General features: G+C 39.5%; 53 protein-coding genes and 1 tRNA gene (1 of these 54 running past the window's edge). 32 read left to right on the top strand and 22 right to left on the bottom strand.

The genetic code is table 11. The annotated features are described in order from the left end of the window. Window positions 1-160: 160 nt before the first annotated feature. Together H5122_RS15420 and H5122_RS15425 are read right to left on the bottom strand one after the other, a co-directional pair. The gene (locus tag H5122_RS15420) at window positions 161-727 is read right to left on the bottom strand and encodes a PhnA domain-containing protein (RefSeq protein WP_007586451.1); all 567 of its coding nucleotides are present in this window, start codon (window positions 725-727) and stop codon (window positions 161-163) included. 78 nt (window positions 728-805) lie between these two features. After that, the gene (locus H5122_RS15425; protein ID WP_182675632.1) at window positions 806-1555 is read right to left on the bottom strand and encodes an ABC transporter substrate-binding protein; all 750 of its coding nucleotides are present in this window, start codon (window positions 1553-1555) and stop codon (window positions 806-808) included. A gap of 149 nt (window positions 1556-1704) precedes the next feature. Here H5122_RS15425 and H5122_RS15430 point away from each other — a divergent pair, with 149 nt between their 5' ends. The 7 genes from H5122_RS15430 (at window position 1705) to H5122_RS15460 (ending at window position 10887) form a co-directional block, all read left to right on the top strand. Continuing rightward, window positions 1705-2970: an EAL domain-containing protein gene (locus H5122_RS15430; protein WP_182671455.1), complete on the top strand. Its 1266-nt coding sequence runs from the start codon at window positions 1705-1707 to the stop codon at window positions 2968-2970. A 2-nt stretch (window positions 2971-2972) separates the two neighbouring features. Then, window positions 2973-3587 carry a paraquat-inducible protein A gene (locus H5122_RS15435; RefSeq protein WP_182671454.1) on the top strand — a complete coding sequence of 205 codons (615 nt, stop codon included), beginning with the start codon at window positions 2973-2975 and terminating at the stop codon, window positions 3585-3587. A 94-nt stretch (window positions 3588-3681) separates the two neighbouring features. Next, entirely contained in the window at window positions 3682-4044 is a 363-nt protein-coding gene (locus tag H5122_RS15440; protein ID WP_223231679.1) for a hypothetical protein, read from the top strand. A 112-nt stretch (window positions 4045-4156) separates the two neighbouring features. Continuing rightward, window positions 4157-5533, top strand: a complete 1377-nt coding sequence (locus H5122_RS15445) for a TolC family protein (protein WP_182682580.1) — start codon at window positions 4157-4159, stop codon at window positions 5531-5533. Then, a complete protein-coding gene (locus tag H5122_RS15450; protein WP_182682579.1) occupies window positions 5523-7103 on the top strand; it encodes an efflux RND transporter periplasmic adaptor subunit in 1581 nt (526 codons plus the stop codon). The genes H5122_RS15445 and H5122_RS15450 overlap by 11 nt, the downstream gene beginning before the upstream one ends. 8 nt (window positions 7104-7111) lie before the next feature. Beyond that, a complete protein-coding gene (locus tag H5122_RS15455) occupies window positions 7112-10231 on the top strand; it encodes an efflux RND transporter permease subunit (protein WP_182682578.1) in 3120 nt (1039 codons plus the stop codon). A 200-nt stretch (window positions 10232-10431) separates the two neighbouring features. Further along, window positions 10432-10887: a hypothetical protein gene (locus tag H5122_RS15460; RefSeq protein WP_002957844.1), complete on the top strand. Its 456-nt coding sequence runs from the start codon at window positions 10432-10434 to the stop codon at window positions 10885-10887. 137 nt (window positions 10888-11024) lie between these two features. On the opposite strand, the gene H5122_RS15465 is transcribed toward H5122_RS15460, so the two are convergent. After that, window positions 11025-11531, bottom strand: coding sequence for a glycine cleavage system protein R (locus H5122_RS15465; RefSeq protein ID WP_182682577.1), 507 nt, complete (start codon window positions 11529-11531; stop codon window positions 11025-11027). Window positions 11532-11911: 380 nt separating this feature from the next. On the opposite strand from H5122_RS15465, the gene H5122_RS15470 reads away from it, so the two are divergent. From H5122_RS15470 to H5122_RS15500, 7 genes are all read left to right on the top strand, one after another. Beyond that, window positions 11912-14146 (top strand): ABC transporter permease subunit, encoded by a 2235-nt coding sequence (locus H5122_RS15470; RefSeq protein ID WP_024605596.1) that lies wholly within the window; start codon window positions 11912-11914, stop codon window positions 14144-14146. A 15-nt stretch (window positions 14147-14161) separates the two neighbouring features. Next, window positions 14162-15811, top strand: coding sequence for a phosphate ABC transporter permease PstA (gene pstA / locus H5122_RS15475; RefSeq protein ID WP_002957841.1), 1650 nt, complete (start codon window positions 14162-14164; stop codon window positions 15809-15811). A gap of 27 nt (window positions 15812-15838) precedes the next feature. Then, window positions 15839-16666, top strand: a complete 828-nt coding sequence (gene pstB / locus H5122_RS15480; RefSeq protein ID WP_002957840.1) for a phosphate ABC transporter ATP-binding protein PstB — start codon at window positions 15839-15841, stop codon at window positions 16664-16666. Between the two features lie 46 nt (window positions 16667-16712). Then, window positions 16713-17414, top strand: coding sequence for a phosphate signaling complex protein PhoU (gene phoU, locus H5122_RS15485; RefSeq protein WP_007586465.1), 702 nt, complete (start codon window positions 16713-16715; stop codon window positions 17412-17414). Between the two features lie 150 nt (window positions 17415-17564). Beyond that, a complete protein-coding gene (locus H5122_RS15490; protein ID WP_002957838.1) occupies window positions 17565-18242 on the top strand; it encodes a TIGR00153 family protein in 678 nt (225 codons plus the stop codon). Between the two features lie 39 nt (window positions 18243-18281). Then, the gene (locus H5122_RS15495) at window positions 18282-19550 is read left to right on the top strand and encodes an inorganic phosphate transporter (RefSeq protein WP_024597536.1); all 1269 of its coding nucleotides are present in this window, start codon (window positions 18282-18284) and stop codon (window positions 19548-19550) included. 82 nt (window positions 19551-19632) lie between these two features. Beyond that, window positions 19633-20559 carry a hydrogen peroxide-inducible genes activator gene (locus H5122_RS15500; protein WP_002957836.1) on the top strand — a complete coding sequence of 309 codons (927 nt, stop codon included), beginning with the start codon at window positions 19633-19635 and terminating at the stop codon, window positions 20557-20559. 18 nt (window positions 20560-20577) lie between these two features. Here the strand turns inward: H5122_RS15500 and H5122_RS15505 are convergent, their stop codons facing one another. Both H5122_RS15505 and H5122_RS15510 read right to left on the bottom strand, forming a co-directional pair. Further along, a complete protein-coding gene (locus H5122_RS15505; RefSeq protein WP_002957835.1) occupies window positions 20578-20790 on the bottom strand; it encodes a hypothetical protein in 213 nt (70 codons plus the stop codon). 191 nt (window positions 20791-20981) lie between these two features. Further along, complete coding sequence (locus H5122_RS15510; RefSeq protein WP_182682576.1) at window positions 20982-23513, bottom strand: GGDEF domain-containing protein; 2532 nt, start codon at window positions 23511-23513, stop codon at window positions 20982-20984. A gap of 186 nt (window positions 23514-23699) precedes the next feature. Between H5122_RS15510 and queA the strand changes: the two genes are divergently transcribed. From queA to H5122_RS15540, 6 genes are all read left to right on the top strand, one after another. Then, window positions 23700-24731 (top strand): tRNA preQ1(34) S-adenosylmethionine ribosyltransferase-isomerase QueA, encoded by a 1032-nt coding sequence (gene queA / locus H5122_RS15515; protein ID WP_002957832.1) that lies wholly within the window; start codon window positions 23700-23702, stop codon window positions 24729-24731. A 183-nt stretch (window positions 24732-24914) separates the two neighbouring features. Next, window positions 24915-26042, top strand: coding sequence for a tRNA guanosine(34) transglycosylase Tgt (gene tgt, locus H5122_RS15520; RefSeq protein WP_002957831.1), 1128 nt, complete (start codon window positions 24915-24917; stop codon window positions 26040-26042). A 25-nt stretch (window positions 26043-26067) separates the two neighbouring features. Beyond that, window positions 26068-26403 carry a preprotein translocase subunit YajC gene (gene yajC / locus H5122_RS15525; protein ID WP_002957830.1) on the top strand — a complete coding sequence of 112 codons (336 nt, stop codon included), beginning with the start codon at window positions 26068-26070 and terminating at the stop codon, window positions 26401-26403. A 19-nt stretch (window positions 26404-26422) separates the two neighbouring features. After that, on the top strand, window positions 26423-28282 hold the full coding sequence (secD, locus tag H5122_RS15530; RefSeq protein WP_182682575.1) for a protein translocase subunit SecD: 1860 nt from the start codon (window positions 26423-26425) through the stop codon (window positions 28280-28282). A gap of 9 nt (window positions 28283-28291) precedes the next feature. Beyond that, window positions 28292-29239, top strand: a complete 948-nt coding sequence (secF, locus tag H5122_RS15535) for a protein translocase subunit SecF (RefSeq protein WP_182682574.1) — start codon at window positions 28292-28294, stop codon at window positions 29237-29239. Window positions 29240-29553: 314 nt separating this feature from the next. Next, window positions 29554-30363 (top strand): ABC transporter substrate-binding protein, encoded by an 810-nt coding sequence (locus H5122_RS15540; RefSeq protein WP_182671447.1) that lies wholly within the window; start codon window positions 29554-29556, stop codon window positions 30361-30363. 53 nt (window positions 30364-30416) lie between these two features. Here the strand turns inward: H5122_RS15540 and suhB are convergent, their stop codons facing one another. Then, the gene (gene suhB / locus H5122_RS15545; RefSeq protein ID WP_002957826.1) at window positions 30417-31220 is read right to left on the bottom strand and encodes an inositol-1-monophosphatase; all 804 of its coding nucleotides are present in this window, start codon (window positions 31218-31220) and stop codon (window positions 30417-30419) included. Between the two features lie 243 nt (window positions 31221-31463). On the opposite strand from suhB, the gene H5122_RS15550 reads away from it, so the two are divergent. Then, window positions 31464-31880 carry a VOC family protein gene (locus H5122_RS15550; protein WP_182682573.1) on the top strand — a complete coding sequence of 139 codons (417 nt, stop codon included), beginning with the start codon at window positions 31464-31466 and terminating at the stop codon, window positions 31878-31880. A 38-nt stretch (window positions 31881-31918) separates the two neighbouring features. Here the strand turns inward: H5122_RS15550 and H5122_RS15555 are convergent, their stop codons facing one another. Continuing rightward, window positions 31919-32587: a LiaF domain-containing protein gene (locus H5122_RS15555; RefSeq protein WP_039488234.1), complete on the bottom strand. Its 669-nt coding sequence runs from the start codon at window positions 32585-32587 to the stop codon at window positions 31919-31921. A gap of 328 nt (window positions 32588-32915) precedes the next feature. On the opposite strand from H5122_RS15555, the gene H5122_RS15560 reads away from it, so the two are divergent. The 4 genes from H5122_RS15560 (at window position 32916) to H5122_RS15575 (ending at window position 34932) form a co-directional block, all read left to right on the top strand. Beyond that, window positions 32916-33482 carry a BON domain-containing protein gene (locus H5122_RS15560; protein WP_024597541.1) on the top strand — a complete coding sequence of 189 codons (567 nt, stop codon included), beginning with the start codon at window positions 32916-32918 and terminating at the stop codon, window positions 33480-33482. Window positions 33483-33554: 72 nt separating this feature from the next. Continuing rightward, window positions 33555-33713, top strand: coding sequence for a YqaE/Pmp3 family membrane protein (locus H5122_RS15565; RefSeq protein ID WP_002957822.1), 159 nt, complete (start codon window positions 33555-33557; stop codon window positions 33711-33713). A gap of 391 nt (window positions 33714-34104) precedes the next feature. Then, window positions 34105-34602, top strand: coding sequence for a hypothetical protein (locus H5122_RS15570; protein WP_259395783.1), 498 nt, complete (start codon window positions 34105-34107; stop codon window positions 34600-34602). Window positions 34603-34855: 253 nt separating this feature from the next. Further along, a tRNA-Ile gene (locus H5122_RS15575) sits at window positions 34856-34932 on the top strand. A gap of 309 nt (window positions 34933-35241) precedes the next feature. On the opposite strand, the gene H5122_RS15580 is transcribed toward H5122_RS15575, so the two are convergent. Continuing rightward, window positions 35242-35571 carry a 5-carboxymethyl-2-hydroxymuconate Delta-isomerase gene (locus H5122_RS15580; RefSeq protein WP_002957818.1) on the bottom strand — a complete coding sequence of 110 codons (330 nt, stop codon included), beginning with the start codon at window positions 35569-35571 and terminating at the stop codon, window positions 35242-35244. Between the two features lie 207 nt (window positions 35572-35778). On the opposite strand from H5122_RS15580, the gene H5122_RS15585 reads away from it, so the two are divergent. The 6 genes from H5122_RS15585 to H5122_RS15610 all read left to right on the top strand — a co-directional run bounded on the left by H5122_RS15585 (window position 35779) and on the right by H5122_RS15610 (window position 40832). Then, window positions 35779-36264 (top strand): CreA family protein, encoded by a 486-nt coding sequence (locus tag H5122_RS15585; RefSeq protein ID WP_002957817.1) that lies wholly within the window; start codon window positions 35779-35781, stop codon window positions 36262-36264. Between the two features lie 47 nt (window positions 36265-36311). Next, entirely contained in the window at window positions 36312-37085 is a 774-nt protein-coding gene (locus tag H5122_RS15590; protein ID WP_002957816.1) for a hypothetical protein, read from the top strand. A gap of 11 nt (window positions 37086-37096) precedes the next feature. Continuing rightward, window positions 37097-37735: a LysE family transporter gene (locus H5122_RS15595; protein WP_182682572.1), complete on the top strand. Its 639-nt coding sequence runs from the start codon at window positions 37097-37099 to the stop codon at window positions 37733-37735. A 27-nt stretch (window positions 37736-37762) separates the two neighbouring features. Continuing rightward, window positions 37763-38257: a gamma-glutamylcyclotransferase family protein gene (locus tag H5122_RS15600; protein ID WP_182682571.1), complete on the top strand. Its 495-nt coding sequence runs from the start codon at window positions 37763-37765 to the stop codon at window positions 38255-38257. Window positions 38258-38272: 15 nt separating this feature from the next. Further along, window positions 38273-39814: a serine hydrolase gene (locus tag H5122_RS15605; RefSeq protein ID WP_182712999.1), complete on the top strand. Its 1542-nt coding sequence runs from the start codon at window positions 38273-38275 to the stop codon at window positions 39812-39814. Between the two features lie 100 nt (window positions 39815-39914). After that, window positions 39915-40832: a histone deacetylase family protein gene (locus H5122_RS15610; protein WP_182682569.1), complete on the top strand. Its 918-nt coding sequence runs from the start codon at window positions 39915-39917 to the stop codon at window positions 40830-40832. Window positions 40833-40845: 13 nt separating this feature from the next. Here H5122_RS15610 and H5122_RS15615 read toward each other — a convergent pair whose 3' ends face one another. The 14 genes from H5122_RS15615 to rsmD all read right to left on the bottom strand — a co-directional run bounded on the left by H5122_RS15615 (window position 40846) and on the right by rsmD (window position 56950). Continuing rightward, a complete protein-coding gene (locus H5122_RS15615) occupies window positions 40846-41139 on the bottom strand; it encodes a hypothetical protein (RefSeq protein ID WP_182682568.1) in 294 nt (97 codons plus the stop codon). 6 nt (window positions 41140-41145) lie between these two features. Next, entirely contained in the window at window positions 41146-41955 is an 810-nt protein-coding gene (locus H5122_RS15620; protein WP_024597548.1) for a DUF2797 domain-containing protein, read from the bottom strand. 22 nt (window positions 41956-41977) lie between these two features. Further along, the gene (locus tag H5122_RS15625; RefSeq protein ID WP_182682567.1) at window positions 41978-44518 is read right to left on the bottom strand and encodes an EAL domain-containing protein; all 2541 of its coding nucleotides are present in this window, start codon (window positions 44516-44518) and stop codon (window positions 41978-41980) included. 112 nt (window positions 44519-44630) lie between these two features. Further along, entirely contained in the window at window positions 44631-45914 is a 1284-nt protein-coding gene (gene purD, locus H5122_RS15630) for a phosphoribosylamine--glycine ligase (RefSeq protein WP_165744701.1), read from the bottom strand. A 15-nt stretch (window positions 45915-45929) separates the two neighbouring features. Next, window positions 45930-46751 carry a class I SAM-dependent methyltransferase gene (locus H5122_RS15635; protein WP_182682566.1) on the bottom strand — a complete coding sequence of 274 codons (822 nt, stop codon included), beginning with the start codon at window positions 46749-46751 and terminating at the stop codon, window positions 45930-45932. 106 nt (window positions 46752-46857) lie between these two features. After that, window positions 46858-48444, bottom strand: coding sequence for a bifunctional phosphoribosylaminoimidazolecarboxamide formyltransferase/IMP cyclohydrolase (purH, locus tag H5122_RS15640; protein ID WP_182682565.1), 1587 nt, complete (start codon window positions 48442-48444; stop codon window positions 46858-46860). Window positions 48445-48769: 325 nt separating this feature from the next. Beyond that, window positions 48770-49060: a DNA-binding transcriptional regulator Fis gene (gene fis, locus H5122_RS15645; RefSeq protein ID WP_002957804.1), complete on the bottom strand. Its 291-nt coding sequence runs from the start codon at window positions 49058-49060 to the stop codon at window positions 48770-48772. A gap of 19 nt (window positions 49061-49079) precedes the next feature. Next, complete coding sequence (dusB, locus tag H5122_RS15650; protein WP_024603689.1) at window positions 49080-50051, bottom strand: tRNA dihydrouridine synthase DusB; 972 nt, start codon at window positions 50049-50051, stop codon at window positions 49080-49082. A gap of 282 nt (window positions 50052-50333) precedes the next feature. After that, window positions 50334-51215, bottom strand: coding sequence for a 50S ribosomal protein L11 methyltransferase (gene prmA / locus H5122_RS15655; protein ID WP_002957801.1), 882 nt, complete (start codon window positions 51213-51215; stop codon window positions 50334-50336). 67 nt (window positions 51216-51282) lie between these two features. Further along, window positions 51283-53133, bottom strand: coding sequence for an RNA polymerase sigma factor RpoD (gene rpoD, locus H5122_RS15660; RefSeq protein WP_002957800.1), 1851 nt, complete (start codon window positions 53131-53133; stop codon window positions 51283-51285). A 388-nt stretch (window positions 53134-53521) separates the two neighbouring features. After that, window positions 53522-55273, bottom strand: a complete 1752-nt coding sequence (dnaG, locus tag H5122_RS15665; protein ID WP_165744708.1) for a DNA primase — start codon at window positions 55271-55273, stop codon at window positions 53522-53524. A gap of 244 nt (window positions 55274-55517) precedes the next feature. Beyond that, window positions 55518-55964, bottom strand: coding sequence for a GatB/YqeY domain-containing protein (locus H5122_RS15670; RefSeq protein ID WP_007376027.1), 447 nt, complete (start codon window positions 55962-55964; stop codon window positions 55518-55520). A gap of 19 nt (window positions 55965-55983) precedes the next feature. After that, window positions 55984-56199, bottom strand: a complete 216-nt coding sequence (gene rpsU / locus H5122_RS15675) for a 30S ribosomal protein S21 (RefSeq protein ID WP_002957797.1) — start codon at window positions 56197-56199, stop codon at window positions 55984-55986. A 145-nt stretch (window positions 56200-56344) separates the two neighbouring features. Continuing rightward, window positions 56345-56950, bottom strand: coding sequence for a 16S rRNA (guanine(966)-N(2))-methyltransferase RsmD (gene rsmD / locus H5122_RS15680; protein ID WP_182682564.1), 606 nt, complete (start codon window positions 56948-56950; stop codon window positions 56345-56347). A gap of 207 nt (window positions 56951-57157) precedes the next feature. Here rsmD and ftsY point away from each other — a divergent pair, with 207 nt between their 5' ends. Then, a protein-coding gene (ftsY, locus tag H5122_RS15685) for a signal recognition particle-docking protein FtsY (RefSeq protein WP_182682563.1) crosses the window boundary here: on the top strand, window positions 57158-57671 show its 5' portion. The gene runs 1463 nt beyond the window's last position; the window shows 514 of its 1977 coding nt (coding positions 1-514); it begins with the start codon at window positions 57158-57160; the stop codon falls past the right edge of the window.

Below are 57671 nucleotides of genomic sequence, written 5' to 3' on the forward strand. Positions count from 1 at the left end.
TCAAGTGTTGCTTGCAGTGCTTGTTCTATATTCACAAAAAAATCCGTAGTTAGTTTCCTAACTACGGATTTTGCATGATCGTTTGGATCGGTCAACCGGTCATTTTCTTAACTGATCGGCATTAGGCGCATTAGCGCCTTTAATAATTAAAAACAAACGATTATTTTTTAACAAACTTAGTTAAAATAACTATGCGCTGGCCGTCAACTCGCCCTTCAATATGTTCAGGGTTGCTGGTTAGGCCAATATTACGAACAGCTGTTCCACGTTTAGCTGTAAGGCTACTACCTTTAACGTCTAAGTCTTTAATTAGGGTAACAGTATCGCCTGCTTGAAGTACTACACCGTTGCTATCTACATGCTTTAAATCGTCATCTTCAGCAAGTGCTTTTTTAGCCCACGTTAGCGTGTCTTCTTCAAGGTAAATCATGTCTAGCGCATCTTGTGCCCAGCCATTATCAGGCGCTAAACGCGAAAGCATTCTGTAAGCTACAACTTGTACTGCAGGAGTTTGGCTCCACATGCTATCGTTTAAACAGTGCCAATGCGTAGGCGTTATTTCGCTGTTATTCTCGATTTGATCTTTACATGTTTGACACGTGTAAATACATTTATCTGAGTGGGTTTCAGTTACCGGTGGTACTTCATAAACAGATAAGTTCTCGGTGGCTGCACACAATTCACATTGATTATTACTACGTTCGATTAAGGCTTTTTCAATACTCATGGGGCTCTTTCTGATTCTGGTCGAGTTAACATTTGCTGCTATTATACTCCAAAACACGAGCTCTGCGCCATTAGTCCCTTAATTTTGTGTGGGTATATTACTCATATACTTATCTTCAATAGTTTTTATATATCCTTGAGCGTGAAGGTTTTTAATTGCTAGGTTTATTTGGGGCAATAATTCTTTATGTTTGCTCAATAAGCGAATTCTTAAAAAACCATGGGAATGCTGTGCGCCAAAGGCAATGTTTATCCCTAACTGCTTTGCCCAATAGAGCGCAGTTAACTTACCTACTAGTGCCGCTTCTACACGGTTTCTTGATAGGGCTGTCATAAGTTCTTTTTCGGATGGAAAGTCAACACGCTCAAAGGTGTTGTCATTAAAGTAATAGTAACCTAGTACCGTTCCTATATTTTTACCCTTCAAGCTATCAGCGCTTTGCCAATGCTGGGCATTTTTAGGCAAGGTAACAATCATTTCTGTGGCATAAATAAGCGGCTCTGAAAAAACATAACGAGGGTCATTTCTCTCACTCTTAGAGAGCCATTCTAATGAAATAACATCAAAATCGATTATTTCATCTTGTAAATATTTGGTAATACGCTTTGTAGGTAGGCCGATATGAGAAGCTGCAATATTGGCATCATCGAGTACTTTTTCAATAATTTCGGGTAATATGCCAGGCTTTTCTGGATCATTTGTATAATATGGATAATGACTCCCTGACGCGCTAACATTATATTTGAGAGGAGTAGGGTTAATGCTGGCATAGCTAAAAAATACAAATAGCAGAGGGCTCAGTACTAATAACCGAATAAAGTTAGTCAAATCTCTACCTTTTATATTAATATTTTATATTAGTGTTGTGTAATTTTAACATTTTTGCAATGACGACTATATTTATCTTATGCGTGTTGCATTAAAGTACACATATTATTGGCTGTTTTGCCATCTTTTATTTATAGGTTTTGAGCCAAGTGAAATTACATAACATACCTGATGAAGTACAAAAAATAACTCAGTTTGTTGCGCGGCAACCTATTTTTGATATAGACCAGAATGTTTTCTCGTACGAATTGCTTTATAGAGACTCAGCCAATAATGCGTTTCCTGCAGGCACTTCTGATGTCCATGCGACAAGCCGCCTATTTTTTAATGCTTTAATGTTGGTTGGTTTAGATAGACTTACCGCACATCATTTAGCTTTTATAAACTTGTCATCAGAAACTATTCTCGATAACTTCCCCAAACTTTTATTGCCAGAAAATAGTGTTATTGAAATAGTGGAGCGCACGGGTAATATTCCTGCGGTGGCTGAGCGTGTGCAAGAACTTAAAAAAGAAGGCTATGTTTTTGCACTTGATGATTACGATGGCGATCCAAAATGGGAGCCACTGTTAGCACATGTTGATTACATAAAAATTGAGATAGATGATCCGGTTATTAAAACCAATATGCGCATTAAAAAAATAAAACGCGCAAATCCACATGCAAAAATAATTGTTGAACGAATAGAGACGCATGAACAATTTAATGTATTAAAATTGGCTGGCTGCGATTTATTTCAAGGGTTCTTTTTTTCTCGCCCAGAAATGATTACGTATAAAGGTGTAGAGCCTTCAAAGCTAACCGTTTTTGATCTATTACGTTTTACAGCAAAAGAAACACTTTGCTTTAAAGAAGTTCATCAACGAGTGGCCAGGGATGTCGCCATAACAGCGAGGGTTTTAAAGCTAGCTAACGCGCGTTCAGGCAAAGCAAATTTAGTCATTACGTCTATTTCACAAGCGGTTATTTATTTAGGTGAGGACACAATAAGACAATTTGTTCGCGTATTAGCAATTAGTGAGTTGGGGGTCGAAAAACCAACCGAATTAACTAAGCTTGCTTTAACGCGGGCTCAATTTATGTCGCTAATATTGGAGCAAAATAATAAAGAGTTGACCGAGCAAGGGTATCTGGTGGGTTTGTTCTCGGTGCTTGATGCTATTTTAGATGCTGAATTAAAAGACATAGTTAAAGAGTTTACTTTAGATGCTGCAATATCTGATGCGTTACTATTAGAGAGCGGCATTTTAGGGAACTGTTTATCGCTTATAAAAGAGTTTGAATTAGATAATATAGATGAAGCTATGGTCCATTTGGCCAACATAAACTCAGAGCTGCATATTGGCGATATATTTAATTTTTTATTGGATGCTGTTTTATACAGTGATGACATTATTGAGGCAATAGCAGAATAAATATGCGTAATTGGTTGTCGGTTATAAGTGTAGTGGTTGCTCTTTGTTTATTGTTTCCTGGTATTACAAAACCAGTATTAACAATAGAGGGCAACATAGATAAATCAAAATTAGCGCAGGCGGGCATTGAAATGCTTGCTGAAGAGGGCGATGGTCGGACTCGTAGCATGCTAATGATGTTCTCAAATATGCTAGGGCTTGATAAGTTAGAGGGCGAGATTAGCGCCTATAACAAAACACAAAGTATTTTAGGCACAGTTAAAGAGCTTGCTAGTAATAATAATTTATTTGTAGCTGCTTTAGTGGGGTTGTTTTCTATTGTTATTCCAAGCTTGAAGCTGCTATTACAATTGCTTTATTGTTGCCTACCTTTGAATGGGTTGAAGCAAAAGCTCGGTCTGGTTATTTGTGCATTAAGTAAGTGGAGCATGGTTGATGTATTTGTTATTGCATTAATAGTGACTTACCTAGCAGGTAACGCTCATGGTAAAAGTGGTGAGCTACTTGTTATGAATGCACAATTTGGTGAGGGCTTTTGGTATTTTAGCGCATATTGTATATTTGCAATTATAGCGAGTAACTTAATTAAAACACCTGATAAACCGCAGTCTACATAATTAAAGTATTTGTGGTTGCCGTTAGGTTATCTTACAATCATTTTAAAATTTATTAAAAGGCATAATGTTGCAACGTTTTTACTCTAGTTTACTCATGATAACTTTACTGATCACTTTTGTGGGTCAGGCAGTTGCGTCTGTAGCTATGGTATGCGAAATGCCACATTTGCCAACGAAAACAGCAACGCATGCCCAAATGCCAATGACACACAGTAGTGATGCAACAGCTGTTGCTAGCATGTCTGAAAATATGATGCAGATGGATTGTTGCGACGACGAAAGTACGCCACAAAATGATTGCAAATGCCCTATCAGTGGCTGCGCTGCTAATTCAATGCTTAGTGTTGATACTTTATTTAGCGTTACTTTACTTGAATCTGAAAAAGTAAATATAAGTGTATTTACTACACAAATTAATATACCTCGTTCACTCTACCGCCCTCCTATGTCTGCTTAATAGCAGGATAGGTGTATGTAAAAATTGCGGTAACCCCGTTTATTGGTAATTCATAAACACCTTTTTTGCTTCCTAATTTAAGAATTTCTTTTATTTTTAGATGGAGCAGGTGATGAACCACGCTGTAAGTATTAAAGCCGTATTATGTAGTGTTGTGTTATTTAGCACAGCTGTTAATGCGCAAAACAATTCAAATAACCTAAATATCGATACGCTAAAGCAAGCCCGCAATGAGCAAACGCTTAGCTTAACGCAAGCGCTTAATTATGCACTAACGCATGAGCCATGGCTAAAAGCGAGTGGCTACCAAGAAGATGCCGCAATAGCGCAAAGTATTGCCGCAGGCACCTTACCCGATCCTGTTTTAACGGTTGGCTTACTTAACTTACCTACTAACGGTTATGCGTTTGATCAAGAAGGGATGACGCAGCTTAAAGTCGATTTGAGCCAAAAGTTTAGCCGTGGGAATAGTTTAGCACTTAAACAAAAGGCATTAGCTCAGTCTGCTCAACAATATCCTTGGCAGCGCGCCGATCGCTTAGCACAAGTAAAAGCAATTGTGATTGAGTCGTGGTTAAACGCGTATCGTGCTCAGCGAAGTATTACTTTAATTGAGCAAGATAAAGGGCTATTTACTCAGCTTATTGAAATTACCGAAGCAAGCTACGCAAGTACCTTAGGTAAAACACGCCAGCAAGATATTATTCGTGCGCAATTAGAGCTCACTCGCCTTGAAGATAAGCTGGTTATGCTTGAGCAGCAATTTGAAAGTGCTAAAAACCGTTTAGCACAGTGGTTACCTATGAATATGCTTATGCAGCCTTTAAATGCCGAATTTACTAAAACCACAGGGCTGGTTGATTTTGCAAACCTTGAATTTGATAAATTAATACAGTTGCTTATGGCGCATCCCGCAATTATTGCGATAGAAAAAACCGTCACCGCAAAGCAAACCGAAGTTGCACTCGCCAAGCAAAGTTACAAACCTCAAATGGGCGTTAATGTGGGTTATGGTTACCGAGATGATACGCCTATGGGGGAGTCGCGAGCTGATTTACTTTCAGTAGGATTTAGCATTGATTTGCCATTGTTTACTGATAACAGACAAGATCAACAGGTTAAATCGGCTATTGCTAGTGCAGAAGCTACTAAAACACAAAAGCTGGTGGCGCTTCAAAAACTCAAAGGCATGTACTTTAAGGAGTTTAGCCAACTCGCTCGTTTGCAAAAACGCGATGCGCTTTATCAAAATACGTTATTACCGCAAATGTCAGAGCAATCTCAAGCAACACTAAATGCTTATACGCGCGACGATGGGGATTTTTCTGACGTGATGCGCGCGCGCATTAGTGAGCTTAACGCCAAAATAGACGCGCTTAATATTCAAGTAGATCAGCATATTATTACCGCTCGCCTTAATTATTATGCAAGTAGCTTAGACCCCCAAGTAATGAGCGATAAAACTGGAGAATTACATAATGAATACTAATTTAAAGTTACTTGTTGCTGCCTTAGTTGGTGCGGGCGCATTTGCGTTAATTGGCGCCTTAGTGATGCAGTTTTTACCTAGCAGCTCGGCGATGCATGAACAGCAAAGTGCTGAAAAACAGCCCTTATATTGGGTAGCCCCTATGGATAGTAATTACAGGCGTGACGCGCCAGGGCTGTCGCCAATGGGAATGGATTTAGTCCCTGTATATGAAAACGATAGCAACGCTCAGGATGGACCAGGTGCAGTAACTATTTCGCCTGCAGTCATTAATAACTTGGGTGTAAGAACTGCCAAAGTAGAGCTTAAAACACTTCACAGCGATATAAATACTGTGGGGTATGTGCAATATAACCAAGACCAACTTATTCACATTCATCCGCGTGTAGAGGGCTGGATTGAAAGCTTGTACGTTAAAGCGCAAGGAGCACAAGTTAAAGCCGGTGAGCCTTTATATACTTTGTATTCACCACAATTGGTGAATGCACAGGAAGAGTTTTTATTGGCGGTTAATCGTAATAATACCGTGTTAATTCGCGCTGCAAAGGCGCGTTTAGAGTCGTTAAATGTATCTGATGGATTTATCGAGCGCTTACAAAAAAATAAAAAGATAATGCAAAATATTACTTTTTACGCAAAGCAAAGTGGTGTGGTAGATGAGCTAACAGTACGAGAAGGCTTTTACGTTAAACCAGGCACATCAATGATGAGTATTGCTCAGCTTGATGAAATTTGGGTAGAGGCAGAAGTATTCGAGCGCCAATCAGAACAAGTGAGCGTTGGTTTACCTGTAACAATGACGCTTGATTACTTAAAAGGTCAAAAGTGGGAAGGTAAGGTTGATTATATTTACCCCGCGCTTGATGCTAAAAACCGAACTTTGCGTGTAAGACTCAGGTTTGAAAATGCAGATCATCGGTTAAAACCAAATATGTTTGCACAAGTGAGCATTCACGCTAAGGCGAGTAAAGCGCAATTTACAGTCCCTAAAGAAGCGGTAATTCGCACGCAGCATCAAAACCGTGTGGTTATTGCATTAGGTGAGGGTCGTTTTAAATCGGTAGAAGTCGAAGTTGGGCAAATTAATAGTAATGAAGCGGTCATTTTGTCAGGTGTAATGACAGGTGACACGGTAGTGACCTCAGCGCAATTTTTAATAGATTCTGAGTCAAGTAAGAGCTCCGACTTTAAACGAATGGAAATGCCTAGTTCTAGCATTAGCTCAGGTATGAGTTCGGATTCTGGTTCAGACTCAAATATGAACATGGATATACAGCCACAAAGCGCCACGGTTAACGGCACTATTAATGCCATAGATACACAAAATCGCATTATTAATATTAGTCGAGAGGCCATTGAAAAATGGAATCGAGAACCCGCCACAATGGACTTTGTATTAGCGCCAGATATTGATATTAGTCAGTTTGAAAATGCCCAGTATATTAATTTTACTTTTAGCATTATTAACGATGAATTTGTAATTACTAAAGCGCAAAACGCAGAGCCGATTGATCATTCTACTATGCAACCTATGCAACCTATGCAACCTATGCAACATAGTTCTCACTAGGAGCCATTATGATAACTGCCATTATTCGCTGGTCTGTTGGCAATCGCTTTTTCGTGTTGTTGCTTACATTAATTTTACTGGGTGGAGGATTGTTTGCACTAAAAAATACGCCCGTGGATGCCTTACCTGACTTATCTGATGTTCAGGTCATTATAAAAACTACTTACCCGGGGCAAGCGCCGCAAGTAGTGCAAGACCAAGTTACATTTCCGCTCACCACTGCAATGCTTTCTGTGCCGGGTGCACAAACTGTAAGGGGTTTTTCGTTTTTTGGTGACTCGTACGTTTACGTTATTTTTGACGAAAAAACTGATTTGTATTGGGCGCGTAGCCGAGTACAAGAATACCTAAGCCAAGCAGCAAACCGATTGCCCGATAGCGCTACGCCAGAGCTTGGCCCTGATGCAACAGGCGTAGGTTGGATTTACTTATACGCACTAATTGATAAAACAAATAAACACGATATTAGTCAGCTACGAAGCTTACAAGATTGGTTTTTAAAGTTTGAGCTACAAACTGTGCCCGGTGTATCTGAAGTGGTTGCTGTTGGTGGCATGGTTAAGCAATACCAAGTCAATGTAGAGCCTGATAAATTACGTGCATATGGTATCCCGCTTAGCCTTATCCAAACGGCGATTCAACAAGGCAACCAAGAGATGGGCGCCTCGGTAGTTGAAATGGCTGAAGCTGAATACATGGTAACAAGCACAGGCTACATTGAAAGTGTTGCCGACCTAGAAGCTATTCCGCTTGGTGTAAACGCTAATGGTACTGCGCTGCAATTGCGTGATGTAGCCGATATTAGAGTCGGGCCGCAAATGCGCCGTGGTATTGCAGAGCTTAATGGCGAAGGCGAAGTAACCGGCGGCATCGTTATTATGCGCTATGGCGAAAATGCACAAAAAACCATTGAGCTGGTAAAAGCAAAATTAGAATCGCTTAAAAAGGGATTGCCAGAGGGCGTTGAAATAGTCCCTGTGTACGATCGCTCCAACTTAATAAATAACGCGGTAGATAATCTAACAAGTAAGCTAATTGAAGAGCTGATTGTAGTTGCTTTAGTGTGTGTGGTGTTTTTGTTTCATGTGCGCTCATCATTGGTGGCAATTATTACGTTACCGCTTGGCATTTTAACGGCATTTATAATTATGTATTGGCAGGGGATTAACGCCAATATTATGTCTTTAGGGGGAATTGCAATAGCGATAGGCGCAATGACCGACGGCGCTATCGTCATGATTGAAAATATGCACAAACATATGGAAAAAACGCCACTTACCAACGAAAACCGCTGGGAAGTTGTGGCTAAATCGGCGAGTGAAGTGGGTCCTGCATTATTTTTTAGTTTATTAATTATTACCGTCAGCTTTATGCCGGTATTTATTTTAGAAGCGCAAGAAGGACGTATGTTTGCGCCACTGGCTTACACTAAAACCTATGCTATGGCGGCGTCTGCTGGGCTTGCGATTACCTTAGTGCCGGTATTAATGGGTTACTTTATTAGAGGTCAAGTTATTTCGGAGCAAAAAAATCCAGTTAACCGATCACTCGTCGCAGCGTATCGCCCACTACTTAACTGGGTGCTTAAATTTCCAAAAATGACATTGGTATTCGCGGTGGTTGTTTCTGTTATTGGCTTTTACCCGGTAAACAAAATAGGCAGTGAATTTATTCCGCCACTTGATGAGGGCGACTTAATGTATATGCCCACAACGTATCCTGGTTTATCGGTAGGTAAAGCGCGCGAAATACTACAGCAAACCGACAAGCTAATTGCCACAGTACCCGAGGTTAAAACAGTATTTGGTAAAGTTGGGCGAGCAGAAACTGCAACAGATCCTGCGCCGCTTACAATGATAGAGACGTTTATTCAGTTAAAACCAAAAGATGAATGGCGCGATGGTATGACCCTTGAAAAACTTAAAAAAGAACTCGACGGTTTGGTTAAGTTTCCGGGGTTGACGAATGCGTGGGTAATGCCAATTAAAACACGTATTGATATGCTCGCAACCGGTATTAAAACTCCCGTGGGCATTAAAGTTGCGGGACCAAAGTTGAGTGAAATTCAAAAAATTGGTCAACAAATAGAAGTGCTTTTAAAAGATCTACAAGGCACCGCATCGGTTTATTCAGAGCGAGTAGCTGGTGGGCGTTATATAAAAGTAGATATAAATCGTGAAAAAGCGGCGCGTTATAGCTTAAACATTAGCGACGTACAGCAAGTTGTATCTACTGCAATAGGTGGTACAAACGTAACTCAAACCGTTGAAGGGCAAGAGCGCTACCCTGTTAATTTACGTTATCCGCAAGCATACAGAGACTCGCCAGAAGAGCTAATGTTGTTACCCATTGTAACGCCTACAGGGCAGCGTATAGCACTTGGTGATGTAGCTGATGTATTTATTGAAGATGGACCGCCTGGTATAAAAAGCGAAAATGCACGTTTAAACGGTTGGAGTTTTATTGATATAGATGACGTTGATATTGGTACTTACGTTGAGCACGCTCAGCAAGTGCTCGATAAGGACCTAATACTACCTGCTGGCTACTCAATTACGTGGGCTGGGCAGTATGAATACATGCAGCGCGCTAAAGACAAACTGACTTATGTATTACCACTTACATTAGCGATTATTATTGTGTTGCTTTATCTTAATTTTAGAAGCTTTGCTGAGGTCACTATTATTATGGCTACGTTGCCACTGGCAATGATTGGTGGCGTATGGCTAATGTATTTAGAGGGCTTTAACTTTTCAGTTGCAGTGGGTGTAGGTTTTATTGCCTTAGCTGGGGTAGCGGTAGAAATTGGGGTCATTATGTTGGTGTATTTAAACCAGGCCTATCAAGAAAAATGCATCGAAGCAGAGCAGGCAGATAAGCCACTTAGTTTAGTGCAATTACAGCAAGCTATTACTGAAGGTGCAGGGCTTCGAGTACGCCCGGTTATGATGACTGTCGCGACAATTATTATTGGCTTGCTACCTGTGCTGTATGGCACAGGCACCGGAAGCGAAGTAATGAGTCGAATAGCTGCACCTATGGTTGGCGGTATGGGCAGTGCAATTGTACTCACCTTACTTGTTATTCCTGCGGTTTACCTACTGTGGCGCAAACAAGGACTCAAATAATATAAAGCAACAAGACGATAGAGCAGTGCGGTTACTACCCACGCATTGCTCTATAAAAATTACCTATAATTTGTAAGTTATTCTATTAAATTGCTAACTAATATCCATTTTGAAATTAACCTTCTGTTTTTAAATGGTTTTTTAATTGGCACGCTTTACGCAGTGTAGTACCTATACAGTCAACTAAGTAAGGAATGCACATGCAAGTTAAAACAATTAAAGAGGTATACGATTGGACCGTTTTGTTTCATACGCAAATGGCGGCTAATTTTCATAGCGTAAAGGATTTACTCGATGAACATAATGCAATGCTGGTGGACTACTACCTAAATTACGAAAAAAAACTCGCTGAAGATTTAGTCGGGTTTAAAGCGATAACCGAAATAAATACGCTTGATACGTACTGTTATGAATACTTTGCTAAAAATCCTGAGCTAATTACTTTCGAAGACATTAGTAAAGACCAGCAATTTGATGAGAAAGTTATTCAAGCTTATTTATCAGAGCAGCATCAAAAGGTAATTGAATTATACGAATACTTACTTGAGCGCGCTGAAACTCAAAGTGGCCAAGAAAAGCTGCAACAAATACTAGAGCTGGAAAAGCAAGGTATAAAGCAAATGATGCAAAGTACGAATCGTCATATGGATATGTAGCTTTATAAGATAACTATTTAAAATAAGCCGATGCTTGCATCGGCTTATTTTATGTCTGCGTTAAATAACCCGCAGAGGGCTTTGATAAACTGGCTAAAATAATATGCGTGTCAACGTGTGGCACGCACCTAGGGATGTCAAACTTCTTCTGTATCTACAATTAAATCACTTGTTATTGATTCCAATGCTTCAATGACTTCATCTTTATTCATACCATTGGGTAAAGTAACGGTAGCCACAGCACTAAAAATAGGCACCCCCCAATTAGGCGCACTTTGCTGCCTTGAATTTAAATGAGTAATGTTAGCGCCTTTGTGGCGTATTACACTCGCCAACTCTTGAACAATACCTGGGCGATCGTTACCTGTAATAACCAGATTGATTTGTTCTAATGTTGATGGTTCAATTTCTGTGTTTCCGGTTTCAATTCGAACGTCTAACTTAGGTAACTTATTTAAAGCGCTTTGTAATGATTGAAAGTGTTGCTCAGCAACTTCAAGTTGAATAATACCTGCAAAATGACCTAATAAATGGCTTAAGTTACTGCTTAGCCAGTTGCCATGATTTTGTAACACGACGGATGAGATACTCTCTACTAAACCTGGGCGATCTTGCCCTAAAATAGTTATAACCAACTGCTTCATAAATAATTCTCTTTTTAAGCCCAAAGAAAGTAAATGCATAGGCATTAAGTGTATTGTCTAATCTAAATTGTGTTGTTGTACTTTTTATAAAACGTTGATTTTAAAGTAATAAAAATAAATGTGGTTGTGTTGACTATACGCGGTATTAATAGTCATTCTTTTTTTAGTAAGTACTCTTTTAGTATTGACCTCGATAAATGCTTTGTCCAATTATTTTATAATTTAGTTCACTTAAAAATCATCTATATGAGACTTATTTAGCGATTTTCTTTGCTAGTTTTATTTAAAACCGTTTTAACGTGCTTATTATTACTGCTGTAACATTACTGTCATCTTGATGAAATATAATTTATACAACGTTAAGATTTAAGGGTGTTTTGATGACTTCAAATCCGAATAAACCGACTTTTAATACGGATCGAAGCCGTCTATTTAAAGATCGGTTTGCCAAATTTGGTATAACCGCAGGTGGGATAATGGTATTGGTAGCACTGCTATTAATATTCTTTTACCTTCTTTATGTAGTACAGCCAATTTTTGAATCAGCAAAAGTAGAAAAACGCGATAGCTTTCAGGTCGCTAATTCGCAGCAAATAGCAGGCCTAGGTGTAGAAGAGCAAACTGAAGTTGCTTATTTACTCAGTCAGCAAGGGCAGGTTGATTTTTACAGTGTGCAAGATGGCAGCTTTGGTAAAAAGCTTAAAACATTAAACGCCGAGCTACCAAGTGATGCAACAAGCTTTGCAACTAGCGCGCCTTTTCAAGGGCATTATGCGTTTGGTTTAAAAGATGGCACTGTAATGGTCGTAGCACCTAAATTTTTGGTCACCTTTCCTAATAACGAGCGTAAATTAACGCCTCGTTTAGACTTTCCTCTTGGGGAAATGGCTCTGGAAGTAGATGAACAAGGCTCAGCTATTAAACGCTTTGCATTTAGCCACTATGAAGACAGAACAGCCGTTGTCGCACTTACAGAAGACAAACGGGTGCTGTTTAGCAGTTTTGTTGCTGAAGAGAATATGTTTACTGGCGAAGTTGAGTGGGTTGTTGAGCGCACAGAGCTAGACGTTGAAGGGCGTGTAGATGAGCTATTAATGTCTCCAGATACAACCCGTACTTTTGTACGTTCTGCTAATCAAGTTTACGTATACGATACACGTGACCCAAGTGATGTAGAGCAAATTCAGTTACTTTCAGCTAACGAAGAAAATGCCAATATTGTATCTGCACAATTACTAGCAGGTGCAAACTCATTAATGCTTGCCAATGATAACGGCGAAGTTTCGCAGTGGTTTGAAGTTAACACTGACACTGGCCGCGAATATCAAAAAATACGTTCATTTGAAACGACTAAGCAAAGTAAATTAAATGTATTTACAGAGTTCTACCGTCGTACTTTTTTTACGACCAGCAGTAACGGTGAGCTTGGGGTGTACTACACAACAAGCGAAGCAAAATTATGGCAAGGTAAAGTAAGTGAAGGCGCAATACAAAACTTTGCAATTTCACCGCGTTCAAATGCTGCATTAATTTTGGCGGATAACAAACTAACAGTATTAGAAATACATAACGAGCATCCAGAAGTCACTTGGTCAGCGCTTTGGCAAGAAGTGTGGTACGAAGGTTACCCAGAGCCAGGTTATATATGGCAGTCAACATCAGCCAGTGATGACTTTGAATCTAAGTTTTCATTAGTGCCAATTTCGTTTGGTACATTAAAAGCAGCCCTTTATGCGATGTTATTTGCAGTGCCTATTGCGCTTTCGGCGGCAATTTACACGGCATACTTTATGTCGAGTAAATTACGTAAGGTAGTTAAGCCTACTGTTGAAATAATGGAAGCATTACCAACCGTTATTTTAGGTTTTTTAGCCGGTCTTTGGTTAGCTCCTTTGATAGAAGAGCACTTACCTGCAATTGTTGGGTTACTCATATTATTACCTTTAGGTATGTTAGCGACAGGTTTAGCTTGGACTAAATTACCAACCAAAATCCGTCATCGAATTCCTGAAGGATCTCATTCAATTATCCTTATTCCGGTCGTTTTACTTATTGGCTGGTTTTCGTTTGCGATGAGTGAATTTGTTGAGCTTTGGATGTTTGACGGCAATGTACGTCAGTACTTAACAAATGAGCTGGGTATGACATTCGATCAACGTAACTCGCTTGTTGTAGGTATTGCGATGGGGTTTGCAGTTATTCCAACTATATTCTCAATTGCAGAAGACGCCGTATTTAGTGTTCCAAAGCATTTATCAAATGGCTCATTAGCATTAGGTGCAACGCAGTGGCAAACACTAATACGTGTTGTATTACTAACAGCAAGCCCTGGTATTTTCTCTGCGGTAATGATGGGACTTGGCCGAGCCGTTGGCGAAACCATGATTGTACTTATGGCAACGGGTAATACACCTATTATGGATTGGAGCATCTTCCAAGGTATGCGTACGCTTGCAGCAAATATTGCAGTTGAAATGCCTGAGTCAGAAGTAGGTAGTTCGCATTACAGAATATTGTTCTTAGCGGCCTTTGTACTATTCATATTCACATTCATTTTTAACACAGTCGCTGAGTTTGTTCGCCAGCAACTGCGTGAAAAATATAGCTCAATGTAAGCGGAGAGACATGACATGGTAAAGCAGTGGTTTAAGTCTGGTTCTCCTTGGATTTGGATGACCGGTGGTGCAGTGAGCATCAGTTTAATTTCAGTTTTAGGCTTATTAGCAATGATAGCCTGGAAAGGATTAAGTTTTTTCTGGCCTTCAGAAGTTGTACAGTTTGAACTTGAAGGGTCAATTTCAAAACAAACCGTTATTGGCGAAGTTTATGACCGTGAATTAGTACCAAAAACGCGTTTAGCCGCGACAGGTATTGACGTTAGCGGATTTGAAAAAGAAGAAATAGAGCGCTTACTTATTAAAACAGGTAATCGTGAGTATGTAGATTTAGACTTTCGTTGGATATTAGAAACCGATATTAAAAATAAAACAACGCCAGCAACGCTTGCTGTATTTGAGCGTAGTAAAAACGGTAATTTTTATGGTTATGTTGAAAGTGTAATTAAAGATGGTAAACCAGTCGAAGGCGATAAAATTGAAGCTCTACATGAACTTGTAGAGCGTGCCGTGGATTTAAACGACGAAGCACTTGATTTACAAAATGGTGACATTGGGCATATTAACTATGAGCTTGAGCGTCTTCGTTTAAAAGAAAAGGGCTACTTACTAGATAACGCACTCACTGATGAACGTGTTGCTGAGCTTGCTCAAGAGCGTGCTGAATTACGTGCGCAGTATGGTGTACTTGAAAAAGATTTATTTGCACTACGTAAACAAGCTAAACGTGACCACGTAACTGTAAAAGATATGCGCGGTGAAGTAGTTACGATTCCAATGTATCAAGTACTTGATGTTTGGTTTCCAAATGATATGGGCTTTTTTGCAAAGCTAGGGCACTACTTTGTGCAGCTAGGTAAGTTTGTATCTGATGACCCACGTGAAGCAAATACAGAGGGCGGTGTTTTCCCTGCTATATTTGGTACTGTGTTTATGGTTATGCTGATGGCTGTAATAGTGACGCCGTTTGGTGTTGTTGCTGCAATTTACTTACACGAGTATGCCGCTAAAAATGCAGTCACTAAGATGATTCGTATTGCGGTGATTAACTTGGCCGGTGTGCCTTCAATTGTGTACGGTGTATTTGGCCTCGGCTTTTTTGTATACATGTTAGGTGGTAGCTTAGACCAATTATTTTACCCTGAAGCGGCACCAACGCCAGTATTTGGTACGCCTGGTGTAATGTGGTCGGCGTTAACGCTTGCTATATTAACTTTGCCAGTTGTTATTGTATCGACTGAAGAGGGCTTATCTCGTATTCCAAGTACCGTACGTGACGGTTCACTAGCGCTTGGCGCAACAAAGGTTGAAACGTTATGGCGCATAATTATTCCAATGGCAAGCCCTGCAATTATGACTGGTTTAATACTGGCAGTTGCGCGTGCTGCAGGTGAAGTTGCACCATTAATGTTAGTAGGCGTTGTAAAAATGGCCCCTACATTACCACTTGATGGTAACTTCCCGTATTTTCACTTAGATAGAAAGTTCATGCACTTAGGCTTTCATATATACGATGTTGGCTTCCAAAGCCCTAATGTTGAAGCGGCACGTCCGCTGGTATACGCCACTGCCTTTTTATTGGTGTCGGTGATTATTACCCTAAACATAACGGCCATTGGTATACGTAACCATTTACGTGAAAAATTCAGATCGCTTGAACACTAATTAGTAAAGATTTTATAGGTAACAAAAATGATTACAGTCGCTCCACAAGTAAACCAAGCTAATATTGGTCAAAAGTTAGACCTAGAAAATTTAACGGATGATCAAAAAGCGCTAGAGATTAAAGACCTCGATCTTTACTACGGTGATAAGCAGGCGCTTAATAAAGTAAATATGAACATTCCTAAAGGCCAAGTAACTGCGTTTATCGGGCCGTCTGGGTGTGGTAAATCAACATTACTGCGTTGTATTAATCGCATGAATGATTTGGTTGATATTTGCCGTATTGAAGGTGAAATATTACTCCATGGTCAAAATATTTACGATAAGAGCGTAGATGTAGCAGCACTTCGTCGTAATGTAGGCATGGTGTTTCAGCGCCCTAATCCATTTCCTAAATCAATTTATGAAAATGTAGTTTATGGCCTGCGCTTACAAGGCATTAAAGAGAAACGTAAATTAGATGAAGTGGTAGAGCAATCACTTCGTGGTGCTGCTTTGTGGGATGAAGTAAAAGATAGATTGCACGATAGCGCGTTTGGCTTATCGGGTGGTCAGCAACAACGTTTAGTTATAGCTCGCTCAATTGCAATTGAGCCAGAGGTACTTTTACTTGATGAACCAACATCAGCACTCGACCCTATTTCTACTTTGGTAATCGAAGAGCTAATAAACGATTTAAAAAACAAATTTACCGTTGTTATTGTTACACACAACATGCAACAAGCAGCGCGTGTATCTGATCAAACAGCCTTTATGTATATGGGCGAATTGATTGAATACTCAGACACAAATACCTTATTTACTACACCAACGAAGAAAAAGACTGAAGATTACATTACCGGTCGTTACGGTTAATTAGCCCGTTATAGCGTGTTGTACAAGATTAAGAGAGAAGGTAACTATGGAACATAATATTAATAAGCATATTTCTGGGCGCTTTAACCAAGAACTAGAAAATGTACGTAACCATGTATTGAGTATGGGTGGCTTAGTTGAGCAGCAATTAAATAGCGCGCTTGATGCGGTGAGTCGTAACGATGCTGAGCTTGCTCAAAAGGTACGTCAGAACGATTACAAAGTAAATGCAATGGAAGTCAGCATTGATGAAGAATGTACGCGTATCATTGCTCGTCGTCAGCCTGCAGCAAGTGACTTACGTTTAGTGATTGCAATTGCAAAAACTATTGCAGATTTAGAACGTATTGGCGATGAAGCTGAGCGAATTGCTAAAGTTGCACTAGACTCATTTACTAAAGATCAACAAGACTTGCTAGTAAATATTGAGAATATGGGCCGCCAAGTTTTAAAGATGTTACATGATGTACTAGACGCATTTGCACGTATGGATGTGCAGCGCGCATTTCAAGTACATAAAGAAGATGCAAAAGTTGACCGTGAATATGAAGCTATCACACGTCAAATAATGACTTATATGATGGAAGATCCACGCTCAATCCCTAAAATTATGGACTTAGTTTGGTCTGTTCGTTCATTAGAGCGCATAGGGGATCGCTGTCAAAATATTGCGGAATACATTATTTATTTTGTAAATGGCAAAGATATTCGTCATACATCTCAAGAAGATATAGAAAAATCGCTATAATTTTTTACCTATTTTTCTTTTTTATTAAAGCGGCTTAGTGCCGCTTTGTGCATTGCAAGCCTTAGTGAAGTAATAAAAAGCGTTCACAATCTTGGTTAATACTGTAAAATTCATGCTGCAAAGCATATCAATTTGATTAAAGGGTCAGTTATGCCTACAAACGCGTTTTTAGGAGTATTTGCAAAATCTCCTATCAAACCAATGGAAGAACACATCAAGAAGGTTCATCAAGCAAGTAAAGCCTTGATACCTTTTTTTAATCACGTATTTAAAGAAGAGTGGGTACAAGCTGAAGAGCTTCGCATCACTATTCGCAATTTAGAACGTGAAGCTGATGATATGAAAAGAGATATACGCTTACAATTGCCACGTGGTTTATTCATGCCGGTAGAGCGTACAGATCTTCTCGAATTAGTAACTCAACAAGATAAAATTGCCAATAAAGCAAAAGATATTGCGGGACGAGTGATTGGTCGTGAAATGACCATTCCTAAAGTTATGCAAGCTGATTTCTTAGCTTACTTAACCCGTTGTGTAGATGCGACTAAACAAGCATCTAAAGCAATTAACGAATTAGAAGAATTGCTAGAAACGGGTTTTAAAGGTCGAGAAGTCACCTTAGTAGAAAAAATGTTAGTTGAATTGGATGCCATAGAACAAGACACGGACGAAATGCAGATAAAAGTACGCCGCCAGCTACGTGATGTAGAGGGTGAGTTAAATCCAATTGATGTTATGTTTTTGTACAAAATCATTGAATGGGTTGGCGAGCTTGCAGATATTGCAGAGCGCGTAGGATCACGTCTTGAGCTGATGTTAGCTCGTTAATTTAAAATCAGTTCAAACACGAAAGATTAAGGTTTTACAATGGATATCATTGCATCTTACGGCACGGTATTAATTTTAATTGCCGCAGCAGTCGGCTTTTTTATGGCTTATGGTATTGGCGCGAACGACGTAGCGAACGCCATGGGTACATCTGTAGGTTCAAAAGCGCTAACAATCAAACAAGCTATTTTTATAGCGATGATTTTTGAATTTGCAGGCGCCTATTTAGCAGGTGGTGAGGTTACATCAACAATTCGTAAAGGAATTATTGATGCAGCACCATTTGCAGATATTCCGGAATTAATGGTTCTGGGTATGATTTCGTCTTTATTTGCAGCCGGCGCTTGGTTATTAATGGCCTCCTTCTTAGGCTGGCCTGTATCTACAACTCACTCAATCATTGGTGCAATCATTGGTTTTGCGCTAGTTGCAGTAGGTACTGAGGCGATTCAATGGGATAAAGTAGGTGGTATTGTAGGTAGTTGGATTATAACACCTGCCATATCAGGCTTTATTGCATACTTAATATTCATGAGTGCACAAAAACTTATTTTTAATACAGATGCACCACTAAAAAATGCTAAACGTTATGTCCCTCTTTATATGGGCTTAGCAGGTTTTATCATGGCATTGGTTACAATTAAAAAGGGCTTAAAGCACGTTGGTATAGACCTAGGCTCAGCTGAAGGCTATGCACTGTCAGTAGGTGTTGCAATAGTTGTTGCTGTGATTGGTAAAATTGCCATATCTCGCTTAAATATTGATCCAAAAGCAGATAAACAAATGCAGTTCAACAATGTTGAAAAAGTATTTGCTGTTCTTATGGTACTAACAGCATGTTGTATGGCATTTGCACATGGTTCCAATGACGTTGCTAATGCAATTGGTCCACTAGCAGCTGTTGTAAACATTGTTGAAAACAATGGTGAAATTGCTAAAAAAGCAGCTATTGCTTGGTGGATTCTACCTCTAGGTGGTTTTGGTATTGTTGCTGGTCTTGCTATTTTAGGCAAAAAAGTAATCAAAACAATCGGTGAAGGTATTACACATTTAACACCTAGCCGTGGTTTTGCTGCTGAACTAGCTGCTGCTTCTACCGTTGTTATTGCCTCAGGTACTGGTATGCCAATCTCTACTACTCAAACCCTAGTGGGTGCGGTATTAGGTGTAGGTATGGCACGTGGAATTGGCGCGCTTAACATGGGTGTTATCAGAAACATTGTAGTTTCTTGGGTAATTACATTGCCAGTTGGCGCTGCCCTTGCTATTGTTATTTTCTACGTACTAAGAACCGCATTTGGGGTTTAATAAAAAAGTACTCAAAGACTTTTAGCTTGAAAAGATCTCAATGCCCTAGGTGTTGGGGTCTTTTTATTTGTGGAAAGAAAAAATGACTAACCTTCCAAGTATTAAACAACTACAGTATTTATTAGCTGTTCATCAACATCAGCACTTTGGCAGAGCCGCTAGCGCCTGCTTTATAGGACAATCTACTTTAAGTAGCGCTATTCAAAATCTTGAAGAAACACTAGGGTGTCAGCTAATTGAGCGTGAAAATCGCAGCCTGATGTTTACCAGTATTGGTGAAGAAGTTGTTGAGCGTTCTCGTAAAATAATTAACGATACAATTAGTTTAAAAGAGCTTACAAAAAGCTTTTTAACACCACTAAGTGGTAAGCTGACTGTGGGGGTTATACCTACAATTGCAAGCTTTATAGCGGCTCCGCTTTATCATTTTTGTAAAGAAACCTTTTGTGATTTAGAGCTGGTATTAATTGAAGATACGAGTGACAAGCTACTGGATAAACTTGAACATGGGCATATTGACTTAGCGCTACTTGCACTGCCGTACGAAACAGATAAATTTCATACACAAGTATTGGCAAAAGATCAGTTTAGTTTAGTGCACCATAAGGATTACAGCGCTGCAAAGGGCGTAGTCGACTTTAACCTATTACCAGAGGCTAGCGTATTCTTATTAGAGCGCGAGCACTGCATGACGGGCCATGCGCTTAGTGCATGTCATTTAAACCGTGCCAGTTGTATTAACCCATTTGAAGCTGCAAGCTTACATACTCTATTAAGCATGGTTGAGCATCAGCTCGGGGTGACTTTTTTACCACAGATGGCGATTAATGCGGGTATTTTAGATAATAAAAATATGGTGGCTACACCATCACAAAGTGATGCATATAGAGATATTGGTATCTTGTGGCGTAAAACTACGGGCCGAATTCGAGACTTTAGGCTATTTAGTCAACAGCTTGAGGTATTTTTAAAGCGTCAATGTAGTTTAGATTTTTCTAAAGCAGAATAATAAGTGAACTAAAGCAGCCTACAAAGGCTGCTTTTGATTTTGAAGATGACTTTCAAAAGGCTCAAGTTCAGGTAAAAATAATAAATAAATCCATACCACCAAGTTAAAGTAAGGCACGCAGCCTAATACAGTAAATACCTTAACTGGGTAGCCTTTAATATTCGCGTAGCGGTAACACTGATACGCGATTGCAAAATGTATAATCAGTAATAACATAACTAGTTGTGTCATACCTTCTTCCTTAAAAGCTTAAATAGCTTTGAAACCCACTATAAATATCGGTACTACGCCGCCAAAAGGTAATGTCATGTTTTTAAAGTGAAATACATAAAAAGGCACGACATTTTTTATTTGATGCTGAAAGTATAGGCAAGAAAGGTAATATTGGTAGTAATAAAATGATTAAAATTGTTTAATTTTGTTTATTTTGGGCTAGCTTGTTGTTGGTAAAACGTTTTATTTTTAGAAATTTTTTCGAGTTCATCTTTTACTTTTCCAACAGGTATTGGGCGTGCAATAAAGTAGCCTTGCCCATAATCAACACCAATTTCTTTTAGTGCAAAAAATATCTCTTCGTTTTCAACGTACTCAGCTACAGAGCGCTTATCGAGAGACCGACTAATATCATTTATTGCTTTTACTAACGCTAAATCTATAGGGTCATTGAGCATATCACTTACAAATGAGCCGTCAATTTTCACATGCTGTGCTGGTAGCTGTTTTAAATAATTAAATGTACTAAATCCAGTTCCAAAATCATCGATAGAAAAATGACAGCCTAAGCTATTAAGCTTCTCAATCATTTTACGAGTGGCCTTTAGGTTATTAATACTCGCAGATTCAGTTATTTCAAAAATTACCCGCGAAGCAGGCACGTTATACTTTTCAAGGTTTGATTCAATTAATGGCAATAAGCGTTCATCTAAGAACGATTGTGCTGACAAATTAATAGCAACTTGGTTTAACTCTGGGTGCTTAGATACACAAGCAATAGCATTACGTATAACGCATTGATCCATCAAAAATGTGTCGTTAAGCATTTCTAAAGAGGGAATAAACTGATTTGGGTATACGAGTTCACCTTTTAGTTTTAAGCGTAAAAGCGCTTCAAAATAAGCAACTTTACACTCTTTAAAATCCCAAATAGGTTGGTAATGTAGTTCAATATTATCTTGCTGTAGTGCTTGGCGAATTTCGTGGCCCCATTCAAGCCCTGTTTGTAGTGTATTGTTTTGAGCATCTTCTTTTGAATAGCAATGTACTAAGTTACGCCCTAGGTTTTTGGCAATATACAAAGCAATATCGGCTTGTTTTAAACACTCATTAGGGTCGTTATTTTGTGTCGTGATTTGAGTTAAACCAATAGAGCAGCTAATAGTGTATATCTGATCTTCTGATTTAAAAGCATGTTTTTCTATCGCACTACACACACCTTCTGCAATAAGGTGTGCATCCAGTAAATTCATATTGGTAAGTATGACTGCAAATTCATCCCCACCAATTCTGCATACCAGGTGATCGTCGCCAATATTTGCTTTAAATAATTGCGCCACTTCTTTTAAAACTATATCGCCCTGATGATGGCCTTTACTGTCGTTTATTATTTTAAAGTGATCGAGGTCAATATAAATAACAGCATGCTCTATGCCATCATAGGTGTATTTATCTTGGCATATTTTATTAAGCTGTTGATCAAAATAATAACGATTATGTAAACCTGTTAATGGGTCATGGTGTGCTAAATGACGTAGTTGAATCTCAGCTTGCTTTCGTTCGTGTATATTGTCGATAGTTGCGGTTATGGTCGCGTTATTACGGCTATTTTTTATTAGCTGCAATCTGCATTCAACCCAAATTAAATTGCCATTTTTGTGGGTTAACTTTACTTCTATTTGTTGCTGTTGCTCGCCACCATGTAAAATATCGTTAATAGTGTAGTCAAGCCTTCCTTTATCTTCGTTATTACAATAAGCGCTTAATGGGTTTTGTAGTGATGATTTAACACCAAAACCGCTTAATGTTTCCCATGCGGGGTTAATAAAACGAATATTACCTTGCTGATCGAGCTCTAAAACAACTGTATTTAAGTGCAATAAAATACGCTGATGAGCAGAAAATAACTCTTTGTAACGCACTTCGCTCACGCTCAATTGTTCTACTTTGTAAGCAAATTCAGCATAACTCACCATAAAATCTTCACGTCGTGCGGCGTGGTCACACACTTTGTTTAAAAATGAAGGATCGTAAGGGGCTCTGATAAAGTCGGTAACACCCGAAAGCAAAAGCTGCTCAGCGTAATCGGCATCGTCACTTTCTATAATTGTAACAATAGCTTGTTTAGAATTGTGCTGGAGGATTTCTTCAACGAGTACACTCGAGCTCTCTGCACTTGATGTAGTGGCATCGAGTAGCACAATTGAAAACTGCTGTTGGTTATAAGCGTTAAGTGCCGCTTTAGCTGAAGTTACGTGAGTGATAGCAAAGTTTAACTTTAACTGTTCACTTATTTTGTCGGCCGTATTTTGAAGTGGCTCTAATAATAATAAGTTTAGCCGGCTACTTTTTTCTAAGTGAGTAGATAAAACATTCGCAAGTACTTGAGGGAGCATATCTTTGTGCTCAAACGGTAGCACAGCATCTATCCCATAGCTTCGGGCTGTTGTTTCGGCAATCCGCTCACAGTAAATTGGCGGAATAAGTAAGATTGGTGTGTTTTTTGGTGTTTTTAATAATCCTGAGCGGATCATCCTAGAAAAGCGCCAGCCATCAATTTTACCAACATTAATGCCCGTTATTATAATATCAACAGGGTGTTGTTTTAAAAGCTTTAAAGCTTGTTGACTATCTTGGGCATCAATAAAGGTAAATACATTTAAGCTATCTAAAGTGCCCTTAATCGCGCGGCGTTCAGCACTACTTGCGTTTAATATTAGCAATTTAAGCTGGTTTGGCACGAGTTGAACACCCCTAATATAACTTATAATAATTTAGCCGAATAAGAATAGTGACATTTAACCATAAGAACAAGAGAATTTAATGGCAAACACGCAAACAGACATTATAAGTTTGGCTGATTTCTTGAGCTTAATATCCGATACATATACACTTGGCGCGATTTTAAATGATGTGGATTACTAATTATGCGCGTGGCTGACTTTAGCTTTGACTTACCTGATGAATTAATAGCTCGCTTTCCTAAAGCGGACAGAACCAGCAGCCGTCTACTCACTTTAGATGGCCCAAGCGGAACTTTAGAACATAAAGTGTTTAGCGATATACTTGATTTAGTAAACGAAGGCGATTTATTGGTCTTTAACAATACACGCGTTATTCCAGCACGTATGTTTGGTCAAAAAGCTTCAGGCGGAAAAGTTGAAGTACTTGTAGAGCGGGTATTAGATGAGCATCGCGTACTTGCGCATGTACGGGCAAGCAAGTCGCTTAAGGTCGGTAACGAAGTTATTTTAGAAGGCAAAGCCAAGGCAATAATGGTTGCACGCCACGATACTTTATTTGAGCTTGAGTTCGATCATAGCCAAAACGTGCTAGATATACTTAATGATATTGGCCATATGCCACTGCCTCCTTATATTGACCGACCTGATACCGATGCTGACCGTGAGCGCTATCAAACTGTTTATGGAGAAAAGCCAGGTGCAGTTGCAGCACCAACTGCAGGTCTACATTTTGACGATAAGTTAATGACAGCACTAAAAGATAAAGGCGTAAACATGGCTTTTGTTACGCTACACGTTGGCGCTGGTACTTTTCAGCCGGTACGAGTTGATAGTGTTGATGAGCATGTAATGCATTCAGAGTACATAGAAGTACCTGATGACGTAGTTGCAGCTGTTGCGCAAACTAAAGCAAATGGTGGGCGTGTAATTGCGGTAGGCACGACTTCAGTTCGCTCATTAGAGTCGGCTGCTAAAGTTCACGGCGGCAAGTTAGATACGTATTTTGGTGATACCGATATATTTATTTTTCCGGGTTATCAATTTAATGTTGTTGATGCCATGGTCACAAATTTTCACTTACCAGAATCAACGCTTATAATGTTAGTCAGCGCATTTAGCGGCCAAGACAATATTATGGGCGCTTACAATACTGCAATAGAGCAGCAGTACCGCTTTTTTAGTTATGGCGACGCGATGTTTTTAACACGTAAGTAACAAAATATTGTTTAATACTCAGTCGAATATATTAAAACCCCCAGCTTAGTTGCTGGGGTTTTTGTTTGCGGCAATTGGCAAAACTGAATTTATCGCAGCTAATAGTATTAGTGAGGCAAAAAGGGTAGAATCAGGCGGTTAAATTATAGCTTGTTGGACTGTTTTTCCGACATTGAGGATGATATGAAATTTGAATTAGATTGTACTGACGGAAAAGCGCGCCGCGGCCGCTTAATTTTTGACCGTGGTGTAATAGAAACACCTGCTTTTATGCCTGTTGGTACTTACGGTACTGTAAAAGGTATGACGCCAGATGAAGTTAAAGCCACTGGTGCGCAAATATGTTTAGGTAATACCTTTCATTTAATGCTTCGCCCAGGTACTGAGATCATTAAACAACATGGTGATTTACACGACTTTATGAATTGGGACTTCCCAATTTTAACTGACTCAGGCGGTTTTCAAGTATTTAGCTTAGGCGCAATGCGCAAAATCACTGAAGAAGGCGTTTTATTTCAATCTCCAGTAAATGGTGATGAAATTATGATGTCGCCTGAAAAGTCGATGGAAGTACAGCGCGACTTAGGCTCAGACATCGTTATGATTTTTGACGAGTGTACGCCATACCCAGCAACTGAAAAAGAAGCTAAAGATTCTATGGAGTTATCTCTTCGTTGGGCTAAGCGCTCAAAAGAAGGGCATGGCGATAATCCATCTGCTTTATTTGGTATTATCCAAGGTGGTATGTACCCAGAATTACGTGCACAATCACAAGCTGGCCTTGAAGAAATTGGTTTTGACGGTTATGCATTAGGCGGCCTATCAGTAGGTGAGCCTAAAAACGAAATGATGAATATCCTTGATCATTGTGCGTTTAAAATGCCAGAAGACAAGCCTCGTTACCTTATGGGTGTAGGCAAGCCAGAAGACTTAGTTGAGTCGGTTCGCCGTGGTATTGATATGTTTGACTGTGTTATGCCAACACGTAATGCGCGTAACGGCCATTTATTTATTACCACGGGTGTAGTAAAAATACGTAACGCAGTGCATAAAACAGATACAGGGCCACTTGACCCTGAGTGTGATTGCCATACGTGTAAAAACTATTCACGAGCTTATTTGCATCACCTTGATAAATGTAACGAAATTTTAGGTGCGCGACTAAACACAATTCATAACTTACGTTACTATCAACGTGTTATGGAAGGTTTACGTAATGCAATTAGCGAAGGTAAATTAGAAGAATTTGTACAAGATTTTTATGCTCGCCGAGGCCAAGATGTGCCAGAGTTAGCAGATATAAAAAATTAAACTTTAAAATTAAAGAGGAAGTATCATGAGTTTATTTATTTCAAATGCACACGCAGCAGCTGGTCAACCTGCGGCAGGCGGTGGTTGGGAAATGCTAATAATGTTAGCTATTTTCGGTTTGGTTTTTTACTTTTTAATCTACCGCCCACAAGCTAAGCGCGTTAAAGAGCACAAAAGCTTAATGAGTATGATGGCTAAAGGTGATGAAGTACTTACCCAAGGCGGTTTAGTGGGTAAAATTGTGAAAATTTCTGAAGAGAAAGATTTCATCGTTATCTCTTTAAACGAGCAAGCAGAAGTTACAGTACAAAAATCTGCAGTATCTGCAGTATTGCCAAAAGGCACAATGAAGTCGCTATAAAAATAATAAGGACGACCCCGTGTTAAACAAGTTTCCAGTTTGGAAGTATTTACTTGTTTTAGCTGTGGTAGCCATTGGCCTTTTATATGCCTCTCCAAACTTGTATGGTCGCGATCCGGCCATACAAGTTTCAGGTGCTAAAGGCGCTGATGTCGATCTCAGTGTTGTAGACAAAGTAAACGCAATCCTTAAAAAAAATAATGTAACCGCTAAATCGACAATACTTGAAGATGGACAAATTTTAGTTCGTTTAAAAAATGTTGAAGAGCAACTTAAAGCGCATGACTTACTTCGTGATTCGCTGAGCGATGATTACATTTCTGCTATTAATATGGCACCTGCTCAACCAGCTTGGTTAAAAGCAGTTGGTGGTAACCCTATGAAGCTAGGTCTTGATTTAAGTGGTGGCGTACATTTCACCATGGAAATCGACATGGCAACAGCGGTTGATAACCAGCTTGAGCAAATGGAACAAGATTTTCGCAGTGACCTGCGCGAAGAAAAACTACGTTATCGTAGTGTTCGCCGCGTAGCAGGCTCCGATCGTATGCGTGTAGAAATGCGTACCGAAGAAGACAAAAATGCTGCGGAGAGTTTCTTAGAAACTCGCTACCCGCTAAATGTCTACATTGATGACAGCAGTAACGATAAAGCATTTTTTGCGACAATGAGTGAGCAAAAACTCAAAGAAATTCGTGACTACGCTATCAAGCAAAATGAAACGATTATTCGTAACCGTATCAACCAAATTGGTGTTGCAGAGCCTAACGTACAACGCCAAGGCGCTGAGCGTATTATTGTTCAACTACCAGGTATTCAAGATACTGCACGTGCTAAAGAAATTTTAGGCGCGACAGCAACACTTGAATTTCGTGAAGTAGACGAAAACGCAGATATTAGCGCTGCTGCCCAAGGTCGTATCCCAGCGGGTACTGAAATGATCATGAGCCGCGACGGTTACCCTGTTGTACTTAAAAAGCGTATTATTTTAGAGGGCAGCCATATTACGGGCGCGCAATCTGGCGCTGATGAATACCAACGTCCGCAAGTAAGTATTACGCTAGATAGCAAAGGTGGGGCAAAAATGAATGCCTTTACCAAGCGTGCTATTGGTAAGCGTATGGCAACGGTATTTATTGAGTACAAGCCATCAGGTAAAAAAGATGCAGACGGTAAAGCGCTTCCGCCTATTAAGGTTGAAGAAGTTATTAACGTAGCAACGATTCAAGCCCGTCTTGATCGCTCGTTCCGTATTACCGGCATTGATAACCCAGCAGAAGCTCATAACTTAAGCTTACTACTTCGTGCTGGTGCACTTGTAGCGCCAATTCAAATTGTTGAAGAGCGCACAGTAGGTCCAAGCTTAGGACAAGAAAATATTGAAGCGGGTATGACTGCGGTTGCACTTGGCTTTGCGTTTGTGCTTGTATTTATGTTTGTGTACTACAAAGGTTTTGGTATGGTTGCAAACCTTGCGCTTGCGGCTAACTTAGTACTAATTGTAGGTGTTATGTCTTTAATTCCGGGCGCTACACTTACGCTACCAGGTATTGCCGGTATTGTATTAACAGTAGGTATGGCAGTTGATGCTAACGTACTTATTTTTGAACGTATACGTGAAGAGCTGGCCGATGGCCGTAGCCCTCAACAAGCGATTCATTTTGGTTACGATAGCGCATTTAGCACTATATTTGATGCCAACATCACGACACTAATTGCTGCCATTATACTGTTTGCAGTGGGCACTGGTCCGATTGCGGGCTTTGCAGTGACACTTGCGATTGGTATTTTAACTTCAATGTTTACAGCCATCGTTGGTACCCGTGCGGTAATCAACTTATTTGTTGGTGGTAAACGCATTGATAAACTTTCGATTTAAGGAGCAGACATGCAAATTTTAAGTTTGGGTAGTAGAACCCTTCGTTTCATGTCTCTTCGAAAAGTGGCCATGGGTTTCTCGACGCTACTAATTTTAGCGTCGTTTGCATCAATTTTTATCAAAGGCCTAAACTTTGGTTTAGATTTTACCGGCGGTACTGCGGTAGAAGTGGGTTTTTCACAACCGGCTGACCTTAAAAAAGTACGTGATGCACTAGCTGATAATGGTTTTGCTGATGCATCAGTGCAGCTATTTGGTTCAAGCCAAGAAATTTTAGTTCGCTTAGCACCACGCGGTAGCGATGTAAAAGCTGAAGTAATTGGTAACCAAGTAATCGATGCACTTAAAAAAGCAGACGACAGCGTAGTAATGCGCCGTATTGAATTTGTAGGCCCAAGTGTAGGTGAAGACTTAAAAGAGCAGGGTGGCCTTGCCATGTTAACTGCGCTTATTTGTATCTTAATCTACGTTGCATTTCGTTTTGAATGGCGCTTTGCAGTTGGTGCGGTAGGTGCACTACTACACGATGTTATTATTACTGTGGGTTTATTTTCGGTATTAGGTTTAGAGTTTGATTTAACTATATTAGCGGCAATTCTTGCGGTAATTGGTTATTCACTCAATGATACGATTGTTGTATCAGACCGTATACGTGAAAACTTCCGTAAGGTACGCATTGACGATACGATAGAAATTATTGATATTTCACTTACGCAAACACTTAACCGTACACTTGTAACATCAATCACGACTATTTTAGTATTGATTGCCTTGTTTACATGGGGCGGACAAACCATTCATGGTTTTGCAACTGCATTACTGTTTGGTGTGTTTATTGGTACTTATTCTTCGATTTATGTTGCAAGCTCTGTTGCTATAGCAATGGGCGTAAGCAAAGAAGATTTAATACCAGAAGTAATTGAAAAAGAAGGCGCAGACCAAGACGCTATGCCGTAATGGTTTTGTAACTACTTTAAAAAACCGCTCATTGAGCGGTTTTTTATTGCCTGTAATATATTTATGCTCACGATTGTTTTAGCTTTACTGTGCAAGTATGAATAAACAGTGCTAACTTTGTAGAGCACGCCATGAGTGTAACGTCGTACTATGTATTTAAGATAAGTATGAATAGTGCGGTTATTAATAAGTACAGTTACATAATATCGTCATCTTTTATTTAGGCGCTGGAAGCTGTTTAGCTTAAATAACGCGATAATTTAAACTATCAATAATAACTGTTAAAACTACCGATAATAACTAGGGTGATAATTATGTTGCCATTAAAGTATTTGATTAACGTAGTAAGTTTGTTTGTATGCAGCGCTTTAGCGAGTGAGGTAAATATCGTAAATGTAGCGCAGGAGCAGCGTGTGCAATATGCTCGTGACGACTACCTTAACGAGCTATTAGAAAAAGCACTGGTGAGCGCACAATACCCTGCAGAGATTAACCCCGTTTTAATTCATCCCCATCAACAACGTACTTTAATAGCACTAGATACAAAAAATTTAGATTTATACTGGAGTATGAGCAGCCCCGAAAGAGAGTCTTTAGCTATTGCGATTAAAATCCCATTATTTAAAGGCTACATAGGTAAAAGGGCACTATTAACAAGTAAGAACAGCATTGCTAGATTTAAAGGTATTACTAGCTTAGAGCAGTTAGGTAGGCTTTCTGCGGTACAAGGTCATGATTGGCCTGATACAAAAATAATGGCGTTTAATGGCCTGCATATAAGGCCGTTTGCAAATTATCAGGCTATGTTTGCCTTAACAAGTGCAGGGCGTATTGATTACTTCCCACGTTCATTTATCGAGGTTAATTCAGAGCTAGCGGCAAATAAACAAAGTAACCTAGTGATAGTACCTAATTTATATATGAGTTATCCAACAGGGTTTTATTATTTTGTATCAAATAGTAAGCCAGAGCTTGCAGTGGCAATTAAAAAAGGGCTTGAGATAATGCAAAAAAATGGCGAGTTTGATGCTTTATTTGATGAATATTTCGCAAAAGATTTAAACTCGTTACCTTATGAAAAAGGTAAAACAGTAGAGTTGAAGCTAGATAACCCTTATTTTTAGGCACAAAAAAAGGAGCCTGGGCTCCTTTTTAGTATGCTATTAATAGCATTTAATTAGCGAAGTAACGACTCAGTTAATACTGGACGAATTTCGCGAATAATTGCTTGAGTCAGTTTTGGTGAACCACAGATAATATTGCCGCTGTGGTTATAGTTATTACCACCGGCGAAATCTACAACCATACCGCCCGCTTCTTTAACCATAAGTTCGCCTGCAGCAGAGTTCCAAGGTTTTAAACCAATTTCAAAAAATCCATCAACACGGCCAGCTGCAACGTATGCCATATCTAAAGCAGAACAACCTGCACGGCGAATATCAGCAGTGTGTACAAATAATGCTTTAAACGCTTCAGTGTATGCATCCATGTGGTTTTTGTTTTTAAACGGGAAACCAGTAGCAAGTACAGTGCCTGCAAGAACCGTAGTTTTGCTAACGCGTAGACGTTTACTGTTTAACTGAGTGCCTTGACCGCGAGATGCAGTGAAAAGCTCACCGCGAATTGGATCATAAATAACAGCTTGGTCTAAACGACCTTTAACTTTAAGTGCGATAGAAACCGCGTAATGAGGGATACCTTTGATGAAGTTAGTTGTTCCATCGATAGGATCTACAATCCATTGGTAATCATCATCCTTGCCTTTATGCTCACCTAGTTCTTCACCAACAATTGAGTGAGTAGGGTAAGACTGTAAAATAGTGTCACGAATTACGGCTTCGGCTTCTTTATCAATGTTAGTTACTAAGTCGTTAGCGCCTTTTTGTTGCACTTCAACTTTTGATAAATCTTCACTTGCGCGAAGTAAAATTTTGCCTGCGTTGCGCGCAGCGCGAACCGCAATGTTTAACATTGGATGCATGGTATTACCTTTGGGTTGTAAAAGAACGTTTATATATTTCAGCCGGCGTATTTTAGCGACTTTTGCCATAAAGTAAACAATAAACCCCAAATACTTGTGTTTGTTTTTTATACAAGATTGAAAAGTGTATATATTTTTAAAAAATAATTATCTGCATTTAAATAAATTAATTTTAAATAACACTTTACCTAAAGTTAACTTGAGGTTTTATCGTGCTCCTAACTTAACTGATAGGATAACATTATGTATTTAGAGCACGTAAACTTAGTCGCGAGTGATATAGATAGTATGCTTACATTTTATCGCGCTGTATTTCCACATTGGTCGATTAGAAGTGAGGGCAGAGGCGATTGGCATGGTAAACCAAGACGCTGGGTACACTTTGGAGATGACACGCATTACATTGCGATAAGCAGTCATGGTGAAGGTGAAAACAGAAACTTATCGGGCCATCAAATTGGTTTTGCACACTTTGCTTATGTAACTAATAATTTAAGCGCAGTAGTAATGCGCTTAAATAAAGTGGGTTTTACTCTAAGCAAGCAAGGTAACGAGAATCCTTTCAGAAAGAATGTCTACTTTATTGATCCTGCAGGGTTTGAAGTTGAGTTTGTAGAGTATTTAAGTGATATACCAAGCGAGCGAAATAACGATTTATAATAAAATACTAAGCAGCACGCTAAAGTGCTGCTACTCAATTATAGTGAGCGATTATTATTACCCGTGCCAAACTGGGTTTTTAGCTCATTTGCAAAACTTATAAATTTTTCTTTAATTGTGCGCTTTATTTTCACCTCAACCGAGCCCATTACTGCCTTTCCTTCAATATGAATTGTAGGGCCTTGGCGTTTGTTAAGCGACACAGATTTATTTTCAAGGCTACTTAAAATACAAAACATTTTAGACACTACATTGACATGCTCTGGTACGTAAATTTCATCGCTACCAAAAATACAGTTAACGTGAATAGTTACATTTTGATGCGCAAAAATAGCATCGGTAAAATCAAGCACCACCGATCCCATAAAGTTACTCAAATATATATTTTTTGGCACAACCCACTGACCACTTCGCTCGTTAGATCCTAAAATACTGCGTAATGTAAAATCATCATCACTGTTTTGCTGTGCACTATAATGTGGTGTAAATTGCGATTGTTTTTCTGCTTTATATTGCTGATCGGTATTAAGTGTTAAGTCTTCTACTAAGGCTAGCAGAGCTTCGTTATTAGGTGCATCCATCGCATTATCTAAACGTCTTTCGAATGCATCAACAGAAATAACACCATGACTGTAATTATAAATTAATTGATCAATCACTTGTTCGCGTACTTGCTCTATTGGGCGGTCTTCAACTTTTACAGACATGAGTTATTCCTTATTATATTTACTATTGATACTGCTCTTGTAGTTAGGCTGCAAACCGCGTACCAAATATAATTTCATTAATTATCAATTGGTTATTTTTTAACGGTGTTTTTTGTTTTGTTATATTAACGATAGATTAACCAAAAGAGCAATTATCTAGCTATTTTCACTATTTGAGAAAGTTTTACCGAGTAGCCTGTAAATAGTTACACAAACATAGATAAGGTTTTATCATTTAATTAATTCAAGTCTTTGAATTTTAAGTGTAAATAAAGTTGGCCTGAAGCTCGCATTAGTTAAAGTGTCTTTAATCAAAAGGAGAAAGATTATGAAAACATTTAACAAATCTATTATCGCAGCTCTAGTTCTTGGTACTACGGCTATGGGTGCCCAAGCAAACAGCTGGGAAAACGAAAGTAAAGATGCTTGGATTGATGGTAAGGCAGAAACCGTTCTACTTATGAACACTAATCTAAACAACTTTGACATTAACACTGATGTAAAAAATGGCAAGGTAGTACTTACAGGTAAAGTTAATAGCGAACTCGATAAAGAGCTAGCAGAAGAACTTGTACTTAGCCTAGATGGTGTAACTGATGTTGATAACAGCCTTACTGTTGTTAAAAGCATGGACACCGAAGATAAAAGCAACGACATGATGGACGATGATGATAACGACCTAACGGACGCTAAAATCACCACTGTAATCACAACTCGCTTCCTGTTTGACTCAGAAGTAGGTGGTACAGACATTGATGTTGATACCGACAACGGTGTGGTAACTCTGAATGGCTCTGTAGAGTCTGAAGCTGAAAAGCAACTAGCAGTTAAAATTGCTAAAAATGCTGAAGATGTTCGCGACGTAGTTGATAAACTAGCTATTGTTGCTGAATAATACAGTATAGTTAAGGCCCAGTAATACTGGGCTTTAAGTCTTTTCAATGTTTAATTTAAATGGAGTTTGATCATGGATATTATTCGTATAATACTTTCGGTTTTATTACCGCCATTAGGTGTGTTTTTGCAAGTTGGCTTAGGTATGCATTTTTGGTTAAATATTCTATTAACACTGCTAGGTTATTTCCCAGGGTTAATACATGCAATCTACATTATTGCGAAAAAATAATGACAGATTATATATTGTGTAAGCCGACTACTGAGGTTTAGCTAAATACTTTAGTACCGATCGGCTCACAATATTAGTTTTTAAAGAATTTTTAGATAGTTTTTAGATAGTTTTTTAGGTTAAATCCAATTTTTAACGCCCTTCAACCCATTGATTTACTTCCTTAACTCTCTCCCAATATTATTTTAAAACTATACTTATTGTTTACTAATAAGCTTTCCAGCTAACAGCCGCGCTCAGATTCTGACTTGATGCCATTTAGGAAATCTTCAACATTAGTGTGTTTATACATCTATAATATACAATCAAATACTTTATTATTTAGTGACAATATTACCTTCACTTCTAGTGTTATCATTAAACTAGGTTTTAGGCATATTGAGGCAGTTAATTGAATATTCGACTTATAATGTCAGGCGTTGTGTCTTTCGTTTTTTATTTTAGTTGGGCCTACTGGGCAAATAGTGCGGCAGACATTGCTAAATCGGTTACGCTTCAAGCTGCATTAGTGCAAGGTTTGTATAGTGGATTTGTAACGCTGTTTTTTACCTTTATTTTAGAAATGGTCGTCAACAAGTATAAGTTTAGTTATGTAACGCTTGCGTTTGTAACTCCAATTATTTGTATGTTTCATTCTAAAACACCACAAAACGTAGCAATACGACAAAGCTTCAATAATGCAATTAACTCTAGCGCCTCGTATTTAAGTAACAAAAAAATAGCAGGTGTACTTTTTGCGCCTATTATTCCGATTACTGTTCAATCGAGCTTAGTGATTATGGTGAATGTAATTAATCAGACACCTAATTTGGCACTTACAGTAGCCCCAAGCATATTTTTTACAGCCTTGTATGCCTACACATATATGTCAGCTTTGCTTAAAAAGTAGAGGGTTAAATATAAAAGACTATATGGGATAGGTTTTGTTTATAATTTAATACAGTGAATAGCACGGTAAATACTTTACATTTTATGTTTATGCCCACTTAAAAGATTACTATTTAAGCAGTTAGCTTGTTGATTGTTAAAATAAAGGTTTTTGGTAGTGACAAGCACCTAAAAAGTTTTTATACTGCAACCCGCTTTAGTCGCTCTGTGACTGAACGCTTAAAAAATTAACTGCCTGGCAGTTATATAAAGTTGGCCCCTTAGCTCAGTTGGTTAGAGCACACGACTCATAATCGTTAGGTCCCCAGTTCGAGTCTGGGAGGGGCCACCACTTTTACAAATTTCCCAAGTAAATACCTATCCAAATTATTTAAAGCTACATTAATTTAATATTGTGTAATTTTTATTCTTTAGTTACCCCTAATAATAAACGTAATCTAAATAAAATTAATCCATAGATTAAGCTAAGCTTTCTTAAATTTGAAATAGTGCGAATGCACTATTAAATTCCAGCGTTAGATCAGATGCTTTGCTTTATAAGTGACAGTGTTCAGCATTTAATTTCAGAAGACAAAAAGCCCCTATTGGGGCTTTTTACTTACTAGTGTTTACTTTTATTGCTCAAAACTACAAGAGTTAACTAATTTTTACGGTATATCTCATGCTCAATATCGTAAATATTTACGCTTAGACTGTCTGATGCTCTGCAATATGTTTTTAAACATGAAAGTAGTAGTTCGCTTAACATTTGTTTTTGCTCAATTGAGCGCCCTGCCAAAATATGTACCGCGATATGTATAAACCCTGATTTTCCTGCGCCAAGTTGATATTGCTGATAAGCAATAGCACGTGTTTTTATGGTTTCTAATTCAAACAAGTTACTTTCGAAAGCGGTTGTATGAATTTTTTCTACCAATACTTGAGGTAAAACGGGGAGGTCTTCTGAGTGTTCAATAATAATGTGCGGCATTTAGGCGTTTCCTATTATGAGTTACTGCATGAGCGAGAGGTAATTGTATCAAATACAAGAGGGGTCGCTAAACCCTGAGCTATCTAAAATCTTTACTTTAAACTAATTTAGTCGTATTTATTTTTGATGTTAGTATAAAAACAAACAGGTGAACCTTCGCTTAGTAATTTATCTACTAAGTTACCTATATATTCATTAAGGATAAGTATGAAATTACCACAAAAATTTAAACGTTTAGCTTTACTTGCAGGTGCAATTGTTACGTTAAGTGCTTGCTCTGACGATGTTGCGTCGGTAAGCCTTGGGTTATTTACAACTAAAGATGTTGTGGTGAATTCGCAGCAAGATCCTATTGTTGAGGGCGTTACTTGTCATATTAGTCACATAGAGGCTAATTTGGACTTTTCTGATCCCTCTGATATGTCTATAGCGTGTCGTCAAACGGGGCCTATTACAGCGCAGCAGCTACAAAAAATAGACCGTAGCAAGTCGGGCGAGGTGATTTTTAAATCATCTAAAAGTATATTATTTAAATCACTAAAAGTGCGTCGTATTTACGATGCTGAAAATCGTACTTTATTGTACTTATCGTACTCAACTAAAGAGTCCAGTGGAAGCCACCACCATGCGCTATCAACAGTGCCGCTATACAATACTCAAGCGTGGGACTGGGCGCTTACACAAAAAGACTAAGTTAGCACCTACGTAAGCACCTAAACTAAAACCTAAAAGAGCACACTATGTTAGCTTTATTTAAATCAAAGCCATTATTAGAGCAGCAAGAACAGCAATGGCTTATTGATACATTTATTTGGGCTGTAGAAAACTTTGATGCTGAGTTTTTTACAAAGCACACTCAAATAATACTGCCAACGGCCACTTTTTTCCCTGATTCGGTATCGAGCATTGAAGAAATGGCGAGTAATGTTTTTAACCGCGTTACTAATTACGCGGGTATGAACGCATGGCCTATCCAGCTAGTTGCACCGCAGCAATTACAACCGCAAGTTTTTCCACACTTTGAATTTAGCAATGAAATACGTGGCGAAGGCAGCCATCTAATTGTGCCGCCAAGCCATACGATTAATATTTCTTTTAATCCTAATCAGATTAATCAGCCACAAGATTTAGTGGCAAGTTATGCAGGTACTCTAGCTACCATACTTATACATCACGTTGGGGTGCTGCCGCCTGGTGGTAGGGAGTATTTACCACAAGCTGCTGATGCACTTGCTTGTTTTTTAGGGTTTGGTGTGATGATGAGTAATACGGTGTATCAGTTTAAAGGCGGGTGTGGCTCTTGCTATAACCCATACGCTAACCGTGAAGCTAAGTTAAGTGAAACGCATACGGTATTTATGCATGCCCTAATTAGTTACTTTAAAAACGATAAAGTGTCTAAAAAGCATTTAAAGCCGCATTTACGTGGCCAGTTTAAAAAAGCACAAAAAGAAATTAAAGCATTGGTAAATAACTCGGCCAACCCGCTGTTATTAGCTTATTCGCCAAACTAGCAAGGATCTGCGTGGAATACTTAGATGAATTTTTACTGATTGTTATTGCTCATTTTTTTGCAGTAGCAAGCCCAGGGCCTGACTTTGCCGTAGTACTTAAGCAAAGTGTGCAACTAGGAAGGCGCAATGCATTGTGGACAAGCGCAGGTGTTGGCGCTGCTATTTTACTGCACGTTGCCTATTGCGTTTTAGGTGTTGCGCTTATTTTAACGCAATCGCCTAGTTTATTTATGGCGCTCAAGTACCTTGCTGGTGCATATTTAGCTTACTTAGGCGTACAAGCTCTTAGAGCTGCAAAACCGCCTGAAAGTAATGAAGGCGAGGCTGTAAAAGATGTTGAAAACAAAACCGTTCAAGAGGAACCCGTTTGGGTGGCTTTTAGGCGCGGCTTTTTCACCAATGCATTAAACCCAAAAGCCACGTTATTTTTTATGTCGTTATTTACACTCGTGATTAGCCCAACAACACCTACTAGCGTACAGGTCGGCTACGGCGTGTACATGGCATTGGCTACTTGGGCGTGGTTTTCAATGCTTTCAATGATGCTTTCTCGCGATAATGTAAGGGGCTTTTTCCAACAACGCGGTTATTGGTTTGACCGTGGAATTGGCATTATTTTAATTGCACTTGCAGTACGTGTTGTTATTTAACTTATTCAAAAAGCGCAGGAGATAAAAATGCCGCTATATAATTTTTCGTTTGGTTCTAATATGTCATCTAACCGTTTGTTAGCGCGCTTGCCCAATGTAAAGCGTGTAGGAACTGCGATACTTAAAGGCTACGAGCTTACTTTTGATATGCTATTTAAAGATGGCTCAGGTAAATGCAGTATTTGTCCGAGCGATAAAGAAGATGCATTGGTTTACGGCGTTATTTATGAGCTCAATGAAGAAGAAAAAGCTATTTTAGACAGTATTGAGGGCATAGGTTACGACTGCGTAGATATAGCCCCAATGCTTTTAACGGGTGAGACTGTAGCCGCACATTGTTATATAGCTAATACCCATGACAGCAATGTACTGCCATATGATTGGTACATAAAACACGTTCATCGCGGTTCACTTGAAGCGGGCGTACCAAAAGAATACAGTGATGCCATATTAAATCGCGCACAAAAAAGCGACACCAATCAAGAGCGCGCAGCAATTGAATTTGCAGTTCATCAAAAATAATAAAATAGGATTGATATGAAATTAACCAAACTTGCCGCAATTGCACTATTAGCAGGCTCTACGTTTAGCAGCTGGGCACAAGTTGATACCAACAAAGTTGACGATGTAATTAAAGCGTCAATGGCACGTTTTGACGTACCCGGTATGGCAGTTGCCATTGTTGAAAACGATAAAGTAATATTTGCTAAAGGCTTTGGTGTAACTAATCTCGATACCAACAAAAAAGTAAACAAAGACACTTTATTTGGTATTGTTTCAAACACAAAAGCATTCACTACTGCGGCACTGGCAAAGTTGGTTGATGAAGGTAAATTAAGCTGGGATGACCGCGTAATTGATCATTTACCCGAGTTTAGGTTGTACGATTCGTACGTAACACGCGAAATGCGTATTCGTGACTTATTAAGCCATCGCAGTGGGCTTGGGCTTGGGCAAGGCGATTTAATGATTTGGCCAAGTACCGATAAATCAGTTGATGAAATTTTAGCGGGATTACAGTACTTAAAACCAGCAAGCAGCTTTCGTAGTAAGTACGCTTATAACAACTTGATGTTTGTTACCGCTGGTGAAGTGGTTGCACGTGTGTCGGGTATCAGCTGGAACGATTACATCGAAAAAAATATATTACAGCCGCTGCACATGGATAACTCACGCGCGGGATTTTCACGTATTCCAAAAAGTAATAAAAACTGGGCGACAGGTCATATTCCTATGGATGGCACGCTTCATCCCTTTTTTGTGAACTACCTTGAGGACTTTAGAGGCGCAGGCGCCATTGCTTCAAGTGTAAGCGATATGAGTCAATGGCTACGTACGCAATTAGCAGGCGGTAAAATGCCAAGTGGCGAGCAGCTATTTAGTGAAAAGCAACAAGCGCAAATGTGGCACCCACATATTACATCTATGGCGTCTAAAAGTGCGTTTGAATCGTATCATCAGCAGTTTAGGGGTTATGGGTTAGGCTGGAGCATTGAAGACTACCATGGCTTTAAAAAGCTAGGTCATGGCGGTGGTATTTTAGGAATGGTATCGCAAGTTACTTTATTGCCTGAGAAAAAACTTGGTATTGTTATTTTATCTAATCAACAAGCTTTTGGTGCGCTTTCGGCGGTAACCCATGAAGTACTCGAAGATGCACTTGAGCTTGAAGATAAAGACTGGGTAGAGGATTTAGCTAAAAGCCATTTTGAAGGCAAACAACAAGCGTATGTTAATGCAAAACCAGAAGCCCCCGCTGACTACCAACCACAATTACCAAACATTAATTACACCGGTACATTACACGATGATTGGTACGGCGATGTAATTATTGAGCAGTTAGATGGTAAATTACGCATTGATTTTACCCACACTAAACGCTTGAAAGGCACTCTTGAGCATTACACTGGTAATACATTTATTGTTAAGTGGGATGAAAAATTACTAGAAGCAGATGCGTTTATTCGTTTTGAAATGAGCTCACAAAATCGTGTAAACAGTGCCAAAATGCGTGCGGTATCAACACAAGTGACCGACTTTAGCTTTGACTTTAGAAACCTACATTTAAAAGCAAAATAGCTAATATTGATATTTAAAGTATTGATATAAACCAAAGTCGCAAAGCCACCCATCGGTGGCTTTGCTATATTAAGTTTTTACACCTTGTAAGGGACTTTTTATGCGTACCGCTGTTATTTCTCATCCTCATTGCCGTAAGCATAAAATGATAGACGACCACCCCGAGTGCCCAGAACGTCTAGATGCCATAACAGACCGATTACTTGCCAGCGGCGTAGATGTTGGCTTAACACACCTACAAGCACCCAAGGCCGAGCGTGAGCATTATTTACTTGCTCACGATGAAGCTTTACTTAAACACGTAGAAAATACGCTACCAACAGAAGGGCTCGCTAATTTAGATGGCGATACGTGGCTGTGCCCCGATTCGTTTAAAGCGATTGAGCGGGCAGTAGGTGCAGGATTGTTAGCGGTTGATGAAATACTTGCCGATAAACTCGATGCTGCTTTTTGCTCAGTGCGCCCGCCAGGGCATCACGCTAACAAAAACTCATCATCTGGGTTTTGTGTGTTTAATAACTTAGCTATTGCTGTTAAGTACGCACAAAGCAAAGGGGTTAAGCGCATTGCTATTGCGGATTTTGATGTACACCACGGTAATGGCACGCAAGATATTTTTATTGATGACGAAAATGTACTGCTTTGTTCGTTATTTCAGTATCCGTTTTACCCAAATACAGCGGTTAAAAATAATAGTCATATAGTTAATTCACCTCTGCCAATTGCCAGTAATGGCGACGATTTAAAAGAGGTGTTTACTGGGCAATGGCTACCAAAATTAAAAGCGTTTAAGCCTGACTTACTTTTTATTAGCGCAGGGTTCGATGCTCACCTAGAAGATGATATGGCAAGCTTAAAATTTGTTGAAGATGACTATATTTGGCTTACCGAGCAACTATGTGGTGTGGCTAAAGAGGGCGGTTGCAAAGGGGTTATTTCGTATTTAGAAGGTGGCTATGCGCTATCAGCTTTAGGTCGCAGTGCTGTAGCGCATATAAAAGTGCTTACTGAGGTTTAGATAAAGAGAGTGTTTATAGCCCTAGTAAATCAAACGCCTGCGCTGTGATTAGGGTTTTGACTTTACCAAGGCAGCATTGTCCTTCATTTAATAAGTAAGCTGTAACAAGCTGTGCTAGTTGCTCGCCATTCAATTTAGGGCAAACAGTGCCTTGTAAATTAAGGTAGTCACCTTGCTTGTTAAGTACTCGCACATCGCTTAGCTCACTTTGCGTAACGCTGTGCAAGCACTCTTGTTGCTCTTGTTGGTTATGGGCTATCTCAAGCTCATTATAAATAACCAATAATTGTGGGTAGCTGTTTAACATAGCCCGTTAGCCTACGGTTACTTCATAAGACGTAAATTTACGTATATTAATAACGCCCTTTTCAAAGATTAAGTACTGACCTTTAATACCTTGTAAAACACCACTTACAACAGGGTCTTTGTCAAAGTTAAATGAGCTAATTTTTGTTGGGTATTCGGTTACTGGAAAGTTTAAATCAACCACATCTTCATCAAGTTGCTCTATTGCTGTTGCGCCAAATAATTCACTGAGCTCGTTTAGCTTTTCACTAATTTGTGGTATCAGCTCGGCTGCCGCTGCCTTTAAGTCAATTGCGTCGTTTTGACCTTTTAGCATATTGCGCCAATTAGTTTTGTCGGCAATAAATTCAGCCAATGCAACTTCTACTAAACCAGATTGCAGGCGAGTTTGCACTTTAAAAATAGGTAATGCCTGAGTCGCGCCTTGATCAACCCAGCGAGTCGGTATTTGTGTGTGGCGGGTAATACCTACTTTTAATCCAGAGGTATTAGCGAGATACACATAGTGTGGGATCATGCAGTTTTCTTCGCCCCACTGTGGCTCTCGGCAAGTGCCTTGATCGTAGTGGCAAGTTTCTGGTTTCATAATACACATGTCGCAACTAGCGAGCTTGCGCATGCATACAAAACAGTGACCTTGAGAATAGCTTTTTTTGGTTTTTTTACCGCAGTTAGAACATAAAATAGTGCCACTAAAGGTAAGCGTAAGCTCCTTACCTATAAATGCATTTAAGTCTACTAAGTGTTCACCTACAGGTAAGTGATATTGTACTGGTTCGGTTAAGCTCGATTTTAGTTTACGCAGTGTGCCTTGCATCTTTACTTGGCCCCTAAAGATGTTAAAAAGAGGAGTCTAACATTTTTAAGCTATATTGGCTTTTTAAGAAGTGTAAATAGTCGGTGTAAGGCAGTGCTTTTGCGTATAAATAACCTTGGGCGGAATCAGCGTTCATATCTTTGAGCAAGTGATGGATTTCTTGGGTTTCTACTCCCTCAATTGTTATTGATAAATTGAGGTTATGCGCCATATCAATGGCTGTTTGTACAATAACTTGGTGAGTTGGGTTATTAGGCAAATCAAAAACAAATGACTTATCTATTTTAAGCTCACTAAAGTGATAATTAACTAAGTAGCTAAGTGACGCGTAGCCCGTCCCAAAGTCATCCAGTACCACTTTAATACCTAATGCGGTTAACTCATCAACTAACTTTATAAGTGCATCTTGACTATCTACGAAGGCCGATTCGGTTAGTTCAAATTTAAGTAAGTGTGCCGGCACTTGGTATTTAATTAAAATATTTTCTACTTTTTCGGCTAAATTATTTATGGTTAAGTTTTTAGCACTTAAATTTACGCTAATTGTGTGCTCGTTATAGCCATTTTTTGTAAGCTCAACTATGTCTTTACAGGCTTGCTCTATTACCCACAGTGTTAGCTCGTTAATAATACCTGTGTGTTCAGCAAGTATTATTAGCTCTTCAATTGATAAGTTGCTGTAAGTTGGGTCGGGCCAACGTAATAAAGCTTCAGCACCACTTACGTGGTTACTTAATAAGTTTATTTGAGGTTGGTAATAAAGCGCCAGTTGATTTGTTTTGATTGCTTGTTGCAGCTTAGCGGCTAGAGCAACGTCCATCATCAGATTATTACCGTTTGACGATGACCCAACTTGATTAACGCTACCTTTTGCTTTTTTAAGCGCTAAATAACCACGCTTTAACCAATATTCAAAGTCGTTAGTCTTGCCTGCACTACTAATACCTATACTGTAACTAAGCTGCAGGTTTAGCCCTTTAATTTCATATTGTTTTGGTAGGCTACTAATTATTTTAGTCAGTAGTGCTTCTAGCATTTCTTGGTTTTGTGTTTTTGTAGAAATACAGGCAAATACACCACTGCTTAAATCGGCTAAGCGAGGACTGGTGTTTAAATCTGTTTCGAGGTTTGTAAATTCACGTTCATGGCTGAGTTCTAATTCAAGCTCTTTGGCTATATGCTTTATAAGTGTGTAGCCCTGAGAAGAGGTAATAATTGTATTGAGTGAATTAAAGTGACGTATTTTTATTAAACACAACGTTGTTGAGCGGTTTTGGCTTTGTAGTGCCATAAATGCTTGTTTTAGCTTGGAGCTATTAAGTAATCGTGTTTGTTGTGTATGCGTGGCATGATAAAGCGCACGTTCTCGCTGATACCTTACCCTGTCTGCTAATGCCATCGCCATTAAAATAACTTCACACAAAATAGCGACTAAAAAGGCATGGCGGGTTGCAAAGGTATACGGTAAAACACCAGTGAGTTCCATAGGCTGAATTGCCGCACCAAAAATTAGCGGTATCCATGATAAAACATAAAACTTAGCCCACCTAAAACCACTGCGTAACTTGTTATATATTAAAATAATACAAGTAATATAAAGCAGTACCATTACACCAAAAAATATAGGAGCCGCTATATTTTCAGGAATAAACAAGCTACATACAGCAAGAGTAAACATTAGCCAAAGTAGAGCTATGCTCATTTTGTAACGCCAACATTTATCTTTATGATAGCGCAAAAACATGGTGCAAAAAGCAAGGGTGAAAAAGGCGACCCCATAATTACTAAATACAATTTGTTCGTGAATAAAGAGCTGCCATTGCTTAGGCCATAAATAAAAACCAAAGCCCAGTACTGCACCCATTAGCGTAATAGCGCTGACGATGTAGCCAATATAAATTAAATAAACACGGTCTTTTATACCAAAATAAAGCACCAAGTTGTAAAGCGCAGCCATCAATAGCACGCCTACAAAAATACCCCAGATCCCAGTTTGAGATCGCACTAAGTCAATAAACTCTTTATCACGATACAAGTTTACAGGTGTTTTACTTATGCCGATTGTGTCTATTTTTATTACTAGGCGTTGTGATGATTTTCTTTCTACTAAAAAGCGAATATGCGGTACGCTGTATTCAAACAAAGAGAGGGCTTCTTCTTTATCGCCGAGTTTGTATGTTTCAACTAGTTTGTTATTTTTATCGAGGCGATAAACCGTAAGGTGATCGACCATAGGGTTGTCAAAATGTGCCACAACATTTTGCTTGTTAAGGCTTTTATTTTCTAAATCAAGAAACAACCAATAATTTTGTTGGCTAAAGCTCCATGGAACATCTGAAAATGGTTGATGAGTAAGTAATTCAGGTTGGTTAATGATGGTATCGAATGTTTTAGTTTTGGTTTCGTCAATATAGTAGGCGTAATCGAGGTACATTGGAGCCGTTTTATCAATTGTATATCGTGTAGGCACGACTAAGTTTGATGCCAATGTACTGATTATAAAAAATATAAAAATCAGTATGGCAACAGCAATTGCATGGTAACGTAAAGTTCTTAGTTCCAACGTTAATTTACTTTTAAAAAACCTTTTAATTAGTGTAGCACTAAAAAAGCGCAGGGAAACTGCGCTTTTTTAGTTAAATTAATTGGTTATACCAATGAATAGGTATTATATGCTATTGCTCGCGTGCAATAGCACGGTAAGCTATATCTGTACGATATTCCATACCATCCCAGCTAATTTGTTTAACAAGCTCATAGGCGCGTTGCTGCGCTTGCGTAACAGTGTTACCAAGTGCTGTTGCGCATAATACGCGACCGCCTGCGGTTACAACGTCATTGCCACTTTGTTTAGTACCCGCATGAAACACTTTTTCACCTGCAGGGTAATCCACTTTTAGCCCCGAAATAGCGTCACCTTTAGGGTAATCACCAGGGTAGCCTTTAGCGGCAAGTACAACACCAACTGCTGCGCGTGGGTCAAACTCAATTGTTGTTTTATCAAGTTCTACACGGTTAGCAGCTTCAATCAATTCAACCAAATCTGATTGCAAACGTAGCATCATTGGTTGAGTTTCAGGATCGCCAAAGCGACAATTGTACTCAATTACTTTAGGGGTGCCTGTTTCGTCAATCATTAAACCTGCATATAAAAAGCCGGTGTACGGATGGCCTTCGCTTGCCATGCCTTCTACCGTAGGGTAGATCACTTCGTTCATAATACGCTGGTGGATTTCATCAGTAACAACTGGTGCAGGTGAGTATGCACCCATGCCACCCGTGTTAGGACCCGCATCGCCATTGTAAGCGCGTTTATGATCTTGGCTGGTTGCAAATGGTAATACGTTTTTACCATCAACCATTACGATGAAAGACGCTTCTTCACCGTCTAAAAACTCTTCAATAACAACACGACTTCCCGCATCGCCAAAAGCATTACCCGCAAGCATATCGCGAATCGCTTCTTCGGCATCGGCCTCCGTCATGGCTACAATTACGCCTTTACCCGCAGCCAAACCATCTGCTTTTACAACAATTGGCGCGCCTTTCTCTTTTAAATAAGCAAGGGCAGGCTCAATTTGTTCAAACGTTTGGTAGTCGCCCGTTGGGATTTTATGACGTGCTAAAAAGTCTTTAGTAAACGATTTCGAACCTTCAAGTTGAGCTGCGCCCGCCGTTGGTCCAAAAATAGCCATGTTATGTTCACGAAACTTATCAACAACACCCAGTACTAATGGTATTTCAGGACCTACAATAGTAAGCTCTACCTTATTTTGCTGTGCAAAATTAAGTAAACCATCTAAGTCGTCAACGTTTATTGCTACGTTTTCAAGTTTTGGTTCAAGTGCAGTACCTGCATTACCAGGGGCTACAAATACAGTATTTACTTTGGTGTTTTGAGCGGCTTTAAACGCAAGTGCGTGTTCGCGGCCGCCGCTGCCAATGACTAAAACATTCATGGCGAAAATTCCTATTTAAAGCGGTTTCTTAAATTTCAGCGTCATGCGGTCGCTTTCACCAATGGCTTTATATTTGTCAGCATCTTGTTCGCCGAGTCTTAAGCTTGGTGGTAGCGTCCATACACCTTTAGGGTGATCGGCTGTATCTTTTGGATTTGCATTTATTTCACTGCTTGCTACTAATTCAAACCCAGCTTGTTCAGCAAGGTCTACTACGTAGCTCTGCTTCATATAACCTGATGTTTTTTGATCTTCATCAGCACGCTCTTCAGCTAAACGGTGTTCAACTAAACCTAATGTACCACCTGGTTTAAGGGCTTTATAAAAAGCTTGGAATGCACTTAGTGCACCGCTTTTATCTTTGCCCATATACCAGTTATGTACATTACGAAATGTTAAAACCATATCGGCACTGCCAGCTGGCGCAATATCTAAATGTGTTACAGGTGCAAACTCAGTAATTTTAACGCTACTAAAGCGCTCATCTTCAGCTACTTTTTGTTTAAAGCCTGCAAGAGAGCGTTGGTAGTAGCCAACTGATGAATCAGCAGGAAAGTGCGCGGCATAATAAGTGCCTTGTTCTTTTAATGCTGGCGCTAAAATTTCACTATACCAACCACCACCGGGTGCAATTTCAACAACTGTCATGGTTGGTTTAAAGCCAAAAAATGCAAGTGTTTGAGCTGGGTGACGATATTCATCACGAGCGCTGTTTTTAGCACTGCGTTCGCTTGATTGAAGTGCATGTTCAAGGCTTGATTCGTGGTTATGGCTAAGCGCCATAGTCGATGTCATTGTTAGTGTGGCTACAAGTAGCGATTTTAGCGCAAATTTCATTGTTTGTTCCTTCACATTATAATTTTAAATAGGTTATTGAATAATCAGAATACGTGAATTTATAGCAAACAAAAAGGGTTAAACCAACGTTTAACCCTTTGTGTGATTAGTGGCGGAAATGGCGCATACCAGTTAGTACCATTGCCATGCCAGCTTCATCAGCAGCTGCAATCACTTCTTCATCACGCATTGAGCCACCAGGCTGAATTACCGCTGTAATGCCAGCGGCTGCGGCTGCGTCAATGCCATCACGGAATGGGAAGAATGCGTCAGACGCCATAACTGAACCTTTAACTTCAAGGTTTTCGTCTGCTGCTTTTATACCTGCAATTTTAGCTGAGTATACGCGGCTCATTTGGCCTGCGCCCACACCAATGGTCATACCGTCACGGGCATAAACAATTGCGTTTGATTTAACAAATTTAGCTACTTTCCAGCAAAACAGTAAATCTTTAAGTTCTTGCTCAGAAGGCTGGCGCTTAGAAACAACTTTTAAGTCGCCTTGCGTTACCATGCCTAAGTCGCGGTCTTGAACTAAAATACCGCCGTTAACGCGTTTAATATCTTGGCCTGCGGCTTTACCTGTCCACTGTCCACACTCTAATAGACGCACGTTCTTTTTAGCTTCAACAATTTTTGCAGCGTCGCTCGAAATACTAGGTGCAATAATTACTTCAACAAACTGACGGTCAACAATTGCTTGTGCAGTTGCTGCATCTAGCTCTCGGTTAAAGGCAATAATGCCACCAAATGCTGATGTAGGGTCTGTTTTAAAAGCGCGCTCGTATGCTTGTAGAATATTGCTCCCAATTGAAACACCACACGGATTAGCATGTTTTACAATTACGCACGCAGGTACGTCAAATTCTTTAACACATTCAAGTGCTGCATCGGTATCTGCAATGTTGTTAAACGAAAGGGCCTTACCTTGCAATTGAGTTGCTGTTGCAACTGATGCTTCAGTAATGTCATTTTCAACATAAAAAGCAGCATCTTGATGTGAGTTTTCACCGTAACGCATATCTTGCTTTTTAGTGAACTGCATATTGATAGTACGTGGGAATTTAGTCTCTACAGCAGCTTCCTCGGTGTAATCAGGCACCATTTTACCGAAGTAGTTAGCAATCATGCCATCGTATTGTGCTGTGTGCTCGTAGGCGGCAATCGCTAAATCAAAACGTGTTTTGTACGTTGTTGAACCATTGTTGTTTTGCATTTCGCTAATAACACGGTCGTAGTCGCTCGCGTTTACCACGATTGTTACATCTTTGTGGTTTTTAGCTGCTGCACGAACCATTGTAGGGCCGCCAATATCAATATTTTCAATGGCATCTTCAAGGCTGCAGTTTTCTTGAGCGACTGTATTCGCAAAGGGGTATAAGTTAACTACAACTATGTCGATAGCAGAAATGTTGTTATCTGCCATTACGCTTTCATCTTGTCCGCGACGGGCTAATATGCCGCCGTGAATTTTTGGGTGAAGAGTTTTTACGCGACCATCCATGATTTCAGGGTGGCCTGTGTGATCTGATACTTCAGTCACTTTTATGGCGTTATCAGCAAGTAGTTTACATGTGCCGCCAGTTGATAAAATATCAACGCCTTGCGCTTCAAGTGCGCGGGCAAATTCAACAATACCGGTTTTATCAGACACACTTAATAGTGCGCGACGAATGGGACGATGAGTATCCATTGTAGTTTGATTTCCTCAGTTAATGAGCTAGCTTAGAAGCAGGCATTTTAACTGATTACTACTCAAAAAACGACTTATAAAGGCTCAATAAGCGTGAGCATTTTGCAATTTAGTTAATAAACTGTAGGCATAAAAAAAGCACCCTAAGGTGCTTTTTTTGCATAATACCAGTTGTATTGGATTAGTAAGTAGTAATAACGATAGAAAAACAAGTCTATAACAAGGCAAAAATTTTGCAGTGTAGTTATTCTACATAAAAAACTTTTGACGACGTTATGGGCTTGTTTAGCTCGTTAGAATACTTACGCTTTCAACATAATTGGTATTAGTTCATGCCGTATTTTTTAAGCTTTTTACGTAAAGTACCACGGTTGATACCTAGTAAAATTGCTGCACGAGTTTGGTTACCACGTGTATATGTCATTACTTCTTCAAGTAATGGCGCTTCTAGCTCTGAAAGAACAAGGTCGTAAACGTCTTGCACATCTTGACCGTTAAGCTGCTTTAAATAGTGGTGAACAGCTTTTTTTACTGCATCACGCAATGGCTGCGGTTTCTCGTGTGACTGAACATGAGGGTTAGTGATAAATGGAGAAGTCACGTTTTGTTCGAACATTATTAAGTCTCTTTCTTTCTTAGTTAGCTGCTAGTGTTTTAAAGTATTGCTCTAATGCGACGACCTGTGCCTGTGGGTTGTCGAGCGCATTAAATACTCGCCTAAACTGACCATCACTGTCATGGGTTTGCAAATACCAAGATACATGTTTGCGAGCAATTCGCGCTCCCATTGGCTCACCGTAAAACATATGGAGGTTTGTTAAATGCTCCATTAATATACTGCGCACCTCTGCAATAGCAGGCGGCTGTAAATGTTCCCCAGTTCGCAAATAGTGGTCTATCTCCCTAAATATCCAAGGGCGACCTTGGGCGGCTCGGCCAATCATAATGGCATCTGCACCCGTATAGTCTAAAACCTGTTTTGCTTTTTCTGGTGATGTAATATCACCATTGGCAACAACAGGAATCGACACTGAACGTTTTATATCCCTAATCGTGGCGTACTCAGCATCACCTTTGTACATACATGCGCGCGTACGCCCATGTACAGCAAGTGATGCAATGCCATAACGTTCAGCTATTCTCGCAATCTCTACACCATTACGGTTATCCGGATCCCATCCTGTACGGATTTTAAGTGTTACAGGTATATCTACAGCGTTAACGACTGCATCAATAATCTCTTCCACAAGTTCAGGAAACTGTAATAAGGCAGAGCCTGCGAGTTTCTTGTTCACTTTTTTTGCTGGGCACCCCATATTGATATCTATGATCTGTGCACCATTAGCAACATTGAATTGTGCGGCCTGCGCCATAAGCTCAGGATCTGCTCCTGCAATTTGCACCGCGCGTATACCCGACTCACCGCTGTGATCCATACGGTTCATCGACTTTTCTGTTTTCCAAACCTTAGGATTTGACGATAGCATTTCAGACACAGCTAAGCCCGCACCTAAGCGTCGACAAAGTTGTCTAAATGGTCTGTCTGTAATGCCTGCCATTGGCGCGACAATTACATTATTCTCAAGTTGGTATTTACCGATACGCACTATATTCAATAGGCCTCTTTTCAAGGGGCGCTAAGTTTACGGTTTTTTTCACAAAAATCAAAGGCTATAAATTGAACAAAAGTAACTTTTTTTTGCCCTTTTCGTATTGACATTTGATAACCACATGACAAGTAGGTTGATTTGTTTGAAATTCATACAGATTTTATTTTTTACAAGATAACTAGAAAGTTTTTGGATATGTAAAAAAATAGTAAAGCCTGTTAAATACAGGCTTTACATGCATGTTTTGAGTTAATGCTCTAGATTTGATTGTTCGATTTATTACGCTTTTTTAGTGCCACTTACTCGAGTCCAATCACCTTCAACGGCAATGTCATCTAGTTCAATAAACGGTGCATAAATGTCAGCAACCGATTGCGCTTGTTCTTCTAAAATACCCGACATGGCAATTTTACCACCTGGCTTTAATAACCCTAAAATCACACTATGTAATTCGCGAAGTGGCTGGGCTAAAATATTGGCCACTACTATATCTGCACTAAACTCAGGTTGGTTTTCTGGAAGGTATACTTCGAGTTTGTCTGCAACACCATTTCGATTCGCGTTATCAAGGCTTGCTTCAAGCGCTTGAGGGTCAATATCTATCCCAATCATACGCTCTGCACCTAATTTTATAGCTGCAATACCTAAAATGCCTGAGCCACAACCAAAATCAACAACCGTTTTACCCGTCAGATCTTGGCTTTCTAACCATTTAAGGCACAAGGCCGTTGTTGCATGTGTGCCCGTGCCAAAAGCAAGGCCAGGGTCTAGCAATACATTTACTGCATCAGGGTCAGGAATGTCGCGCCAGCTTGGGCAAATCCATAGTTTTTCGCCAAATTGAATAGGGTGGAAGTTATCCATCCATTCACGTTCCCAGTCTTTATCTTCAAGTTGCTCTATTTTGTATACTAAATTGTCTTTTAGCTCATCATGGCGCTTCAATAACGCAACGACTGCGTTCATATCATGATTAGCTTCGAATAAGCCAATAACTGTGGTATCAGCCCAGAACACAACGGTGCCAATTTTAGGCTCGTAGATAGGGGTGTCTTTTGCGTCAATAAAGGTTACTGAAGCGCTACCCGCTTCCATTAATAGATCGCTTACGGCATCAGCTGTTGCAGCATTGGCATTAATACGAATTTGGATCCAAGCCATGGTTATTTCCTTCAAATAGAAAAAAGGCCGCTATAGCGGCCTTTTTAGTTTATATAGTAGCGCTAAATTATTTAGCGTCTAAAAAGCTTTTCAGTAAATCTGAGCGAGAAGGGTGGCGTAATTTACGCAGTGCTTTCGCTTCTATTTGACGAATACGTTCACGTGTTACGTCAAACTGTTTACCTACTTCTTCTAAGGTGTGGTCGGTATTCATATCAATACCAAAACGCATACGTAGTACTTTAGCTTCACGAGCTGTTAAGCCTGCAAGTACATCGTTAGTTGCGCCACGAAGAGATTCCATTGTTGCCGAATCGATTGGCGAATCAATAGTTGTATCTTCGATAAAGTCACCTAAGTGAGAATCTTCATCATCACCGATTGGTGTTTCCATTGAAATTGGCTCTTTAGCAATCTTAAGTACCTTACGGATTTTATCCTCAGGCATCATCATGCGTTCTGCTAATTCTTCTGGATTTGGCTCACGACCCATTTCTTGTAACATTTGACGAGAGATACGGTTAAGTTTATTAATCGTTTCAATCATATGCACAGGGATACGGATTGTTCTTGCTTGGTCAGCAATAGAGCGTGTGATTGCTTGACGTATCCACCACGTAGCATAAGTAGAGAACTTATAACCACGGCGATATTCAAACTTATCAACCGCTTTCATCAGACCAATGTTACCTTCTTGGATTAAATCTAAGAATTGTAAGCCACGGTTTGTGTATTTTTTAGCAATTGAGATTACAAGACGTAAGTTAGCTTCAACCATTTCTTTTTTCGCACGGCGTGCTTTCGCTTCACCTATACTCATTCGACGGTTGATGTCTTTAATACGCTCAATGCTTAAACCTGTTGTTTGTTCAATAACAGATAATTTATTAATGCTACGAATGATTTCTGGCTTAACTTCTTCAAGTTTAGCTGAATACTTTTCGTTACCTGAAATTTCTAAATCAACCCAAGAAGCGTCAGTTTCGTTATTAGCAAAATGCTTAACGAATGTTTTCTTTGGTAATTTAGCAATTTGAACAGCTTGCTTCATGATTAGGCGTTCTTGAACACGAACACGATCCATCATTTCACGCATGTTATTTACCATGCGGTCAAACTGTTTAGGTATTAATTTAAATGTTCTGAAAAGCTCACCAATTTCAAAAATGGCTGCTTGTGATTCAGGATGCGAACGACCTTTAGCTTCAAACGTATCACGTGCTTTATTATATAAATCACGTAAATTTTCAAAATGAATACGAGCTTCTTCAGGATCTGGCCCTGTGTCTATCTCTTCTTCATCTTCATCATCGCTATCAGCATCATCTTTGTCATCTTTATCGTCGTCCTCAAGTTGCTTAGCACTTAATTCTGAACCGATGTTAGTTGCTGAAATTGGCGCTGTATCTTCATTAGGATCGATAAAGCCAACGATAATATCGCTTAAACGCATTTCTTCAGCTTCAAACTTATCCCACTGCTCTAGTAGGTAAGTGATTGCTTCAGGGTACTCTGCAACAGAAATCTGTACTTGATTAATGCCTTCTTCAATACGTTTAGCGATTACAATTTCGCCTTCGCGTGTAAGAAGTTCAACAGTACCCATTTCACGCATGTACATGCGAACTGGATCCGTTGTACGGCCAATTTCTTTTTCTACAGTCGCAAGGGCTGCAGCGGCAGCTTCAGCTGCGTCTTCGTCTGTCGTTGTTTCTTGCATCATTAATTCATCAGCATCAGGCGCGTTTTCGCTAACCTTGATACCCATGTCATTAATCATGCTTATGATATCTTCTACTTGATCTGAGTCTATAATGTCTTGTGGAAGGTGATCATTTACTTCTGCAAAAGTTAAGTAGCCTTGCTCTTTACCTTTCTGAATCAGAAGTTTTAATTGTGACTGAGGAGTTGGATCCATAGAGATTGTTTCTTCCACTCTGATAAGTTGATACAACAGGCGCCATCATGTAGTTTGCATTAAAGCTAACTAGAATAATGTGACGCAGTGAATAGCACAGTATAACAGTTTAAATCAATTTTGACTAGGGTCTGTTGGTCTTTCAGGATTAAAGTTTGTTCTATCCAAGGGTGGTTTAATCGCGGCGCGAGGTTTGTAACCTAGTGGGCTAAGTAAAAACCGAGCAACAAAGAGTAAACCTCCCTTGGGTCGAACCCAAAGGCAGCGCGTGTTTGGCATTTATGCTGCGTTATCGCCTATTTATGTGGAATAACCACATAAATAGGCTCTGTCTTGTCTAAATACCAAACACACTGCTGTAAACTTAACCTCGAAAGATAAACAGACCCTAACTGTTAGTCGCTTTTAACGCTGTCATTAACAAATGACACTCGAGCCTTTCATCGCTACTAAGGCCTTGTGTCTTGTCCTTTATTAATAGGGTCTCGAGTCGATAATTTAAACACTGATCTTCAATAAACTTGAAAGTATTTTTAAAAACCGTCTCTAAACGTTCTTCATTTATTTCATGTTGCCACGTTGCAAGCTTGATTAATGGCTCGTAATCTTCAGTTCCTCGAAAAAACTCGAGCAGTTGCGCAGTGGTCACATTTTCTTTTTCTAAAGCTTGTTCTTGTAATCGTAATAACAGCCCTATGCCAGCAATGTTCATTTGTGCAAGCTCAGGTAAATACGGCACACTTTTAGCTAAATTAGGGTGCTGGATCAATATACCGATAGCTTGGCGCATAGGTGTTATTTTAAATTTACGTTCAATAGAGTGTTGTTGTTTAGGCGTTTTTAAACGGCTATTCAACTGCTCACGCGTTCTGCCAATTAAGCGTCCTAATTGTTCAAGAATGTTTTCTTGATAAAACTCACTTGGAATTTTTTCAATTAGTGGAAGTGCTGCACTAAGAAGTTTAGCTTTTCCTGAATCGAGTGTTAAATCAACTTCTTGGCTTAATTTATTAAACAATACTTTGGTAAAGTCATCTGCTTGGCTTAGGCGCAATTCGAATTGCTCCTTACCTTCTTTTTGTACAAGCGAGTCAGGGTCTTCGCCATCGGGTAAAAATGCAAATTGTAGTGCTTTACCATCGTTTAAATAAGGGAGTGCATTTTCAAGTGCCCGCCAAGCTGCATCACGGCCAGCCCTGTCGCCATCGTAACAACAGATTACTTTATCAGTAGTTCTAAATAAAGTGTGCATGTGCTCGCTTGTTGTTGCTGTCCCCAGTGATGCAACTGCATATTCAATCCCTTGTTCAGCTAAGGCAACAACATCCATATAACCTTCAACAATCATTACATGATCAAGTTTTTTATGGGCTTGCTTTGCTTCGTAAAGCCCATAAAGCTCAAAGCCTTTATGGAAAATTCGGGTTTCTGGCGAGTTTAGATATTTTGGCCCTTGGTCGGCTTGCATTACACGCCCACCAAATGCAATAACGCGTCCGCGTTTATCGCGAATAGGGAACATTAGGCGATCGCGGAAAAAATCAAATTGTCTGCCTGGTGTTTTTTCTGAAGCTAGCTTTAGCTCAACTAATTGCTCTTTTTGTTCTTTATTACGACCAAGCTGTAGGCATAGCCCATCCCATTCACTGGGAGCGTAGCCAATCATAAATTTTTTAACAGTTTCACCGCTTAAACCACGGCCTTTAACATACTCAATAACAGCAGCAGAATTACTATGGTGTTTTAATTGGTGCTGATAAAAGCGAGCAGTATGAAGCATTAAGTCGTAATCGGAGCGCTTTTGCGCAGCCGTACGCTCTGGTGCTGAATTTGCGCCTTGTTCTCGAGGTACTTCTAAGTTAAGCATGCTAGCTATTTCTTCAATAGCATCTACAAACTCTAGCTTTTCGTACTCCATTACAAACGAAATTGCATTACCATTAGCGCCACACCCAAAGCAGTGATAAAACTGTTTGTCTTGCGATACAGTAAATGAGGGAGATTTTTCGTTATGAAATGGGCAGCAAGCTTGATAATCCTTACCTGCTTTTTTTAGACCTACTTTTGAGTCTATCAGGTCGACAATATCGGTTCTGGCAAGTAAATCGTCTATAAAGTTACGTGGGATCTTTCCGGCCATTAGTAAAATACAGTCCTGAAATAATAAGAAGAAGAACGAATATGAAATTTACTTTTTTATACTTGCTTGATGCAAAATATAGTGTGCTTTAACTTACCAAAATGACAGCGAAATAAATAGGGAAGCTATAAAAAATTTCATTTCAAAGTAACCTAATCGGTGTACTTTTTATTAAAGTTAAAAACAAAGAAACCGAGCGCTAGGCTCGGTTTACTTCAATCATACTTTAATGTATGTGGGAGTATTAGGCAGTTAATCGTTGCTTAATTAAACCAGAAATCTTACCCATATCGGCTCGACCTTCAGCTTTGCTTTTGATTATACCCATTACTTTACCCATGTCTTGCATACCTGCTGCATTAGTATCAGCAATAGCCGCGTCAATGAGAGCAATTATTTCTTCTTCACTCAATTGTTGAGGTAAAAAAGTTTCAAGCGCTACTATTTCATTGGCTTCAATATCAGCTAAATCATCACGCCCAGCATCTTTGTACTGAGTGTAAGAGTCACGACGTTGTTTAACAAGCTTCACTATAACGGAGGTAATACCTGCGTCGTCTAGCGTTATTTGCTCGTCAATTTCACGTTGCTTGATTGCAGCAAGTACCATACGAATAGGGTTAAGACGTTGCTTGTCTTTAGCTCTCATCGCATCTTTTTGCGCATCTTTTAGCGTTATTAAAAGGCTCATTTATACAAGACCTAATATATTAGTATAATTTAACGCGACGAGCGTTATCACGAGAAAGTTTTTTCATGTGACGTTTAACTGCAGCAGCTTTTTTACGCTTACGCTCAGCTGTTGGTTTTTCATAGTGCTCGCGACGACGAACTTCTGAAAGGATTCCTGCTTTTTCACATGAACGCTTGAAGCGACGAAGTGCTACGTCAAACGGTTCGTTCTCTCTTACTTTAATTACTGGCATTAAAAATTCACCTACCTAAATTATGAGCGTTGCTCAAGTTGATCAAACATTGATCAAGTGGTTCAAAAATGGTGCGGTATTGTAATCCGAAGCAACACCACATGTAAAGGACAATATTAACAGAAACGCATTACGTTAAACAGTATTAATTTGCTTGGCGCTGGTACAGTTGGCAAAGTACTTGCCCCGCATTTTTTTCTTTAATTAACAACCAGTTGGTTGGTGTTTCTAAGGCGGCTAGCTCTGCCTCTACTTCAACATAAATTAATGCGTCGTTGCTTAACCATTGGTTTTTTTCTAATAAATCGCAGGTTGTTTGCGCTAAATCTTTACGAAATGGTGGGTCAACAAATACAAGATTAAAGGCTTTGTTTGTGTTTTTTTGCTCTAAAAAGGAGAGCGAATTGGTATGTTTAACGTATGCGTTGTCGAGCTTTAAAGTGCTAATGTTTTGTTCTAATTGCTTAGCGGCTAATGAGTCGAGTTCGATAAATGTAGCGCTTTTAGCAAATCGAGATAGTGCTTCAAATCCCAATCCACCAGAACCTGCAAAACAATCAAGTACATTTGCGTCACGCGTATCTTGCATTAGCCAATTAAATACAGTTTCTTTAATTCGATCGGTAGTAGGTCTCAAGCCTTCTACGTTTTTAACAGGGAGTTTACGGCCTCGAAATTGACCACTAATCACTCTAATAAAGCCATCACTGGGCTTGTTAGTAGCTTTATTTTGCGTTGTTTTTTTTCTCATTTAGCTCACTAAAAAATGGTATATGGTATCTAGCTCAGATAATATTATGGGCGATTACGTGTAGCTTCATTTTTCAACCGCATTAAAAGTGTTACTATTGAACACTTACGTTTTGAATGGTTGTATTTATTAGCAACTATTGCTGGGCATTGCCAAGCTATTTCAAATTTTAGTTTATCAGATTTTTATAAGTGGTTATTAGCAAGTATGACAAAAAAAAGTAAATTCATGTCGTGGCTCGGTTTTGGCAAGTCAGATAAAAAAGAAGCAGAGCAAAAAGCAGCAGCTGATAAACAACAAGTATTAGCGCAAGAAGAGGCGCAGAAGCTAGAGCAAGAAAAACTAGCGCAGCAAGCTGAAGCTGATCGTTTAAAAGCTGAGGCTGAAACAGAGCGCTTAGAGCAAGAGTGTATCGCTGCTGAAAAAATTGAAGCAACACGTTTAGAGCAAGAAAAACTAGCGCAGGAGCAAGCTGAAGCTGAACGGTTAAAAGCAGAGGCTGAAACAGAGCGTTTAGAACAAGAACGCCAGCGTGCTGAAAACGCGGAAAAAATTGCCATTGAGCAGGCCAATGCTGAATTGCTTGCAAAACAGCAAGCAGATGCCGAGGCGCAAAGACAAGAACATGCGCAACGTTTAGCCGATCAAGAAAAAGAGATGCGCTTAGAGCAAGAACGATTAGCGGCAGAAAAAGTAGAGGCTGAGCGACTAGAGCAAATAC

The organism is Pseudoalteromonas sp. SG43-8, from assembly GCF_014164245.1.
Taxonomy (GTDB): domain Bacteria; phylum Pseudomonadota; class Gammaproteobacteria; order Enterobacterales; family Alteromonadaceae; genus Pseudoalteromonas; species Pseudoalteromonas distincta.

Coding starts and splice junctions, on each gene's coding strand:
- H5122_RS15590 (WP_002957816.1), top strand. CDS start 36,312: ATGTTAGCTTTATTTAAATCAAAGCCATTATTAGAGCAGCAAGAACAG.
- purH (WP_182682565.1), bottom strand. CDS start 48,444: ATGGATACTCATCGTCCCATTCGTCGCGCACTATTAAGTGTGTCTGAT.
- rpsU (WP_002957797.1), bottom strand. CDS start 56,199: ATGCCAGTAATTAAAGTAAGAGAGAACGAACCGTTTGACGTAGCACTT.
- H5122_RS15560 (WP_024597541.1), top strand. CDS start 32,916: ATGAAAACATTTAACAAATCTATTATCGCAGCTCTAGTTCTTGGTACT.
- H5122_RS15610 (WP_182682569.1), top strand. CDS start 39,915: ATGCGTACCGCTGTTATTTCTCATCCTCATTGCCGTAAGCATAAAATG.
- H5122_RS15470 (WP_024605596.1), top strand. CDS start 11,912: ATGACTTCAAATCCGAATAAACCGACTTTTAATACGGATCGAAGCCGT.
- yajC (WP_002957830.1), top strand. CDS start 26,068: ATGAGTTTATTTATTTCAAATGCACACGCAGCAGCTGGTCAACCTGCG.
- H5122_RS15450 (WP_182682579.1), top strand. CDS start 5,523: ATGAATACTAATTTAAAGTTACTTGTTGCTGCCTTAGTTGGTGCGGGC.
- H5122_RS15455 (WP_182682578.1), top strand. CDS start 7,112: ATGATAACTGCCATTATTCGCTGGTCTGTTGGCAATCGCTTTTTCGTG.
- H5122_RS15445 (WP_182682580.1), top strand. CDS start 4,157: ATGAACCACGCTGTAAGTATTAAAGCCGTATTATGTAGTGTTGTGTTA.
- H5122_RS15605 (WP_182712999.1), top strand. CDS start 38,273: ATGAAATTAACCAAACTTGCCGCAATTGCACTATTAGCAGGCTCTACG.
- tgt (WP_002957831.1), top strand. CDS start 24,915: ATGAAATTTGAATTAGATTGTACTGACGGAAAAGCGCGCCGCGGCCGC.
- H5122_RS15500 (WP_002957836.1), top strand. CDS start 19,633: ATGACTAACCTTCCAAGTATTAAACAACTACAGTATTTATTAGCTGTT.
- H5122_RS15600 (WP_182682571.1), top strand. CDS start 37,763: ATGCCGCTATATAATTTTTCGTTTGGTTCTAATATGTCATCTAACCGT.
- fis (WP_002957804.1), bottom strand. CDS start 49,060: ATGTTCGAACAAAACGTGACTTCTCCATTTATCACTAACCCTCATGTT.
- H5122_RS15635 (WP_182682566.1), bottom strand. CDS start 46,751: ATGAAATTTGCGCTAAAATCGCTACTTGTAGCCACACTAACAATGACA.
- H5122_RS15565 (WP_002957822.1), top strand. CDS start 33,555: ATGGATATTATTCGTATAATACTTTCGGTTTTATTACCGCCATTAGGT.
- H5122_RS15465 (WP_182682577.1), bottom strand. CDS start 11,531: ATGAAGCAGTTGGTTATAACTATTTTAGGGCAAGATCGCCCAGGTTTA.
- secF (WP_182682574.1), top strand. CDS start 28,292: ATGCAAATTTTAAGTTTGGGTAGTAGAACCCTTCGTTTCATGTCTCTT.
- phoU (WP_007586465.1), top strand. CDS start 16,713: ATGGAACATAATATTAATAAGCATATTTCTGGGCGCTTTAACCAAGAA.
- H5122_RS15580 (WP_002957818.1), bottom strand. CDS start 35,571: ATGCCGCACATTATTATTGAACACTCAGAAGACCTCCCCGTTTTACCT.
- prmA (WP_002957801.1), bottom strand. CDS start 51,215: ATGGCTTGGATCCAAATTCGTATTAATGCCAATGCTGCAACAGCTGAT.
- purD (WP_165744701.1), bottom strand. CDS start 45,914: ATGAATGTTTTAGTCATTGGCAGCGGCGGCCGCGAACACGCACTTGCG.
- H5122_RS15670 (WP_007376027.1), bottom strand. CDS start 55,964: ATGAGCCTTTTAATAACGCTAAAAGATGCGCAAAAAGATGCGATGAGA.
- H5122_RS15505 (WP_002957835.1), bottom strand. CDS start 20,790: ATGACACAACTAGTTATGTTATTACTGATTATACATTTTGCAATCGCG.
- H5122_RS15495 (WP_024597536.1), top strand. CDS start 18,282: ATGGATATCATTGCATCTTACGGCACGGTATTAATTTTAATTGCCGCA.
- H5122_RS15460 (WP_002957844.1), top strand. CDS start 10,432: ATGCAAGTTAAAACAATTAAAGAGGTATACGATTGGACCGTTTTGTTT.
- H5122_RS15490 (WP_002957838.1), top strand. CDS start 17,565: ATGCCTACAAACGCGTTTTTAGGAGTATTTGCAAAATCTCCTATCAAA.
- queA (WP_002957832.1), top strand. CDS start 23,700: ATGCGCGTGGCTGACTTTAGCTTTGACTTACCTGATGAATTAATAGCT.
- pstB (WP_002957840.1), top strand. CDS start 15,839: ATGATTACAGTCGCTCCACAAGTAAACCAAGCTAATATTGGTCAAAAG.
- H5122_RS15435 (WP_182671454.1), top strand. CDS start 2,973: ATGCGTAATTGGTTGTCGGTTATAAGTGTAGTGGTTGCTCTTTGTTTA.
- H5122_RS15585 (WP_002957817.1), top strand. CDS start 35,779: ATGAAATTACCACAAAAATTTAAACGTTTAGCTTTACTTGCAGGTGCA.
- rsmD (WP_182682564.1), bottom strand. CDS start 56,950: ATGAGAAAAAAAACAACGCAAAATAAAGCTACTAACAAGCCCAGTGAT.
- rpoD (WP_002957800.1), bottom strand. CDS start 53,133: ATGGATCCAACTCCTCAGTCACAATTAAAACTTCTGATTCAGAAAGGT.
- H5122_RS15615 (WP_182682568.1), bottom strand. CDS start 41,139: ATGTTAAACAGCTACCCACAATTATTGGTTATTTATAATGAGCTTGAG.
- dnaG (WP_165744708.1), bottom strand. CDS start 55,273: ATGGCCGGAAAGATCCCACGTAACTTTATAGACGATTTACTTGCCAGA.
- H5122_RS15620 (WP_024597548.1), bottom strand. CDS start 41,955: ATGCAAGGCACACTGCGTAAACTAAAATCGAGCTTAACCGAACCAGTA.
- suhB (WP_002957826.1), bottom strand. CDS start 31,220: ATGCATCCAATGTTAAACATTGCGGTTCGCGCTGCGCGCAACGCAGGC.
- H5122_RS15440 (WP_223231679.1), top strand. CDS start 3,682: ATGATAACTTTACTGATCACTTTTGTGGGTCAGGCAGTTGCGTCTGTA.
- H5122_RS15555 (WP_039488234.1), bottom strand. CDS start 32,587: ATGTCTGTAAAAGTTGAAGACCGCCCAATAGAGCAAGTACGCGAACAA.
- pstA (WP_002957841.1), top strand. CDS start 14,162: ATGGTAAAGCAGTGGTTTAAGTCTGGTTCTCCTTGGATTTGGATGACC.
- H5122_RS15540 (WP_182671447.1), top strand. CDS start 29,554: ATGTTGCCATTAAAGTATTTGATTAACGTAGTAAGTTTGTTTGTATGC.
- H5122_RS15420 (WP_007586451.1), bottom strand. CDS start 727: ATGAGTATTGAAAAAGCCTTAATCGAACGTAGTAATAATCAATGTGAA.
- H5122_RS15550 (WP_182682573.1), top strand. CDS start 31,464: ATGTATTTAGAGCACGTAAACTTAGTCGCGAGTGATATAGATAGTATG.